This window comes from Enterobacter cloacae complex sp. 2024EL-00214 (genome assembly GCF_043945575.1).
Lineage (GTDB): Bacteria > Pseudomonadota > Gammaproteobacteria > Enterobacterales > Enterobacteriaceae > Enterobacter > Enterobacter cloacae_P.
Genome location: NZ_JBIMRC010000010.1, coordinates 115,343 through 173,013, shown reverse-complemented (window position 1 = coordinate 173,013; position 57,671 = coordinate 115,343). Strand labels below are relative to the sequence as shown.

Genomic DNA, 57,671 nt, shown 5'->3' with positions numbered 1-57,671 from the left:
CCTTTGTCACCGTTAATCACCAGCGCCAGCTTGTCGCCCTTCATCGCTTCGAAATAGCGCACGATGTTGCCATTTTCGGTTTTCATGCCGCTTCGCAGACGGTAGTCGCTGCTCAGGGCATCCTGTATGGCGTCCTGATCCAGCGCCGTCGTGGCGGTAATTTTACCCACACCCTGCTCGGTCACTTCCATTGAAGAGCCAAACCAGTTCCACGGATAAGCCGCCGACCAGTTGATCGACGAAAGCGTTGAACAGCCGGTTAATGCCAGCGGAAGAGCGCATAAAAGTAAACGCAGCGATTTCATTGAAACGTCCTTTCTTGTTAAATCAACGCTTGTTGGAGTACGACATCGACAAAAAGTGCCGCTTAATCTGACTCTGGTGTAAAACAGGCGCGCAGACGCGGGTTAGTGAGTAGCCACATCAGCGCCACAATATCCGCCACCACCAGCGCAATACCCATTCCCGTGAGGGGTTCGCCGGACAGCCAGAGCACGGGCTGCCAGCACAGCAGCGCAATTTGCGCGAGAATAAGCAACCCACGCAGCGCCCCCCACAGACGGGGGATCATATGCCGTCGCCCGCTGCACAAAAATGCCAGTACCGCAGGCACACCCGGCAATAACCCCCACCAGAACGCATTGTGATCGGGATAGAAGAGCGTCAGTAATGTATCACCCTGCCCGCGCGACGCCCCCGCCATCACAAACAACACCCAGGTTCGTGCCTGCAACAGCAGCACGCACCAGAATAAAAAAGGCAGCCTGACACGCCCCTGCGCGTCATAGTCTGCCGGATGGATATCAGTATTCTTCATCTTCGATCAAACGCTTGCCCAGGCTCAGCACGTCAGAATGCTCATAGCCCAGGCGTTCATACATACCCAGCACCACATCGTTATCTTCCCGCACCATGATCTGAATTTTCGGGCAACCACGGGCAATCAGTTTCTTTTCCAGACGATTGAGCAGCGCATTGGCGATACCGCGCCCTCGGTATTCCGGGTGGACGCCCAGATAATAGGCCGAGCCACGATGACCGTCATAACCACCCATCACGGTACCGACCACCTCACCGTTGACTTCCGCAACCAGGAACAGACTGACGTCGTGATTCACCTTACGCTCGATGTCCATTTCCGGGTCGTTCCACGGACGCAGCAGATCGCAGCGCTCCCAAAGGGTGATCACCTCTTCGAAATCTTCCTGGCGAAAAACGCGTATCTCCATGGTATTAACCGCCTTTTCGGGTTTAAAAACAGTGATTATGACGCGAACGCCACGTTTATCCAATAATCGGGGAAAATCTCGCCAAAATTTGGCATAATGTCACTTTGTCACGTATTGAAATGAAAAGTAAAACAATTCCCAGGTAAGGATTGTCGTAACGTTAATCGAGATACGATATAACACCAGGATCCCAATTTTTTCAATTCAGGCCGCATGAGCACATTCAAACCATTAAAAGCACTCACATCGCGTCGTCAGGTTCTCAAAGCGGGGCTGGCGGCCTTAACGTTAACAGGCATCGCAAAGCAGGCTCAGGCAAAAGAAGAGAGCACGCTTAAAACCAGTAATGGACACAGCAAACCGAAGGCGAAAAAACCCGGTGCGAAGCGCGTTGTCATGCTCGATCCGGGCCACGGCGGCATTGATACCGGTGCGATTGGCAAAAACGGCGCTAAAGAAAAACATGTCGTACTGGCAATTGCAAAAAATGTGCGCGCAATTTTACGCAGCAACGGCATTGACGCCCGTCTGACACGCTCTGGCGACACCTTCATTCCGCTGTATGACCGCGTGGAAATAGCCCACCAGCACGGTGCAGACCTGTTTATGTCGATTCACGCAGACGGCTTTACCAACCCATCGGCGGCGGGTGCATCGGTGTTTGCACTCTCCAACCGCGGGGCCAGTAGCGCGATGGCAAAATATCTCTCCGATCGCGAAAACCGGGCAGATGAAGTGGCCGGGAAAAAAGCCACTGATAAAGATCACCTGTTACAACAGGTACTGTTTGACCTCGTTCAGACGGACACCATTAAAAACAGCCTGACGCTCGGTTCGCACATTCTGAAGAAAATTAAGCCAGTGCACCGACTGCACAGTAAAGGCACCGAACAGGCCGCGTTTGTGGTACTGAAATCGCCGTCGATTCCGTCGGTGCTGGTCGAAACTTCTTTTATTACTAACCCGGAAGAAGAGCGTCTGCTCGGTACCACGGCATTTCGCCAGAAGATCGCCAACGCCATCGCCTCCGGGATAATCAGTTATTTCAACTGGTTCGATAACCAGAAAGCGCACTCCAGGAAACGTTGATGAAACCCAATGCACAACTGGTCAAAACATTCCTGCTGCAGTTGCAGGATGAGATTTGCCAGAAACTGGCCGCCGCAGACGGCGCTGAATTCCAGGAAGATAACTGGCAGCGTGAAGCAGGTGGTGGCGGACGTAGCCGCGTGCTGCGTAACGGCGGCATCTTTGAGCAGGCAGGGGTCAATTTCTCCCACGTTCACGGCGATGCCATGCCCGCCTCCGCCACGGCGCACCGTCCTGAGCTGGCAGGCCGCAGTTTCGAAGCGATGGGCGTTTCTCTGGTCGTACATCCGCATAACCCGTTTGTCCCGACCAGCCACGCCAACGTGCGCTTTTTCATTGCGGAAAAACCGGGAGCCGATCCGGTGTGGTGGTTTGGTGGTGGTTTTGACTTAACACCCTACTATGGCTTTGAAGAGGACGCCGTACACTGGCACACCACCGCGCGCGACCTCTGTCTGCCGTTTGGTGAAGACGTTTACCCAAAATATAAAAAGTGGTGCGATGATTATTTCTATTTGAAGCACCGTGACGAGCAACGTGGTATTGGCGGGCTGTTCTTTGACGATCTGAATACGCCGGATTTTGATACCGCATTCCGCTTTATGCAGGCAGTAGGTCAGGGGTATACCGACGCTTATCTGCCTGTCGTCGAGCGCCGTAAAAACACCGACTACGGCGTACGTGAGCGCGAGTTCCAGCTCTACCGTCGCGGACGCTATGTCGAGTTCAATCTGGTGTGGGATCGCGGCACGTTATTCGGCCTGCAAACGGGCGGACGCACGGAATCGATTCTGATGTCGATGCCGCCGCTGGTACGCTGGGAGTATAATTTCGAGCCAAAAGAAGGCAGCCCGGAAGCTGCCTTAAGTGAGTTTATAAAGGTTCGGGACTGGGTTTAAACACACGTTACCCCTCACCCCTTTGGGGAGAGGGGTAACGAAGTTACAGCGGCTGCGTCTGCGCCTCAACCACTGCCAGTGCCACCATGTTCACGATACGGCGCACGGAAGCAATCGGCGTTAACACGTGAACCGGTTTTGCCACACCCATCAGTACCGGCCCAACGGTGACCCCTTCAGAGCTGGAAACGCGCAGCAGATTATAGCTGATACGCGCGGCTTCCACGTTCGGCATAATCAGCACGTTCGCTGAGCCTCGCAGCGGGCTGTCCGGCATACGTTCATTACGAATGCTTTCTACCAGCGCAGCATCGCCGTGCATCTCACCGTCAATCATCAGCTCCGGCGCACGCTCACGCACCAGCTCCAGCGTCTGACGCATTTTGCAGGCCGCCGGTGATTTAGATGAACCAAAGTTCGAGTGCGACAGCAACGCCACTTTCGGCTCGATACCAAAGCGACGCACAGTTTCCGCCGCCATCACGGTGATCTCCGCCAGCTCTTCCGGTGAGGGATCGTCGTTAACGTAGGTATCAGCAATAAAGGTGTTACCGCTTGGCAGCAGCAGCGCGTTCATCGCCCCGGCGGTATGCACACCTTCGCGATAGCCGAAGATCTCCTGCACCACGCTGAAATGTTCGTGATAGTCACCAACGGTACCGCAGATCAGGGCATCCGCTTCACCGCGGTGAACCATGATCGCGCCGATCACCGTAGTGTTGCTGATCACAGCCCGCTGAGCCTGCTCCTGGGTGATCCCGCGGCGTTTCATGATGGTGTAGTACTCACTCCAGTACTCTTTGAAGCGTGGATCGGATTCGTTGTTCACGATCTCAAAATCAACGCCCGGCTTGATTTGCAGCCCCAGCTTCTGGATACGCATCTCGATGACGCTCGGACGACCAATCAGGATCGGCTTCGCCAGCCCCAGAGTAATCAGCTCCTGAGTGGCATGCAGCACACGCGCCTCTTCCCCTTCTGCCAGTACCACACGCTTCGCGTCGGTACGTGCCTGAGAGAAGATCGGCTTCATAAACAGGTTGGTTTTGTAGACAAACTCGGTGAGCTTATCGACGTAGGCGTCGAAATCCTGAATTGGACGTGTTGCCACGCCGGAATCCATCGCCGCTTTAGCGACCGCTGGCGCAATTTTTACGATCAGACGCGGGTCGAACGGTTTTGGAATGATGTAATCCGGGCCGAAGCTCAGATCCTGATCGCCATACGCCGAGGCGACCACTTCGCTCTGCTCGGCGTGGGCCAGTTCAGCAATAGCACGAACGGCTGCCAGCTTCATCTCTTCGTTGATAGCCGTCGCACCAACGTCCAGCGCACCGCGGAAGATGAACGGGAAGCAGAGCACGTTGTTCACCTGGTTCGGGTAGTCCGAACGACCAGTACAGATAATGGCATCTTCACGCACCGCTTTAGCCAGCGGCGGCAGAATTTCCGGTTCAGGGTTAGCCAGTGCCAGAATCATTGGCGCACGCGCCATTTTCTGCACCATTGACTGAGTCAACACTTTCGGGCCAGAACAGCCGAGGAAGATGTCCGCGCCGTCAATCACGTCGTCCAGCGTACGCTTGCCGTCGTCTTCCACCGCGTAGGCCGCTTTGGTTTCCGCCATGTTCGGCTCGCGGCCTTTATAAATAACGCCTTTGGAGTCACAGACCACAATATTGTGTTTCTGCATCCCAAGCGCCACCAGCAGGTTCATACAGGCGATAGCCGCCGCACCCGCACCGGACACCACCATGCGCACGTCAGAGAGATTTTTCTCCACCACCCGCAGGCCGTTCAGAATGGCCGCCGTGCTGATAATCGCCGTACCGTGCTGGTCATCATGGAACACGGGAATGTTCATACGTTCACGCAGTTTCTGCTCAATGTAAAAACATTCCGGCGCTTTGATGTCTTCGAGGTTAATACCACCAAACGTTGGCTCCAGAGCGGCCACCACGTCGATGAATTTGTCGGGATTGAGCTCATCCACCTCGATATCAAACACGTCAATACCGGCGAATTTTTTGAACAGAACGCCCTTCCCTTCCATAACCGGCTTACCGGCCAGTGCGCCGATGTTACCTAAGCCCAGCACCGCCGTGCCGTTAGAAATAACCGCCACCAGGTTGCCGCGCGCGGTGTATTTGTAGGCTGCCAGCGGATCTTTTTCGATTTCAAGGCAAGGTGCTGCCACGCCTGGCGAATAGGCCAGCGCCAGATCGCGCTGGGTTGCCAGCGGTTTAGTTGGGGAAACCTGAATTTTGCCCGGGACAGGAAACTCGTGAAAATCGAGGGCACTTTGCTTCAACTGCTCATCCATCTTGTTATTCCTTTCACGTTTCGGTCAAAAAGGGTGATGTTTACGATCCTGATGCCACACCCTGGGGTGCCACATAGTATCGCCGCAGGCAGCCTCACAAACTTTGAAGGCCGCCAAACTCTCACCATTGCAGCACAAAAATTGTTATCAATTTATAACTGGCATGTTACCCGTCTCAGGGCGCAATGCCTCCCCCGTCTGCTATGCTTTTTTTGTTAAGTCCATCATGCATTTTTCAGAAGTGTGAACTAACGCACTCGGGTAAGTCTTTTATTTCCATGGAGTAATTACTTATGAACCAACTAGATGGCATCAAACAATTCACCACCGTGGTCGCCGACAGCGGCGATATTGAGTCGATTCGTCACTATCAGCCTGAAGATGCGACCACGAATCCCTCGCTGCTGCTCAAAGCGGCAGGGCTTGCTCATTTTAGTCATCTGATTGATGACGCCATTGCCTACGGTAAACAGCGCGGGAAAACACAGGAGCAGAAGGTCATCGAGGCCAGCGACAAACTGGCCGTTAATTTCGGTACCGAAATTCTGAAAAGCATTCCGGGACGCGTGTCGACTGAAGTCGATGCTCGCCTCTCCTTTGATAAAGAAAAGAGCATCAGCAAAGCCCGTCATCTTGTCGAACTCTACCAGGAGCAGGGTATTGATAAGTCACGCATTCTGATTAAGCTCGCCTCAACCTGGGAAGGAATTCGCGCCGCAGAAATCCTGGAAAAAGAGGGTATCCACTGCAACCTGACGCTGCTGTTCTCGTTTGCTCAGGCTCGCGCCTGCGCGGAAGCGGGCGTGTTCCTCGTCTCACCTTTTGTCGGACGTATCTACGACTGGTATCAGGCTAAACAGCCGATGGATCCGTATGTGGTGGATGAAGACCCCGGCGTAAAATCGGTTCGCAATATCTACGACTACTTCAAACTGCACCGCTATAACACCATCGTAATGGGAGCCAGCTTCCGTCGTACCGAGCAAATCCTGGCGCTGGCAGGCTGTGACCGCCTGACTATCTCCCCTAACCTGCTCAAAGAGTTGCAGGAAAAAGAAGAGACGGTGGTGCGCAAGCTGGTGCCCTCCTCAACCGTGCTCCCGAAACCCAAAGCCATGACCGAAGCGGAGTTCCGCTGGGAGCACAATCAGGACGCGATGGCCGTGGATAAACTGGCGGAAGGCATCCGCCTGTTCGCCGTCGACCAGCGCAAACTGGAAGATCTTCTCGCCGCCAAACTTTAACCTTGCCACGGAGTGAACTATGTCCCGTAAAGAGCTTGCCAATGCCATTCGCGCCCTCAGCATGGATGCCGTGCAAAAAGCCAATTCCGGCCATCCTGGCGCACCGATGGGCATGGCAGATATTGCCGAAGTGTTGTGGAACGACTTTCTGAAGCACAACCCGAACGATCCCACCTGGTACGACCGTGACCGTTTTATTCTCTCCAATGGTCACGCGTCAATGCTGCTCTACAGCCTGCTACACCTGTCCGGTTATGACCTTCCTCTTGAAGAGCTAAAAAACTTCCGCCAGCTACATTCGAAAACACCAGGCCACCCGGAGATCGGCTATACACCGGGCGTTGAAACGACCACCGGACCGCTCGGCCAGGGGTTAGCGAATGCGGTTGGAATGGCGATTGCCGAACGCACGCTGGGCGCACAGTTCAACCAGCCAGGGCACGACATTGTCGATCACTACACGTACGTGTTTATGGGCGACGGCTGTCTGATGGAGGGGATTTCGCACGAGGTATGTTCTCTTGCGGGCACGCTGGGGCTGGGCAAGCTGATCGGTTTTTACGATCACAATGGCATCTCCATCGACGGGGAAACCGAAGGCTGGTTTACCGACGATACAGCAAAACGGTTTGAGGCGTATCACTGGCACGTGGTGCATGACATTGATGGTCACGATCCTGACGCGGTGAAAAAAGCGATTCTTGAGGCACAAAGCGTGAAGGACAAACCGTCGCTGATTATCTGCCGCACGGTAATTGGTTTCGGCTCACCGAACAAGGCGGGTAAAGAAGAAGCGCACGGCGCAGCGCTGGGTGAAGAGGAAGTGGCGCTGACCCGGCTGAAACTGGGCTGGAAATATCCCGCTTTTGAGATCCCAAAAGAGATCTACAGAGCGTGGGATGCCCGTGAAGAAGGTGAAAAGGTTCAGCACGCCTGGAACGAGAAATTTGCCGCCTACAAAAAAGCACACCCGGATTTGGCCGCCGAATTTTCCCGCCGCATGAGCGGAGGGTTGCCGGAGGACTGGGCAGCGAAAACCCAGGCGCTGATTGAAAATCTGCAGTCCAGCCCGGCAAAAATTGCCACCCGTAAGGCGTCACAAAACACGCTGAACGCCATCGGACCAATTCTGCCCGAACTGCTGGGCGGTTCGGCGGATCTGGCTCCCAGCAACCTGACTATCTGGTCTGGCTCGAAATCCCTGACGGAAAATAGTGCCGGGAATTATATCCATTACGGCGTGCGTGAGTTTGGGATGACCGCCATTGCCAATGGCATCGCCCACCACGGTGGTTTTGTACCTTATACCGCCACCTTCCTGATGTTTGTGGAGTATGCCCGTAACGCAGCGCGTATGGCGGCGTTAATGAAAGCGCGGCAAATTATGGTCTACACCCACGATTCGATTGGTCTGGGCGAAGATGGCCCGACGCACCAGGCGGTCGAGCAGCTGGCAAGCCTGCGTCTGACGCCTAATTTCAGCACCTGGCGTCCGTGCGATCAGGTCGAAGCGGCAGTGGGCTGGAAACTGGCGGTTGAGCGCCACAGCGGGCCAACGGCGCTGATCCTGTCGCGTCAGAACCTGACGCAGATGGAACGCACGCCGGAGCAGGTCAAAAACATCGCCCGTGGCGGGTACATCCTGAAAGACAGCGGCGGCAAACCGGACGTCATTCTGATTGCCACCGGTTCTGAAGTGGAAATCACGGTGAAAGCGGCGGAGAAACTGACCGCCGAAGGTCACACCGTGCGCGTGGTTTCCCTGCCTTCAACCGATATTTTTGACGCCCAGGACGAGGCCTACCGTGAATCGGTTTTACCCGCAAACGTCGCGGCTCGCGTGGCGGTTGAGGCCGGTATTGCCGACTACTGGTATAAATATGTCGGGCTGAAAGGCGCGATTGTCGGGATGCGGGGTTACGGTGAATCGGCTCCTGCCGATAAACTGTTCCCGTATTTTGGCTTTACCGTTGAGAACGTGGTTGAGCAAGCATTGAGCATTATGTAACACCGGAACTGTCGTTTTGCAGGCCGGGTAAGGCGTAGCCCTCACCCGGCTTTTTTTATACCACCCGCACACCAGCCGGCATCACCCGCTCCGGCGTTAACAATACGCTTTCACTGGCATCATCGGTTTCAGCACAGAGCAGCATGCATTCGGAGGTTTCGCCGCGCATTTTGGCCTTGGCCAGATTGCATAACACCACCACGGTTTTCCCCATCAACTCCTCTTCCCGGTAATAGGGTACCAGGCTGGTGACGGTTTGCAGCGTTTTACCACCCACCTCTATCTGCGCGATATAGAGCTTGTCGGCATTAGCGTGGCGTTTGACGTCCACAATCGTCCCTACACGGATCTCCAGCTTTGCAAAGTCATCGTAGGCTATCGTTTCCATTATCACTCCTTAGTAAAATTTTACTAAATACTAGCACACCATTTGCCCAAGGCAACCGCCGGGAAATTTACTAAAAACAGATGCATGTCCGAACGCATCCTTTACAATGGGATAAAACGTGGGGAATAAGGAAAAACATGGCAACGCTCAAAGACATTGCGACGGAGGCTGGCGTCTCACTGGCAACGGTGTCCCGGGTTCTCAATGACGACCCAACACTGAATGTAAAAGAAGAGACCAAACACCGCATTCTGGAGATTGCCGAGAAGCTGGAGTACAAGAGCAGCACATCCCGAAAAATGCAGGCAGGTACCACCGGTCAGCAACATATCCTGGCGCTGTACAGCTACCAGCAAGAGCTGGAAATTAACGACCCGTACTACCTTGCCATCCGCCACGGTATCGAGACGCAGTGTGAAAAACTGGGTGTTGAGCTAAGTAACTGCTATGCCTTTGCCACTCTGCCAGACATTAAAAAGCTCACCGGCGTGTTGATTGTCGGCAAACCGTCCCCGGCCATCCGGAGTGCGGCAACCGCGTTGACTGACAACGTCTGCTTTATCGACTTTCACGAACCGGGCAGCGAGTACGATGCCGTAGATATCGACCTCTCACGCATCAGCAAACAGATCATCGATTTCTTTATTGCTCAGGGTGTTAAGCGCATTGGTTTTATCGGTGGTGAAGATGAACCAGGCAAAGCCGATATCCGTGAAGTTGCCTTTGTGGAATATGGCCGCCTGAAAGGGGTCGTATCGGAACAGGACATCTGGCGCGGTGGTTTTTCCAGCTCCTCCGGCTACGGGCTGGCAACAATGATGCTGTCACAGAAAACCTGGCCCTCCGCGCTGTTTGTGGCCTCCGACTCCATTGCCATCGGCGTATTGCGCGCCATCCATGAGAAAGGGCTGGCGATCCCGGAGGATATCTCGCTGATTAGCGTGAACGATATCCCGACCGCTCGCTTCACCTTCCCGCCACTCTCCACCGTGCGTATTCACTCTGAAATGATGGGCAGCCAGGGCGTTAACCTGTTGCTGGAAAAATCCCGCGATGGCCGGGCGCTGCCGCTGCAGGTTTTCGTACCGAGCGTACTGAAACTGCGCGGCACTACACGCTAATTCTCTCCCTTCAAACAGTTTGCCGGGCACGCCCGGCATTTTTTTATTTCGTGATCGGGTTAAAGCAAATCGGCTTTACTGATTTTATTTAGTAAAATTTTTACTAAAATACTCAGCAATGATGTTTTACCCCACAGGGAGATCACATGAATCGCTGGGAAAATATTCAACTCACGCACGAGAACCGGCTCCCGCCGCGTGCGTACTTCTTCGCTTACGATACCGTTGCCCAGGCTCGCACATTTGCCCGCGAAGCCAGTAGCCACTTTCTGTCATTAAGCGGCCAGTGGAATTTTCGCTTTTTCACTCATCCACTGCTGGTGCCCGAAAACTTCACCTCACACTACATGGCGGACTGGGGTGATATTACCGTGCCCGGTATGTGGCAAATGGAAGGCCACGGCCAGCTGCAGTATACCGATGAAGGCTTCCCCTTCCCGGTAGATGTACCGTGGGTACCAACGGATAACCCAACCGGGGCATATCAGCGCTGGTTCACCCTGTCAGACAACTGGCAAGGCAAGCAGACCATTATCAAATTTGACGGTGTCGAAACCTACTTCGAAGTCTACGTGAATGGCCGCTACATTGGCTTTAGCAAGGGTAGCCGACTGACCGCTGAGTTTGATATCAGTGACGCGGTTCATGGCGGGCAAAACCTGCTGTGCGTGCGGGTCATGCAGTGGGCAGATTCCACCTATATTGAAGACCAGGACATGTGGTGGACAGCGGGCATTTTCCGCGACGTCTATCTGGTAGGTAAAAAACCGACCCACGTGCGTGATGTGACGGTCAAAACTACCTTCGACGAGGCGTACCAGAACGCCACTCTCTTCTGCCAGCTTGAGCTGGAAAATCTTGCTCCGCAACCTGCCAGCGTATCGCTGGACTATACCCTCTATGACGGTGAGACGGTGCTCCATCAGGGCGTGACCGGCAGCCTGACCATCGGCCGCAGCGGTGAGACATCCTTTAGCATGGAGGTCAGGCAGCCGCAGCAGTGGTCTGCAGAATCACCGTATCTCTACCACCTGGTCATAACATTAAAAGATGAGCACGGACAGACGCTGGAAGTGATCCCACAGCGTATCGGTTTTCGTGACATCAAGGTGCGTGACGGCCTGTTTTACATCAATAACCACTACCTGAAGCTGCACGGCGTTAACCGTCACGATAACGATCATCAGAAAGGCCGGGCCGTGGGAATGGATCGCGTTGAGCGCGATCTGATCCTGATGAAGCAACACAACATTAATTCGGTTCGTACCGCCCACTACCCGAACGACCCACGCTTTTATGAACTGTGCGACATCTACGGCCTGTTCGTGATGGCGGAAACAGATGTGGAGTCTCACGGTTTTGCCAACGTCGGTGACCTGAGCCGCATCACCGACGATCCGGTGTGGGAACATGTCTACGTTGAGCGTATCGAACGCCACATTCATGCGCAGAAAAACCACCCGTCAATCATCATCTGGTCGCTCGGAAATGAGTCTGGCTACGGCTGCAATATCCGCGCGATGGCCCGGGCGGCAAAAGCGCTGGATGACACGCGCCTGCTGCACTACGAAGAAGATCGCGACGCTGAGGTGGTGGATATCATCTCCACCATGTATACCCGCGTGCCGCTGATGAATTTATTCGGTGAATATCCGCATGCCAAACCGCGCATTATCTGCGAATACGCCCATGCAATGGGTAACGGCCCCGGCGGGTTAACCGAGTATCAGAACGTATTCGACCGCCACGACTGCATTCAGGGTCACTATGTCTGGGAGTGGTGTGACCACGGCATTCAGACGGCTGATGCCAGCGGTAACACGTATTACGCCTACGGCGGCGACTTTGGCGATTACCCGAATAACTACAACTTCTGTCTCGACGGACTCATTTACTCCGATCAAACGCCAGGCCCGGGACTGCGCGAATACAAACAGGTTATCGCTCCGGTCAAACTGCGCTGGCAGAACGGTGAGCTGAACATTGAAAACCGCTTCTGGTTCACCACGCTGGATGATTACACCCTGCTTGCCGAAGTGCGTGCTGAAGGTGAAACGCTGCACAGCCAGCCGCTGGTTGTGACCGGGCTGGCACCAGACAGTTCGCGCAGCGTGAGCCTGGACTTGCCTGAACTCGATGAGCGCGAAGCGTTCCTGACCGTGCGCGTCAGCAAAAATAGCCGTACCCGCTATAGCGAAGCGGGACACAACATTGCGGTGTACCAGTTCCCGTTAAAAGCGCGCACTGCGCATGCGACGCCGCTGATCAACACCAACGCCACGCCGCTGAAACGGGAAGAAGACCGCCTGAGTTACACCGTGACCGGGCATAACTTCCGCGCGATCTTCTCTAAAGTAACGGGAAAACTCAGTGTCTGGCAGGTTAACGGCGAGGAAAAGATTACCCGCGAACCGAAGATTAACTTCTTCAAGCCGATGATTGATAACCACAAGCAGGAGTATGAAGGGCTGTGGCAACCCAACCATCTGCAGATCATGCAGGAGCATCTGCGTAGTTTCGACGTTGAGCAGCATGACGACGCGGTTGTCATTACCACCCGCACGCTGATTGCCCCGCCGGTGTTTGATTTTGGAATGCGCTGCACCTATCGCTGGCGCATCACCGCCGACGGGCAAATCAACGTTGCGCTGAGCGGTGAACGCTACGGCGATTACCCGCACATCATTCCGTGCATCGGCTTTACGCTCGGCATCAACGGCGAATTTGACCAGGTGAGCTACTACGGACGCGGGCCAGGGGAAAACTACCCCGACAGCCAGCAGGCCAGCACCATCGATCTGTGGCACACCACGGTGGATAAGATGTTCGAAAATTACCCCTTCCCGCAGAACAACGGCAACCGCCAGCAGGTGCGCTGGGCAACGCTTGCCAACCGTCACGGCAGCGGACTTCTGGTGGTGCCTGAGCAACCAATCCACTTTAGCGCATGGCACTACACGGCAGAGAACATCCACGCGGCACAGCACTGCAATGAACTGCATCGTTGCGATGACATTACCCTCAACCTTGACCATCAGGTACTGGGTTTAGGCTCCAACTCCTGGGGAAGCGAAGTGCTCGACTCCTGGCGCGTCTGGTTCAGACCGTTCCGCTACGGGTTCACCCTGCTCCCACTGGACGGTGGACAAGCCGCCTCGCAGGCGCTGGCGCACCATCAGTTTGGCACCGGTTTCTTCTCCATGAATTCGCACAGCGAGGCAGACAAATGATCGTTCTCGACAGCCTGGAACAGTTCCAGCAGCTTTATCGCACGGGCCGCAAGTGGCAGCGCTGCGTAGAGGCCATAAACAACATCGACAATATCCAGCCCGGCGTTGCCCACTCGATTGGCGACTCGCTGGCCTACCGTGTGACCGGTGATGCCAGTACCGACGCATTGTTCGTCGGCCATCGCCGCTACTTCGAGGTGCATTACTACCTGCAGGGAATGCAAAAAATTGAATTCGCCGCAAAAGAAACCCTTCAGCTTGTGGCGTGTTATCGCGATGAAACCGACCGCGAATACCTGAAAGGTGTGGGTCACACCGAACAGGTGCGCGAGGGGCAAATCGTCATTTGTGAGAACCACGAGGCGTATCGCTTCATCAGTGATACGCCTGCAAAAAAAGTCGTCCTCAATGTGACCATCGAAGACGGTTATTTTCATAACAAATAAAAAAGCCAGCGGTGCCAATGAAGCACCGCTATCCTCCTCGTACCCGGAGATATGTTATGTCTGAAGTCACTAAGCGTAATACCATCGGCAAATTCGGCCTGCTGTCGCTGACGTTTGCCGCCGTGTTTAGTTTTAATAACGTCATCAACAACAATATCGAGCTGGGCCTCGCCTCAGCGCCGATGTTCTTTTTAGCCACCCTGTTCTATTTCATTCCGTTCTGCTTAATCATTGCAGAGTTTGTTTCACTGAATAAAAACTCCGAAGCCGGGGTTTACGCCTGGGTGAAAAGTTCGCTGGGTGGACGCTGGGCGTTTATTACCGCCTATACCTACTGGTTTGTTAACCTGTTCTTCTTTACCTCGTTATTACCGCGCGTCATCGCCTACGCCTCTTACGCCTTTTTGGGTTATGAGTACATTCTTACGCCGTTTGCCACCACAGTACTGAGTATGGTGCTGTTCGCCTTCTCCACCTGGGTGTCTACCAACGGGGCGAAAATGCTGGGGCCGATTACCTCCGTCACCTCCACGCTGATGCTATTGCTGACCCTCTCTTATATTCTGCTGGCGGGCGCGGCTCTGATGGGTGGCGTTCAGCCTGCCGACCCTATCACCGTGGATGCGATGATCCCGAACTTCAACTGGGCATTCCTCGGTATTACCACCTGGATATTTATGGCTGCCGGTGGTGCGGAATCCGTTGCGGTATACGTCAATGACGTTAAGGGCGGCTCCAAATCCTTCGTTAAAGTGATCATTCTGGCGGGGATATTCATCGGCGTACTGTACTCCATCTCCTCGGTGCTGATTAACGTCTTTATCAGCAGCAAAGAGCTGAAATTTACCGGCGGCTCGGTGCAGGTGTTCCACGGTCTGGCGGTATGGTTTGGCCTGCCGGAAGTGCTGATGAACCGCTTTGTCGGGCTGGTTTCCTTTACCGCGATGTTCGGCTCCCTGCTGATGTGGACGGCAACCCCGGTCAAAATTTTCTTCTCTGAAATCCCGACCGGCATTTTTGGCCCCAAAACCGTGGCGCTGAACGAAAACGGCGTACCGGCACGCGCGGCGTGGATCCAGTATCTGATTGTGATCCCGTTAATGATTATCCCGACAATGGGGTCGAATACCGCGCAGGAACTGATGAACACCGTCATCAACATGACCGCCGCCGCATCAATGCTGCCGCCGCTGTTCATCATGCTGGCGTACCTGAACCTGCGCCGTAAGCTCGATCATCTGCCACGCGATTTCAAAATGGGCTCACGCACCACGGGCATGGTAGTGGTATCGATGCTGATTGTGATTTTTACCATCGGTTTTGTGGCCTCAACCTTCCCGACCGGTGGCAATATTCTGACGATTATTTTCTATAACGTCGGCGGCATTGTTTTATTCCTCGGATTTGCCTGGTGGAAATACAGCAAATACGTAAAAGGATTATCAAAAGAACAACAAGAAATTGAAGCATCACCGGCCTCGAATATTAACTAACACTGAAGGCATGGATTTTTTCTCATTGGGATGAGTGCATGAAAATTAAAGTAAAAACATTTGGGGCACTCGCTGCCCTCTCTTTTTGCTGCCCGTCATTTGCCGCAGAGGAGGCACGACCTGCCGAACACGACGATACCAAAACGCCGGAAATCACCTCTTCGTCATTCCGTTTTTATGGCGAACTGGGTGTCGGCGGATATATGGATTTAGAAGGTAAAGATAAACATAAATACAGCGACGGCACCTATATTGAGGGCGGTCTGGAGATGAAACAGGGGAGCTGGTTCGGCCTGATTTACGGTGAAGGCTGGACCGTTCAGGCTGACCATCAGGGTAACGCCTGGGTGCCTGACCACAGCTGGGGCGGTTTTGAAGGCGGGCTCAACCGCTTTTACGGCGGTTATAAAACCGATAACAGTACCGAGATCATGCTCAGTCTGCGGCAGGATTCCTCCCTGGATGACCTGCAATGGTGGGGGGATTTCACCCCCGACCTGGGTTATGTGATCCCCAATACCCGCGACATTATGTACGCGCTCAAGGTGCAAAATCTCTCCGGCGACCTGCGCTATAGCATCACCGCCACGCCTGCCGGGCACCATGACGAGAGCAAGGCATGGCTGCACTTTGGCAAATACGATCGCTATGACGATAAGTACACTTATCCGGCAATGGCGAATGGCTATATCCAGTATGACATTGTGAAAGGTGTCACCTGGATGAACGGCCTTGAAGTCACCGATGGTACCGGCCAGCTCTTTTTAACCGGTGTTTTGTCACCAAACCTGGCCGCACGCGCCTGGCATCATACCGGACGCGCCAGAGGCCAGCATGTCTCCGGCACCGAAACCGGCTATATGCTCAGCGCCATGATTGAGGCGTTAAAAGGCGTGTATCTCTCCACCGCCTACAGCTATGCAAAGCATCGTCCGGACAATGCCACCGATGAAACCACGTCGTTTATGCAGTTTGGTATCTGGTACGAGTACGGCGGTGGACGCTTTGCCACTGCTGCCGACAGCCGCTTCTACATGAAAAATGCCTCCGGCGACCCCAGTGACCAGGTCTTCCTGATGCAATACTTCTACTGGTAAAAAAGGGATCTTCCACCATGAAATTTACATCCACACTTACGCCACTGGCCTGTGCTCTGGCGCTGAGTTTTTCGGCCCATGCGGCAACCGCAAACGACTTTAAAAACGTCGTCAACCGCACCGGTGCGCCGGAGTATATGCACGATTTCGACTATGACGACCACCAGCGCTTTAATCCCTTTTTCGATTTGGGTGCCTGGCATGGTCATCTGCTGCCAGACGGGCCACACACTCAGGGAGGGTTTCCCGGCGTAGCGCTACTTACCGAAGAGTACATCAACTTTATGGCGACCAATTTTGACCGCCTGAGCGTGTACCAGAACGGCAAAAAAGTGGATTTCACCCTTGAGGCCTGGAGTGTTCCCGGTGCGCTGGTGCAGAAACTGAGCGCGAAAGATGTACAAATAGAGATGACGTTACGCTTTGCCTCCTCCCGCACGTCACTGCTGGAAACCCGTATCACCAGCAAGACTCCGCTCGATCTGGTGTGGGACGGCGAACTGCTGGAAAAGCTGGAGGCCAAAGAAGGTAAACCGCTTTCGGATAAAACCATCGACGGAGCATTTCCCGATTATCAGCGCAAAATTGTCACCACCCGCGATGGCCTGAAGGTCACCTTTGGCAAAGTGCGTTCGACGTGGGATCTGCTGACCTCCGGCAGTTCTGAATATCAGGTGCATAAATCATTACCCGTCGAAACCACGGTCGACGGGCATCGTTTTACCAGCCGGGCGCACATTACAGGCAGCACCACGCTGTATACCACCTATTCACATTTGCTGAATGCAGATGAGGTCAAACGCGAACAGCCGCAAATCCGCGATATCCTGGCGCGTCCCGCCTCCTACATTGCCGCCTCACAACAACGCTGGGAGGGCTATCTGCAGAAAGGGCTAACCAACCCGAATGCAACACCGGAACAAACCCGCGTGGCGGTGAAAGCGATTGAAACGCTGAACGGTAACTGGCGCTCGCCTGGCGGCGCGGTACGTTACAACACGGTAACACCATCCGTAACCGGACGCTGGTTCTCCGGTAACCAGACCTGGCCGTGGGATACCTGGAAACAGGCGTTTGCAATGTCGCATTTCAACCCGGATATCGCCAAAGAGAACATCCGCGCGGTCTTCTCGTGGCAAATCAAAGCCGACGATCCTCTGCGCCCGCAGGATGCCGGTTTTGTACCAGATCTTATCGCCTGGAACCTGAGCCCGGAACGCGGTGGTGACGGAGGCAACTGGAACGAGCGCAATACCAAACCGAGCCTGGCGGCCTGGTCAGTGATGGAGGTCTACAACACCACGCACGATAAGGCCTGGCTGGCAGAGATGTATCCAAAACTGGTTGCCTATCATGACTGGTGGCTACGTAACCGGGACCATAACGGCAACGGCGTGCCGGAGTACGGTGCGACACGTGACAAAGCCCATAACACCCCTGACGGTGAAATGCTGTTTACCGTTAAGAAAGGCGATAACACGGAATCACTCTCTGGTCTGAACAACTACGCCAGGGTGATCGACAAAGGGCATTATGACAGTCTGGAGATCCCGGCGCAGGTTGCCGCCTCGTGGGAATCCGGACGTGACGATGCCGCCGTGTTCGGGTTTATTGATAAAGCACAGCTGGATAAATACGTCGAAAACGGCGGGAAACGCAGCGACTGGACGGTAAAATTCGCGGAAAACCGCAGCAAAGAGGGCAACTTGCTGGGCTATTCGTTACTGCAGGAGTCCGTCGACCAGGCGAGCTATATGTACAGCGACAATCACTATCTGGCGCAAATGGCGAGCCTGCTTGGGAAAGAGCAGGAAGCCAGCCACTATCGCCAGCTGGCGGATAAGCTCGCGACCTATATCAATACCTGTATGTTCGATGCGAAAAGCGGTTTTTACTACGACATTCGCATTGAGGATAAGCCGCTGGAGAACGGCTGCGCGGGCAAACCTATCGTCGAACGCGGTAAGGGGCCGGAAGGCTGGTCGCCGTTGTTTAATGGTGCAGCAACGCAGGAACATGCTGACGCCGTGGTGAAGGTGATGCTGGATCCGCAAGAGTTCAACACATACGTGCCGCTCGGCACGGCCGCGTTGACCAACCCGGCGTTTGGCCCGGATATCTACTGGCGTGGCCGCGTCTGGGTCGACCAGTTCTGGTTCGGATTAAAAGGGATGGAACGCTATGGCTACCGTGAACAGGCACAAACTCTGGCGGAAACCTTCTTTAAGCATGCGAAGGGGTTAACGTCCGATGGCCCAATTCAGGAAAACTACAACCCGCTGACCGGCGCGCAGCAAGGCGCACCTAACTTCTCCTGGAGCGCGGCACATCTGTACATGCTGTATAACGACTTTTTCCGCAAAAACTAACGGGTCGGGCTTTCGCCCGTGCAAGCGTAGTTGCCACCCGGCAAAACGCTACCTCGTGATCCACAACGTGGGCCAGGCATCTGGCCCATTCCAGTTATCACAGCTGGGTTCTTCGGCATAACGCACCAGACGGAAGTGCTGACCGTCAAAACGCCAGCGAGTCTGGATCCCGCAATCCGCAATACCACGCCCTAACGCGAGCGTGGTCAGTTCACGCGTTTTTTCATCAAAGCGGGCATTCATCAGCTCCATTTCACTGCTGTCGCTTACAGGGGTAAACGGCAGACGCAGCCTCACGCTGCGGGCGGAAAACGGTTTTTTGCGCGACACCAGCCACGCCAAATCGACGGTATTGTATGCCCCTGCTTCACAGCTGATGATCAGCAGCGCTTTGTCGTCGGTTAGCGCAGTCACGCGCACTTCCCGGCGGTTTGGATCAAGCGAGCACTGGCTGTTATTCATCCGCCAGGTACCGTAATCCAGCAGGTCGTTCAGTTCACCGTGAGACAGCGGCGTGGGTGTCGGGTTCACCACCGCCACCTCTTTTAAGGCCGGTGCAGGCGGTACGCTCAACGACGGCTCGCCCCCTTTTTTAATCCAGGCCGTTTCGCTGCCAACGCGTTTTTGCTGGGCGTCAATAAACAGCAAGGCAGCTTTCAGACCGACCAGCGAGATAACCTGGTTGCCGCCACGCAGGGTCAGCGCCTTCCCTTCCTGAATGCTTTTCAAAAATGCCGTGATGGTAGCGGCGACATCCGTTTTCAGATGCCAGGGGGTTAACTGCCAGTGCAGCGGTTCAAATTTAAGCGGGGCATTATCCAGCAGCAGGCGTGGCGCAATGTCGGGTTCTTTTACGGAGGGGGCAGAAAGGCCGCCAAGATCGATACGCAGCGTGGCATCGGTTTTCGCCCCGGCGCTGCGGCTGAGCGTCATCACCAGACCGCGATGTTCACCGGTATTGCGCGCAACGCAAAAATTCTGGTTATTGCAGGTGACCTGCCAGTCAGAGAACGATTGCTGAGAAGGCGCAGCCCACACCCACGGCGTGGGGAGTACGCAAAATAAACAGAGAACAAAAACGCAGTGGCGCATGAATGGCACAATCCCGGAAACAAAAACGCATATCTGGATAATATCTTCGTGTTCAAGCCTGGCGTGCTCAATCGGATTTATCAGATAGAGTTGTCCGAAACATCGCCCATTAAGCCGGATGTTTGTAAATACTGCAGCAATATCACAGCCTTACCGTCTTTAACCTCCCCTGAATGGACCATCGCCAGCGCCCGGGAAAAGGGAAGTTCCAGCACTTCAATATCTTCATCGTCTACGCCGCCGCCCCGGTGCGTTCGCTGGGCATCGCTGTATTCCGCAATGAAGAAATGGATGAGTTCCGTCACGCCGCCTGGCGACATAAACAGCTCGAAGACTTTTTTAACGTTCCCCACTTCAAAGCCCGTCTCTTCGATGGCCTCTTTGCGGATACACACTTCTGGCTCATCGTCGTCAAGAAGACCCGCGCAGGTTTCAATCAACCGTCCATCCGGGTTGCCATTGACCCATGTCGCCACCCGAAACTGGCGAATCAACACCACACTTTGCTTTTCACGGTTGTAGAGCAGAATGGTTGCCCCGTTGCCACGGTCGTAGACCTCGCGTTTATGGCGGATAACTTCACCGTTATTACGCGTTAAATCATAGGTGATGTTACGCAGGACAAAGTAATTTTCAGATAGGATTTTGTCTTTGATAACGTCGATTTTCAGGGTCATACGGGCTCCACGGCATAATAAGTGCATTTATACTACGCCGTGAACCCCGCTTTGTCGCTCGCCGGATTTAGTGCATTTTTGGCGCGTTTACTTCAAGCCAGTCGAGAATGCCCTGCGCGGCATGACGTCCTTCTGCCATCGCAGTCACCACCAGATCCGCACCACGTACCGCATCACCCCCGGCAAAAATTTGCGGGTTGGTGGTCTGGTAGCGATAGCGCCCCTCTACGGAGGCAATGATACGCCCCCAGTCATCCGTCTCGACACCCTGCGCCTGCAGCCACGGCATCGCGTGCGGATTAAAACCAAACGCCATGATCACCGCATCAGCAGGCATAACAAACTCACTGCCCGCCACCGGAACAGGCCGACGGCGTCCCTGGGCATCCGCGTCACCCAGTTCGGTGCGCAGCATCCGAATGCCGTTAACCTGCCCGTCAGCGGCAAGCACCAGCTCAACGGGCTGGACGTTAAATTCAAATTCAGCGCCCTCTTCTTTTGCGTTCTTCACCTCTTTTTTCGAGCCAGGCATGTTGGTTTCATCCCGGCGGTAGGCGCAGGTGACCTTCGTCGCACCGTGACGTAACGCGGTACGCACGCAGTCCATCGCGGTATCTCCCCCACCGAGCACCACCACGTTCAGACCCCGGGTGTCGATAAACGGCTCTTTGACCGTCGATTCCAGCCCCATCACATGGCGCGTGTTCGCCACCAGGAAAGGCAGCGCGTCATACACGCCCGGTGCGTCCTCGTGCGGTATACCGGCCTTCATGGAACGGTAGGTGCCGACACCAATAAACAGGGCATCGTAATCGCTTCGTAGCTGAGACATCGACACGTCCTGGCCCACTTCACAGTTCAGCTCAAAATGGATCCCCATCGCAGTAAATATCTCTCTGCGCCGCGCGAGCAACGATTTATCCAGCTTGAAGGCCGGAATGCCAAACGTCAGCAGACCGCCAATTTCCGGGTGACGATCATAGACGGTGACGCTCACACCGCTGCGCACCAGCACATCCGCGCAGGCGAGTCCGGCAGGCCCTGCTCCGATAACGGCCACCCGTTTCCCCACCGGGGAAACATTACTCATATCCGGTTTCCAGCCCATCGCCAGCGCCTGGTCAGAGATATAGCGCTCGATGTTACCAATGGTCACTGAACCTGATTCATCACGCACTGTGCAGGCCCCTTCACATAATCTGTCCTGCGGACAGACGCGGCCGGTAATTTCAGGTAAACAGTTGGTCTGGTGAGAGAGCGCCACGGCACCGGCGATATCTCCTGCGTTGACACGTTCAATCCACTGCGGGATGTGGTTGTGCAGTGGGCACGTCCATTCGCAAATACTGTGTTCCCCGCATTTCAGGCAGCGCGAGGCTTCACGTTGAGCCTGTTCTGCCCGAAACGGCAGGGTGATTTCATTAAAATGGCCGGCGCGTTCCTGCGGGCTGAGCTTATCCGGCTCACCGCGTTGCGGCGTGTTTTGCATCTGCTGCAGTTTAGTTTGCACCACGTCATGACCAACCGCTTCGCCATGCCAGGGTTGCGCTTCCAGACGAGCAGTGCGCTGACGACGCGATTTTGCCAGATTGTCGAGGACGGCGGGTGTCGCCAGCGTCAGGACATCCGCCGGGCAATTTTCGATACAGGCCGGGCCTTGCGGGCGCGTCAGGCAGAGGTCACATTTGTGTGCTTCGGCCTTCACGCTGCCGTTGTCGAGCGGCGTGACGATAATCTCCATCGTGCCAAATGGGCAGGCGACCACACAGGCTTTGCAACCAATGCATTTTTGTTGATTCACCTGTACGCTGTGGTCGTGTTTGCTGATGGCCCCGTTCGGACAGCTTTGTGCACAGGGCGCATTTTCGCAGTGGTGGCAGGTGACGGGGGTTTTCTTTTCGCCTGACCTGAGCACCGTAATGCGGGGATGAAAATGGCGCTCGCTCAGGACGTGCTCTTCACCGTTGTGCGCCATCACGCAGGCAACTTCGCAGGCACGACATCCAATACAGTGCTGGCTGTTGGCCATAATAAAACGATTCATAACAACACCTGTTTTTGGTTCAATAACCTTATTCTTTATATAAGTACTGTATTTACCCACGGTGGCGCGATCAGGCAATATTCACATGCCCGGAAGCCAAACTATTTCCAGTGAACCTGTGGCAGATCAATTTTATTCAGGAAGCTGTTCTGTGACCGTTAAACGACCCGTTTCCGGAAGCCTGGCCCGGGCTTTCTTTTCGATTATTGTGCTGTCGGTTCTGACCAGCACCATCGCCCTGCTGACGCTCGCCAGTAGCCAGCGTGACGCCGAAGCCATCAATATTGCCGGTTCACTGCGCATGCAGAGTTACCGACTGGGCTACGAGATGCAGCGACACAGCCCCTCGCTGGTGGCGCATCGCGAGATCTGGCAACAAACCCTGAGCGCGCCTGCCCTGCAGAAATTGAACCGCTGGTACGTACCGGACGATGTCAAACAGCGCTATCAGCAACTGCATCTTGCCTGGCAGGAGATGGATAAGCGTATCGCCAGCGGAGATACCGCGTGGTATCAGGATCACATTGAAGATTTTGTCGGCCACATCGATACCTTTGTGCTCACGCTCCAGCATTACACCGAACATAAAATACAGCTGGTCATCCTGATATCGCTGGCTGGCGGTCTTGGCATCCTGCTGCTGACGGCGTTAACCCTGCGGCGGATCCGTCGCCAGGTGGTTTTGCCGCTGAACAATCTGGTGGCAGCAAGTGAACGCATTGAGCAGGGACAATTTGATACCCCCGCACCAGATACCGCTTTGCCGAATGAACTGGGTCAACTTTCCCACGCGTTCAACCATATGTCGGCCGAGCTACACACGCTTTATCGCTCGCTTGAGCACTCCGTTGCGGAAAAGACGCAGCATCTGAATGAAGCCCATCAACAGCTCGAAATGTTGTTCAAATGTTCTCAGGCACTGAATACCGGCCAGATAGACAGCCACAGTTTCAGACATATTTTGCAGATTGTGCACGAATACACGCAGATGAATTACCTGGAGCTACGAACCAGCGACGACTGGCGGCTATGCGAAGGGAATGCGTCGAAGAGTGCCCCACTGCAAAGCCTGCCAGTGCTGATGCAGGATACCCTGTATGGTGAGTTGCGCTGGCAAAGCGAAACGGGCACGGTGCCCCAAACGCTGATGCAAAGCGTGGCGACAATGCTGGGGCGCGGGCTTTATTTCAACCAGGCACAAAAGCATTACCAGCAATTGCTGTTGATGGAAGAGCGCGCGACGATTGCCCGCGAGCTGCATGATTCGCTGGCGCAGGTGCTGTCGTATTTACGCATCCAGCTTACGCTCCTCCGTCATGCCATACCGGAGGAGAACACCCCGGCGCAAACCATCATCACGGACTTCTCCCGCGAATTAAACAACGCCTGGCATCAGCTACGTGAACTGCTCACGACGTTCCGTCTGACGCTTAACCACGCCAATCTTCCCGCCGCACTCCAGGAGTCGCTGGACGGGTTGCAGAGTCAAACACAGGCAAAGCTGTATCTTGACTGTCGTCTCTCTTCCCTGGCACTGGACGCACAAAAGCAGGTGCATTTATTACAGATCGTGCGTGAAGCCGTGCTGAATGCCATTAAGCACGCCCAGGCCAGCGAGATCACCGTGAGCTGCGTGACCTCTGCGGATGGCACTCACATCGTGAACATTCGCGATAACGGTATCGGCATTGGCGAGGCCAGCGAACCGCCGGGACATTACGGGCTAAACATTATGCGCGAACGCGCGGGGCGGCTCGGAGGAGCGCTGCACTTTTCACAGCCGCAAAACGGTGGAACGCAGGTGAGTGTAACATTCCGTTCTCCCTCCCCGCTTGCGGATAAATAACGGCAAAGTAAGGCGCTATATCAACAGCCCGTCTTACGGATACGTGATATTTTCACCCGAGCCTGCGTGGGGGAGAAGGTAAAAAGGGAATGATAATTTACACTATCTCCTTTATTTCTCCACGTTTGGCCTTTGTCTTGCCGTTACAGTGTTGCAGGCAATATACAATAATGACGTGCAGCAAAACGAGGTCACACTTTCATGGCGAATTTTTTCATCGATCGCCCCATTTTTGCCTGGGTACTTGCCATTCTGTTGTGTCTGACAGGTGTCCTGGCCATTACTTCACTTCCTGTTGAGCAATACCCCGATCTGGCTCCGCCAAACGTGCGCATCACGGCTAACTACCCTGGTGCTTCGGCGCAGACGCTGGAAAATACCGTGACGCAGGTTATCGAGCAGAACATGACAGGTCTGGATAACCTGATGTACATGTCCTCACAAAGCAGCGCCACGGGCCAGGCCACGGTCACCCTGAGCTTCACGGCGGGTAGCAACCCGGACGAAGCGGTGCAACAGGTGCAAAACCAGTTACAGTCGGCCATGCGCAAGCTGCCTCAGGCGGTTCAGAACCAGGGCGTTACCGTGCGTAAAACCGGTGACACTAACATTTTGACCATCGCTTTTGTCTCTACCGACGGCTCAATGGATAAGCAGGATATTGCGGACTACGTTGCCAGTAATATTCAGGATCCGATCAGCCGTATTAACGGCGTCGGCGATATCGACGCCTACGGCTCACAGTACTCCATGCGTATCTGGCTTGATCCCAACAAGCTGAACAGCTTCCAGATGACGGCAACCGACGTCACGAATGCCATTAAATCCCAGAATGCTCAGATAGCCGTAGGGCAACTGGGGGGAACGCCTTCCGTCGATAAACAAGCGCTGAATGCCACCATTAACTCGCAGTCGCTGCTCCAGACACCCGATCAGTTCCGCGATATTACCCTGCGCGTGAATCAGGACGGTTCTGAAGTCCGCCTGGGCGATGTCGCCACGGTGGAAATGGGGGCGGAGAAGTATGACTACCTGAGCCGCTTTAACGGTAATCAGGCCTCCGGTCTGGGCATTAAGCTGGCCTCCGGTGCAAATGAAATGGCTACGGCGAAGCTGGTGTTAGACCGACTGGATGAGCTGTCGCAGTATTTCCCGCACGGTCTGGAGTACAAAGTCGCCTATGAAACCACCTCCTTCGTTAAAGCCTCGATTGAGGATGTGGTGAAGACCCTGCTGGAAGCCATCGCGCTGGTGTTCCTGGTGATGTACCTGTTCCTGCAAAACTTCCGCGCCACGCTGATCCCAACCATTGCCGTGCCAGTAGTGCTGCTTGGCACCTTTGCGGTGCTTTACGCGTTTGGTTACAGCATCAACACCCTGACCATGTTCGCAATGGTACTGGCTATCGGCCTTCTGGTGGATGACGCCATCGTGGTGGTTGAAAACGTCGAGCGTATCATGAGCGAAGAGGGGCTTTCGCCGCGCGAGGCGACGCGTAAATCAATGGGGCAAATTCAGGGAGCATTAGTCGGCATCGCGATGGTGCTCTCGGCGGTCTTTATTCCGATGGCCTTCTTTGGCGGCACAACCGGTGCCATTTACCGTCAGTTCTCGATAACCATCGTCTCCGCAATGGTGCTTTCCGTGCTGGTGGCGTTGATCCTCACCCCTGCCCTCTGTTCCACCCTCCTTAAGCCGCTGAATAAAGGTGAACACCACGGCCAGAAAGGCTTTTTCGGCTGGTTTAACCGTATGTTCAACCGCAATGCCGCACGTTATGAAATGGGCGTCGGTAAGGTGCTGCACCGCAGCCTGCGCTGGATGATGATTTACGTTGTGCTGTTGGGCGGAATGGTCTGGCTGTTCCTGCACCTCCCCACCTCATTCCTGCCGATGGAAGACCGCGGCATGTTCACCACCTCGGTGCAACTACCGAGCGGCGCAACGCAACAGCAGACTCTGAAAGTGGTCGAAAAGGTGGAACAGTACTTCTTCACCAAAGAGAAAGATAACATCATTTCGGTATTTTCGACCGTCGGCTCAGGCCCGGGTGGTAACGGGCAGAACGTCGCCCGTATGTTTGTACGCCTGAAGGACTGGAACGAGCGCGACACAAAAACGGGCACGTCGTTTGCCATTATCGAGCGCGCGACAAAAGCCTTTGCACACATCAAGGAAGCGCGCGTCTTTGCCAGCAGCCCTCCGGCCATCAGCGGCCTCGGCAGCTCCGCCGGGTTTGATATGGAACTGCAGGATCACGCGGGCGCTGGCCACACGGCACTGATGGCGGCGCGCGATAAACTGTTAGAGCTGGCGGGAAAAAATCCTGACCTGACCCGCGTCCGACATAACGGTCTGGATGACAGCCCGCAGCTGCAGGTTGATATCGATCAGCGCAAAGCGCAGGCACTGGGGGTGTCCATCGCCGATATTAACGACACCCTGCAGACGGCGTGGGGCTCCAGCTATGTGAATGATTTTATGGATCGTGGCCGCGTGAAAAAGGTGTATGTTCAGTCTGCCGCACCGTTCCGTATGTTACCGGACGATATCAACCGCTGGTTTGTGCGTAATAATTCAGGCGGCATGGTGCCGTTCTCAGCCTTTGCCTCTTCGCACTGGGAGAGCGGTTCACCACGTCTGGAACGCTATAACGGCTATTCTGCTGTTGAAATCATCGGTGAGGCCTCCCCGGGCGTCAGTACCGGTACCGCAATGGACACGATGGAAAAACTGGTGCAACAGTTACCCACCGGGTTTGGTCTGGAGTGGACGGCAATGTCTTACCAGGAGCGTCTCTCCGGGGCTCAGGCTCCTGCACTGTATGCGCTGTCGCTGCTGGTGGTATTCCTTTGCCTTGCCGCGCTCTATGAGAGCTGGTCAGTGCCGTTCTCGGTCATGCTGGTGGTACCGCTTGGTGTGATCGGCGCACTGCTGGCAACCTGGATGCGCGGTCTGGAAAACGACGTTTACTTCCAGGTAGGGCTGCTCACCGTTATCGGTTTGTCGGCAAAAAACGCCATTCTGATCGTCGAATTTGCCAACGAGATGAATGCCAAAGGGCATGAGCTAATGGCTGCCACGCTACACGCCTGCCGTCAGCGCTTACGCCCGATCCTGATGACCTCTCTGGCGTTTGTCTTTGGCGTATTACCTATGGCAACCAGTTCAGGCGCAGGCTCCAGTAGCCAGCACGCGGTGGGTACGGGCGTCATGGGTGGCATGATTTCAGCCACAATCCTGGCCATTTATTTTGTTCCTCTGTTCTTTGTGCTGGTGCGTCGCCGCTTCCCTCTCAGGGAACGTTCTGAATAACCCAATGAATTATTTAGGGTATAAAAAAAGGCGGCTCTTATAGCCGCCTTTTTACTGTGTGATTAACTCACACTATGGTTATTTTACTTATTTTAGTGCTCTTGCAATTCTTCCTGAATGTCATTTACGAAGCATGCCTTCGATAAAATCTTTCCAGTTCCCCAGTTCACGTTCAATCATAACAACCTCTCTTATTATTATGCGTATTCTACGAAAACGTACCATCATTGTGAAGACAATCTAACCAGATGCACCGATTGTACCCCGCTACCGTCCTGGATTTATGATAAATATGAACGCAGGGTCGTAAATTTTGTGTGACGTATAGCAATATTTTGAAATAACCTTACAGGCAGGTAAATTCTAAATTACTGACTGAGTTTATTAGAAATTTAACCCTTATGAACATCTATGCTTAAATGATGAAAGAATATTCAGCTTACAGGTGTGAGTTGAATTAAGAAGAATTGTAAATTAATAGAATTCCCGAATGTGTTATATTCCACTTAAGGATAAAAATTCGAAATTACTGAACATTTAATCATCATAAGAACAAAAGGATTCACCATGATTGTGATGTACGGCATTAAAAATTGTGACACCATCAAAAAGGCTCGCCGCTGGCTGGAAGCACACAATGTGCAGTATCGCTTCCACGACTACCGCGCCGATGGGCTTGATGCAGAATTTCTGCATACTGCCATCAGCGAACTGGGCTGGGAAGCGCTGCTCAATACCCGTGGAACCACCTGGCGTAAACTGGACGAATCACTGCGTGCCAGCATCAACAACGCCGACAGCGCAGCCAGTCTGATGCTCGAAATGCCAGCAATTATCAAACGCCCATTGCTCTGCGCGCCCGGGCAGCCTATGCTGCTGGGTTTCAGTGAAACCCTTTATTCTGACTTTTTTCGTTGAGGTGTAGTTTATGTCATGCCCGGTCATTGAGCTGACTCAGCAGCTTATTCGCCGTCCTTCCCTTAGCCCGGACGACGCAGGTTGTCAGGCATTAATGATTGAGCGCCTGCGTGCCATCGGGTTTACCGTTGAACGTATGGATTTTGGCGACACGCAGAACTTCTGGGCATGGCGCGGCCAGGGTGAAACGCTGGCCTTTGCTGGTCATACCGATGTGGTTCCCGCAGGTGATGCGGACCGCTGGATCAACCCGCCGTTTGAACCCACCATCCGCGATGGCATGCTATTCGGCCGCGGTGCGGCAGATATGAAAGGCTCGCTGGCGGCGATGGTCGTGGCGGCGGAACGCTTTGTTGCCCAGCACCCGAACCATAAAAACCGCCTCGCGTTTCTGATCACCTCCGACGAAGAAGCCAGCGCTCATCACGGCACCGTGAAGGTGGTAGAGGCGCTGATGGCGCGCAACGAACGTCTGGACTACTGCCTGGTCGGCGAACCGTCCAGTACCGAAGTGGTGGGCGATGTGGTGAAAAACGGTCGTCGCGGATCGCTGACCTGTAACCTGACCATTCATGGGGTCCAGGGGCACGTAGCTTATCCTCACCTGGCCGATAACCCCGTGCATCGCGCAGCACCGATGCTGAACGAGCTGGTAGGCATTGAGTGGGACAAAGGCAATGAGTTCTTCCCGCCTACCAGCATGCAAATTGCCAATGTGAAGGCCGGTACCGGCAGCAACAACGTGATCCCGGGTGATTTCTTCGTCCAGTTTAACTTCCGCTTCAGTACGGAACTGACCGACGAGATGATCAAAGCGCGCGTGATCGCGCTGCTGGAAAAATATCAACTGCGCTATACCGTGGAGTGGTGGCTTTCCGGCCAGCCGTTCCTGACGCAGCGCGGGAAACTGGTGGATGCGGTAGTGAGTGCCATCGCACACTATAATGAAATTAAGCCACAACTGCTGACGACGGGCGGTACTTCAGACGGACGCTTTATCGCCCGGATGGGCGCTCAGGTTGTCGAACTGGGGCCGGTGAACGCAACCATTCACAAAATAAATGAATGTGTAAATGCGGCAGATTTACAACTACTGGCCCGTATGTATCAACGCATCATGGAGCAGCTCGTCGCCTGACGACTGTTCTGAGAAGGAATAGCAAATGGATTGGCTTTCAAAGTACTGGTGGATTCTGGTGTTGGTGTTTCTGGTTGGCGTGGTGCTTAACGTAATTAAAGATCTTAAGCGCGTTGACCACAAAAAATTCCTCGCCAACAAGCCTGACCTTCCGCCACATCGTGATTTTAACGACAAGTGGGACGATGACGACAACTGGCCGAAGAAAGACCAGAAGAAGTAATTCGTTCATCCCCCTCGCACTAACCCTCTCCCCACAAGGGGAGAGGGTCTTTTCTCACATAAACTCTACAATATCATCGTTATCCGGCTTACCGCCGCTGAGCGCTTCATCAAAGTAGTGCTTCGGTACGGTATAACGCAGATGGTCGAGTGCAAACTGCATGCTGCGATCGTCAATCGCGTGACCCAAATCGTCAACGATATCCAGCGTGACATCCCCGCCTTCGCGGATCAGGGCTTCCTGCGCGGCAACCGCATGCGAAAGCTCAATCACCCGGTCGTCACCACCGTGGATCAAATGGATTGTGGTCTGCGTTGTTGCGCTTTGCGGTAGCGTCGCAAAACGGCCGTTAAAGGCAATAACACGTGAGACCAGACCCGGCTGCGCTTTTACACTCTCCAGCGACATGATGGCCCCTTGCGAGAAGCCAATCAGCGCCGTGGCATCCGCGCCTACGCCGCTTTGCTGCTGCCAGTAGCGTACCGTTTCGATAAAGGTCGGCATGATGGCATCAATCCGCGCCTGACGATTTTCTTCCGTCACGCCCTGCACGGAGAACCACTGTCGCCCGTTCGGGCCACACGGCTCCACACCACCAATGCTGACAATCAGCGCCTGGGGAAAAACAGGTGCAAACCAGCTGCCAATCTGCCCCATATTGACGGCGTTATCGCCAACACCATGAAACAGAAGCAGTAACTGTTTAGCCGGTTTGTCGGGACTTTGAACAACAAAATGGTCGTGTTTCATGGCGGTCTCCTTAATTGATGACCTGGATCCTACACCTCCCGGAGTGAATGACCATGCCACTTTACTGAAGAAGTCATTGAAAAAATTGCCATTGCAAAACCGTGTTCTTCAGCGTCTGACAGCGCGGATTATCAAGACATTCAAGCGCCTGTATCGCTTCGCTGCGAAGCCTTGCCAGCAGCGCTTTTCGCCCGGAGAGCGCCAGTTCAGCACTGAGTTGTGCGTCGTCTTTTTTCCCCTCAATTTTACCGCGCAGGGCCGGGAGCGGCATCTCCACGGCGAGCAGCAAGCGTGTTAACGCGGCAACAGAGGTAGAAAACGCCCGGTGGGCAAAGGCAAACCCCGCCAGTTCCAGCCAGTCGTCATTATTAAGGGTAGCTTCCCAGCCATCCTCCACCGGGATCTTTTCGTCATTCCAGAACGACAGGATCCGCGCATCGCGACGCAGGCGTTGTTGCGCCTGTTCACACAGCCGATGCCCCGCTTCGCTCTGTGGCAGTAACGCCATTGCGGTGTAGCAGCCACTGCTGGCTTCGCGATGGCTGCCCATTCGCACCAGCACAAAACCACATCGTTGCCAGAAACGCCACAGCTCGTCGGTATAACCAAAACTGACCGACAGATAATCCTGACCCCTTGCATTGTGGATCAGCGCCTGTCCGATACCTTCCCGTTGACGCCAGGGATGAACGGCAATGCGGGTTATCCGCCGCCCCTTAAGCGTCGCCGCCAGAGGAGAGCAGCCATGTGCCGCCAGCGACTGCGCCACAAGGTTCCCACGAGGCCGACGAAAACCCGCCCACACCGCGCGGCTCAGTTCAGGGCTTAAACCGCCCTCATCCACCAGCCAGAGCGCGCCAGCAATGGCAGAGCCGGTTTGTGCGACAGCAAAGTGTTGGCCGGGCGCATCCATCATGCGGCGTAAATCCAGCGGTGATGTGCGGTAATGCGCGGCACACAGCAGTTCATAAACGCTCGCCACAAGCGCCGGGTTGCTTTCCCACGCCTGTGGCTCCAGTGAGGTTAAACATACTTCACCTTCCGGTTTTTGGTCGATGAGCGCATCGTCAAACAACAGCGCGCGGGCGACCACCCGTTCAAGTGGACACCCGGCAGCCCAGCGAACCGGTGTTGATAAGCTATAGCGTTGCAAGTCGCTGAAGCGGGTGCAGAATTTCAGCAAAAATCCTCGCCCCGTACCTTCATAGCCCTGAACCGTCGTCGTCAGCAGTACGCGAGGAAAACGCGCGGCCAGTTTCTCCAGAAGCGGGCCAGGAATAGCCGCCGCCTCATCAACAACAAGCCAGTCAGCCTCCAGCGTGGACGCCAGCAGCGCATCCGGAGCCATAAAGTAAAAATGTTCCCCGGCAAAACGGGCTATCACATCCGTGGCCCCTTTTGTCGGAGCGGTGACAACGGCCCGGCCCGGTATGCGATTTAATAGCATCCCCGCCAGCGCCGACTTTCCGCGCCCGCGCGCAGCCGTGACGGCCACCACGCCGTTTTTCATTGCCAGGAGTACCGCCAGAATATCGGCCTGCTCGCGCTGCGGCGCACCGCTGGCAGGCAGCCAGTCAGGTTCATCAGAAAATGGAGGAAGTGATAAAGGCTGCTCTTGTTGCCACACGATCGCATCAGGATCGGCGATAATCGTCCGGCAAAAATGGTACACAAAATGCGGAGTGGCAATCGGTTCGGCGGTGTCGCTCCAGCGAAGGGAATCGCTGTCCGGCGTCCTCGCCCAGCCAGAGAGAGGAGGAACCAGCAACACCAGCAGGCTCCCGGCACGCAGCGTCCCGCTCAGTGCTGCAAAGGCTGAAACATCAAACCCGGTACGGGCATCAAAAACCGCGTGCAGAAACTCGCGTCCCAACAGCCCACTGATGGCCTGTGAGTGGTTTTCATCCAGCCACAGCCAGTCGCCAGGCAGGGTATCTCGCAGAGCAACGGCCTGTGCCTGTGCCCACGGCGCATCGCCGCTGAGCACCACCAGCCGACGATGCCCTTTACGCTGGAGCTGGTTAATCAGACGTTCAAACGGCAACATCACATGGCTTTGCCAAAGGTATTGCACTGCGCCGGGTTGCCGCTGTCGAAACCGCGCTTGAACCAGCTGTAACGTTGTTCAGACGTACCGTGTGTGAAACTGTCCGGTACCACCCTCCCCTGGCTCTGCTGCTGAAGGCGATCGTCCCCAATGGCCTGCGCGGCATTTAACGCCTCTTCCAGGTCACCTGATTCAAGAACGCCCTGCTTCTGCATGGTATGGCCCCAGACCCCCGCAAAGCAGTCTGCCTGTAGCTCCATACGCACAGAAAGACGATTCACCTCTGCCTGAGAGGCATTTTGCTGCAGCTGACGTACTTTAGGCTCAATACCCAGCAATTTTTGCACGTGATGTCCGACTTCATGCGCAATCACATACCCCTGGGCAAAATCGCCGTCGGCACCCAGTTTGCGTTTCATATCATCGTAAAAAGAGAGATCGATATAGACAGTGCTGTCAGCCGGGCAGTAGAACGGCCCCATCACCGACTGCCCGGTTCCGCATCCGGTACGGGTCGCGCCACGGTACATCACCAGCTTCGGCTGCTGGTAGGTTCGCCCCATTTTATCGAACAGCTGACCCCACGTGTCTTCTGTGGTGGCGAGGATAACGGAGGTAAATTTAGCCGCTTCATCTTCATTCGGGCTGATGGAGCGCTGAGAGTGTTGCTGCTGTTGGAGAGGTTGTCCGGTCATTAAACCGGTAAGATCGACACCGTAGTAACCCGCAACCAGAACCACAATAAGCAGAATGATACCGCCCTTTCCGCTGGGTAGCCGGAAGCCAGGGCCGCCCATTGAAGGGCCACCGCCATCATTGCTGCGTCTGTCTTCTACATTGTCACTTTCACGACGCCCTTGCCAGCGCATAACTACCTCGAACTATTCCATTTATAATAGTTATGATCGTAGGCGGTTAGCGGCAAGATTACCATAGGAAACAACGGTAAGAAGCCAAAGGATGCGAACATCCTTTGGCGACAGAGGGGTTAGTCGAGCTTAACACCTAAGCGGTGGGCAACCGCTTCATAGGCTTCAATCAGGCCACCCAGGCTCTGACGGAAACGGTCTTTGTCCATTTTATCCAGAGTTTCTTTGTCCCACAGACGGCTGCCATCCGGTGAGAATTCATCACCCAGCACCACTTCGCCTTTGAACAGACCAAACTCCAGCTTGAAGTCGACCAGGATCAGACCCGCATCATCAAACAGTTTTTTCAGCACGTCGTTGGCTTTGTAGGTCAGCTCTTTCATGCGCGCCAGGTTCTCTTTGTTCACCCAGCCAAAGGTTTCGCAGTAAGAGTCGTTGACCATTGGATCGTGCATGGCGTCGTTTTTCAGGAACAGGTCGAACAGCGGTGGGTTCAGTTCAATACCTTCTTCAATGCCAAGACGCTTCACCAGGGAGCCCGCGGCACGGTTACGAACGACACACTCAACCGGAACCATATCCAGTTTTTTCACCAGACATTCCGTATCGGACAGCAACGCTTCCATCTGGGTCGGGATACCCGCTTCGGCCAGTTTGGTCATAATGAAGTGGTTGAACTTGTTGTTCACCATGCCCTTACGATCGAACTGCTCAATGCGCGCGCCATCCCCTGCTGACGTATCATTGCGGAACTCGAGCACCAACAGATCCGGGTTTTCCGTGCTGTATACGGTCTTCGCTTTGCCACGATACAACTCAGCTTGCTTCTGCATCTTCATTACTCCTGGTGTGATGATTTGTGTTCAAAACTGGGGATATTATGCCACGCACACGTTTGCGTAGCACTAAAATAAAAAGGGCTGGATTAACCAGCCCTCATATTTATTTGCTGAATGCAGCCTGGAAGACCGCGACCAGCGCATCGTTCTGCGACTGGGTCAGCGTATGACCTTTCGGATCGATAAACTGCAGGCTACTGCGGTTATCGAGGTCGCCTACCTGAATCTTGTAGTCGCCGGAGGCCAGTTGCGGATCATGCGCACCCAGTTCCTGCCATGCGCTGTCAGACAGCGGTTTATATGTTGCCGTGACGCTACCCGTTGAACGCGTGCTGTCGGTCACTTTCATGCCCACTTTTTCCAGCGTCGCTGGCAGGCGCTGCCAGGTCTGGTTAAACGGCGCACGTACCACCAGCATTGGCAGACCGGTTTCGTCTGCAGCGCTCTGGACATCGAAGGTCACACCGTTGCGGCCCTGTGCAGAGTTCGCCGCGTCGGTCGCGTTCTTATCAAGACCTGCGGCAATCACGTTCAGCATTTCGGTGCTGTAACGCTGCATGGAGGCTGGGTCAGCAACCGGTTTACCCGCCTGCTCCAGGTTTAACAGCTTAACGGTAACCGCCTGCTGATAACCCTGTGGTTTAACGGAGACTTGATAACGACCACGGTACTGCTGATCTTCATCCAGACGGTTCCACTCAACCCAGTCGGTGGTTAAGCTCTGGCTGGCGTCATCGCGTTTTGCAATCGTGTAATTCTTCGACTGAATAACGCTAACAACCTGCGGCCACAGCGTACTGTTACGACTGTTTTCAACCATCAGAGACGCCGTATCACCGGTAAACTGGGTACGCGCCCCGTTCACCAGAGCCAGAGGCTGAGCTGGCGGACGGATATCAAGTGCTTTACCAACCAGACCGCTGCCGTTAGCCACGGGGATATTATAATCGCCGTTCTGAATCGGCAGGATCATGCCAGCCGGTGCGTGAAGTTCAGCAAGCGGTGTCGCATCCAGATAGGATTCATCACCGCTCACCTGGCGCTTGTAGCGCGAGTCTGAACTACAGGCAGCGAGCAGCATAGCAAGCGAAACACTCGCAACCTTCGCCAGGCGCGACTTCTGTACTGAATAAGCCATCAAATCTCCCTAAACTTTACAGCAAACCGGCATGCTTCAGCGCAGCAGTGACGATTTCACGACCGTGGTCGGTAATCGGTGTCATTGGCAGACGCAGCGTATCGGTTGCTACAAGTCCCAACTCCTTACAGGCCCATTTCACTGGGATCGGATTGGGTTCGACAAATAATTTATTGTGCAATGGCATCAGACGATGATTGATCACGCGAGCTTCATTAAAGTGACCCGCTGCCGCCAGCTTGCACATTTCAGCCATATCACGCGCCGCAACGTTCGCCGTTACGGAAATCACGCCGTGACCACCGAGCTGCATAAAGTCCAGCGCGGTCGCATCATCACCGCTCAACAGGATAAAGTCATCTGAAACCAGCTCTTTGATCTGATGAACGCGGCTTAAGTTCCCTGTTGCCTCTTTAATCCCGATAATATTTTTTACTTCCGCGAGACGACCAACGGTTTCCGGCAGCATATCGCAGCCAGTACGGGACGGCACATTATACAGAATTTGTGGCAAGTCAGTATGTTCAGCGATGGCGCTGAAATGCTGGAACAAACCTTCCTGAGTAGGACGGTTGTAGTATGGTGTCACCGTCAGACAACCCACGATGCCACTGTCGTTAAAACGTTTGGTCAGGCTAATTGCCTCTGCGGTTGCATTGGCTCCCGTACCTGCGATGACCGGAATACGCCCATCAGCCAGTTCAAGGGTCAGCATAACCACATCGCCGTGCTCTTCGTGGCTCAGCGTTGCAGATTCACCGGTAGTCCCTACCGAAACGATCGCCGAGGTTCCATTGGCGACATGGTAATCAATGAGCTTCTTCATGCTTGACCGGCAGACATTACCTTTTTCATCCATCGGTGTAACAAGCGCGACAATACTTCCCGTGAACATGGGCCATCCTCTGTGCGAACAAGAGTCTCAATGGTACGTTTGGAACTGTAATAAAAGCAAGCGACCTGAGGCCTTCAGGCGGTTGTATGCATGTTTTTTTTATGCTTTCCTTAGGAAGACTTAACCAAGCAAAGGAAGAACGGGTTTGACAACCTCATCACAACATTACCTGGTTATCACTGCGCTGGGTGCTGACAGGCCGGGGATAGTGAATACCATCACCCGCCACGTAAGCAGCTGCGGCTGTAATATCGAAGACAGTCGTCTGGCGATGCTGGGCGAAGAGTTCACATTTATTATGCTGCTTTCCGGGACATGGAATGCCATTACGCTTATCGAATCGACCCTGCCGCTCAAAGGCGCAGAGCTGGATTTGCTGATCGTGATGAAACGCACCACCGCACGTCCACGTCCGGCAATGCCTGCAACCGTCTGGGTGCAGGTTGAAGTCCCTGATTCACCGCATCTGATTGAACGTTTTACAGCGCTTTTTGACAGCCATCAGATGAACATTGCTGAACTGGTCTCCCGCACACAGCCTGGGGATGACAGTGCCGTTCCCACGCTCTTTATTCAAATTACCGCGCATAGCCCTGCCTCGCAGGATGCGTCAAATATCGAGCAAGCGTTCAAAGCCCTCTGTACAGAGTTAAACGCGCAAGGCAGTATAAGCGTCGTCAATTATTCGCAGCATGAACAGGATGGAGTTGAGTAATGAATCCACTGAAAGCCGGTGACATCGCACCGAAATTTAGCTTACCGGATCAAGACGGTGAGCAAGTAAATTTGACCGACTTCCAGGGACAGCGTGTTCTGGTCTATTTTTACCCGAAAGCCATGACGCCTGGCTGTACCGTGCAGGCTTGTGGGTTACGCGACAACATGGATGAGTTGAAAAAAGTCGGCGTGGAAGTGCTGGGCATCAGCACCGATAAACCAGAGAAGCTGTCACGTTTTGCGGAAAAAGAGCTGCTGAACTTCACGCTGCTTTCCGACGAAGACCACCAGACATGCGAGCAGTTTGGCGTCTGGGGTGAGAAGTCCTTTATGGGCAAAACTTACGACGGTATTCACCGCATCAGCTTCCTGATTGATGCCGACGGTAAAGTTGAACACGTGTTCGATGACTTCAAAACCAGCAATCACCACGACGTGGTGTTGAACTGGCTGAAAGCGAGCGCCTGATAAACAGTAAAACGGTAACCCCGGTTGCCGTTTTTAGTGTTTACGCCCTCTCCCGTCGGAGAGGGTTGGGGCGAGGGCATCAGGCCCCACTATCTCTACGTTTTGTCAACCGCAGGCGCATCCGGCCACGCATGGACTACGGCTTTAATCAGCGTTGCCAGCGGAATAGCAAAGAACACGCCCCAGAATCCCCACAGACCACCGAAAATCACCACGGATAAAATAATCACCAGCGGATGCAGGTTCACCGCTTCCGAGAACAGCACCGGCACCAGCAGGTTTCCATCCAGCCCCTGAATGATCAGGTACACCGCGAAGCAACTCCAGAACTCGGTACCCAGGCCAAACTGGAACAGCGCGACACCCACCACCGGGATAGTCACCACAAACGCACCGATGTACGGAATCAGTACTGAAAACCCCACCAGCACGGCTAACAGCAAGGAGTAGTTCAGACCAAAGATCAGGAATCCAATCCAGGTCGCGACGCCCACGACAATCATCTCCAGTACCTTGCCGCGAATGTAGTTGGTGATTTGTTGGTTCATCTCCTCCCAGACCTGCCCGGCCAGACCACGGTTGCGCGGCAGAATACGGCGAACGGCATTCAGCATCTGGTCCTTATCTTTGACCAGGAAGAAAACCATTAACGGGACGAGCACAAGGTATACAGCCAGAGTGAGCAGCCCCACCAGCGACGCCAGAGAGTACTTCACCACCGAATCCCCCATCGTCATGATGCGGGCACGCATGTTTTCCGCCATCGCATCAATAATCCCGGCATCCATCAGCGCAGGATAACGACGCGGCAGCGTGGCGGCGAAATCAGAAAGCTTATTCAACATACCGGGCATATCGCGGATAAGGTTGATCCCCTGCTGCCAGGCAACAGGCATTACCACAAATGACATCAGCAGCAATATACCGACAAACAGTACCAGCACGATACTGGTCGCCCAGCGGCGCGAACAGCCGATATTTTCCAGGCGCGCCGTTGGCCACTCCAGCAGGTACGCCAGTACAATCGCCACCAGCAGCGGAGCCAGAAGACCACTAAAGAAGAACAGAATACCGAACCCGGCAACCAGGATAACCAGCAAAGCAATGGCTTCCGGGTCACTAAACCGACGCCGATACCACTGCATTAACATTTCGAGCATACAACCCTTCCCTGAATCGGATGGCGGGAGTGAGAATGTGAATTGTATCTAACTGCCACAAAAAAGACTTTCCTTTTTGACGCACTGTCACGAATTGCAAAACCCTGATGAATGGGATTTTCTTCATGCTTCAACACGGCTACACTCGCAGGGCAGTGGAGATGAACGATATGCCGGTTCATCGGTCAAATTAGCACATCCAAAATACAGGACAGTGGTTATGTTCAGGCAGTTGAGAAAAACACTGGTTGCGACACTGATTGCCGCACTGACGGTCGGTCAGGTGTTGCCAGCTTTCGCTGACTCGGCCGATTCATTGCCGGATATGGGCACCTCAGCAGCAAGCACGCTCTCCATTGGGCAGGAGATGCAAATGGGTGATTACTATGTCCGCCAGCTTCGCGGCAGCGCCCCACTGATTAATGACCCTTTACTGGTACAGTACATCAACGGTCTGGGGATGCGCCTGGTTGCACATGCCAATTCAGTCAAAACCCCCTTCCACTTCTATTTAATTAATAACGACGAAATCAACGCCTTCGCCTTCTTTGGCGGTAACGTGGTGCTGCATTCGGCGTTATTCCGTTACTCTGATAACGAAAGCCAGCTGGCTTCGGTCATGGCGCACGAAATTTCACACGTCACCCAGCGCCATCTGGCGCGTGCAATGGAAGACCAGAAACGTAACGCCCCGCTGACCTGGGTCGGCGCGCTGGGTTCTATTCTGCTGGCCATGGCCAGCCCGCAGGCCGGGATGGCAGCGTTAACCGGTACGCTGGCGGGAACGCGTCAGGGGATGATCAGCTTCACCCAGCAAAACGAACAGGAAGCAGACCGTATCGGGATTCAGGTATTGCAGCGTGCGGGTTTTGATCCCCAGGCCATGCCAACCTTCCTGGAAAAACTGCTCGATCAGGCGCGCTATTCCACGCGTCCTCCTGAAATTCTGCTGACTCACCCGCTGCCAGAAAGCCGCCTGTCGGACGCGCGTAACCGCGCCAACCAGATGCGTCCGGTGGTCGTACAGTCTTCACAAGACTTCTACATGGCGAAAGTCAGAACGCTGGGTATGTACAACTCCGGGCGAAACCAGCTCACCAGCGACCTGCTGGATGCCCTGGCAAAAGGCAACGTGCGCGAGAAAAATGCCGCGCAGTATGGTCAGGCACTACAGGCGATGGGAGCCAGCAAATACGATGAAGCACGTAAAATGCTGCAACCACTGCTGGCCGCCGAACCGGGCAACCCATGGTATCTCGATCTCGCGACCGATATCGATCTGGGACAGAAAAAAACCACCGATGCGATTAACCGCCTGAAGGGAGCAAAAGATGTACGTACCAACCCGGTACTGCAGCTTAACCTGGCGAATGCTTACTTACAGGGCGGTCAGCCGGGTGAAGCGGCAACCATTCTGAACCGCTACACCTTTAACAATAAAGACGATCAAAACGGCTGGGACTTGCTCGCCCAGGCCGAAGCGCAGCTCGGTAACCGCGATCAGGAGCTGGCTGCGCGTGCTGAAGGCTTTGCGCTGGTAGGCCGTCTTGATCAGGCCATTTCCATGCTCAGTAACGCCAGCTCGCAGGTCAAGCTCGGCAGCCTGCAACAGGCCCGTTACGATGCGCGCATCGATCAGCTGCGCGATCTGCAACAGCGCTTCAAGCCGTACGCGAAGATGTAATACAGGAGAATTCAGGACATGACAGACGCGGTAAAAATTTATCACAACCCTCGCTGCTCCAAGAGCCGTGACACCCTCAGCCTGTTGAAGGCTAACGGTGTTGACCCGGAAGTGGTGTTGTACCTGGAGACTCCGCCAGACGCACAAACCCTTCGCCAGCTGCTGCACATGCTGGGCATGGGCACTGCAAGAGCCTTGATGCGCCAGAAAGAAGACCTTTATAAGTCGCTCAGCCTGGATGACACTCGTCTCACTGAGGCTGAGCTGATCCAGGCGATGATCGAAAATCCGAAGCTGATTGAACGTCCAATCGTGGTGGCAAATGGCCAGGCCCGCATCGGGCGGCCACCGGAAGACGTACTCGAGATCCTCTAATCCTGACGCCGTAGCGCTTCAAGAAAGGCCTGCGGCGTACTCTCTCCCAGTTTTTTCTGCGCTTTTCCCCGGTTGTAAAATTCACACATTTCGATCAGCACCCTTCCAACAGGTTCACGCTGCACGCGCGGAATGATCTCCCCTAACGGAAGGGTCACCTGAACGGCTTTGTGTTTTTGCGGATGCGCTTTTACAGCGATATTCCGCTCCGGCAATACCACCTCAAAACCAAAAGTCTCAAGAGATTGTATACAGGCCGGACAGACATCAAGCAGCTCACGCGTCCAGTTAACCAGCAACTGAGGCGATAACCCCGCATAGAGTCGGGCGTAGCACCAGCCGCTCACCGGTTCACGCGCCCACAGCAGATGTTGCTCTCCACCATCCTCCATATGCAACGACAGCGGCAGATGGTGCATCACCAGTTGATGCGGCACGACGCCTGCCTTCAGCGCCTTTTTCCCCTGCAATGGCACCGCCTTTTGTTTCGCAGGCGCGGGTCTGAGATAGCGGTTCAGGGTCGCCCGGGAAACGGCGATCCCCAGCCCTTCATTAACCAGAAGCAACAGCTCATCCAGCGGCGCACCGATGGCCTCACGCAGGACATTCACCAGAACCACCTGCTCTTGTCTCATTGCTTTGTGTATCACTTTTGGCGTGGTCTGGTTATCCGAAACCTGGTCACGGTTGCGCCAGCGCCGGACGGTAGTAACGGAGATCCCAAGTTCGATAGCCAGCTCTCTGTCGCTTTTATCAGACTGCTGGAGGTAGCGCCGGATCCGTGGCGTGGTGGTGGCATTGGCATGCAGTTTGATTTCCATCGCAATGATCCAATTAACTAATCTTGTGAGATTTATATTAAACGAGCGAATGCTTTGTGACCGATTTCACCTTTCGCTCGCCACGCTTCACTGATAATCCACAGACATAACATAAACAACACCACTCAATCTTGTACGGAGTTCACAATGAACAATGTTCTGGGATTTCTTGAAGCAAAACTGATGCCGCTGGCGGCCAAAACGGCGCAGCAGCGCCATCTGTGTGCCATTCGCGGAGCCTACGTCTCATTCATGCCGTTTATCATCGTCGGCTCCATTCTGCTGGTGATCTCCTCCTTCCCGAACCAAACCTATCAGCACTTTATGTCTCAGGCCTTTGGTGAAAGCTGGAGCGCCATTATAGAAATTCCGTTCAATGCGGTGTTCTCGACCATGTCTCTGTTCATTAGTTTCCTGGTGGCGTTCCGCCTGGCGGAACACTATGGGGAAGACCGCATCTCCTGCGGCATTCTGGCGCTGGTCGCGTTTCTGATCCTGACCCCGTTTATCAAAGTGGCCGAAAACGGCGGCATTACCGTGATACCCGTAGAGTGGATTGGCAGTAAAGGACTGTTCGTCGCCATGATCGGTTCGCTACTGTGGACGGAGCTGTTCTGCTGGCTGAAGCGCAAGAATCTGGTCATCAAAATGCCTGACGGTGTACCGCCTGCAGTGCAGGAGTCTTTCGCCGCACTGATCCCTGCCCTGCTGGTGATGATTCTGGTGCTGGGTATTCGTATCGGCTTTGAAAACACCCACTACAACACCATTCATCAATTTATTTACGAAGTGGTCGCCACGCCGGTACGCCACTACGGCACCTCTTACTTTGGCGCGCTGATGACCGTGTTCAGCATCACCATTCTGTGGTCAGTGGGTATTAACTCCGGTTCGATGATCAACGGCATTATCCGTCCGCTGTGGATGGAGAACCAGACCGACAATATTGCCGCCATTCAGGCCGGTATCACGCCGCCACATATTATTACCGAACAGTTTTTTGACATGATCTGGATGGGCGGCGCGGGCGCAACGCTGTCGCTGGTGATTGCGATGCTGATTTTTGCCCGCAGTAAAAACATGCGTGAAGTGGCGCGGCTGGGTGCGGGTGCTTCGGTGTTCAACATCAACGAACCGATTCTGTTTGGCCTGCCAGTGATCATGAACCCGATCATGCTCATCCCGTTCAACCTGGTACCGCTGGTGCTGGTCACCGTGCAATATGCCGCCATGAAAATTGGTGCGGTCGCCGTCACAACCGGGGTCTTTATCCCCTGGACGCTGCCGCCTGTCATCAGCGGCTTTATCGTCACGGGACATCTTAGCGGCAGCGTCATGCAGCTTATCAATCTGCTGATTGGTGCCATGCTGTACCTGCCTTTCATGCGTATTGTGGATAAACAATACCGCGCAGCGGAAATTGCCACCGTTACGCAAACCGACACGACACTTGCAAAACAGGAGTAAAGCATGTGGGGAATTATCGCAACCTGGCGAATGGCGCTGGAGGGAGTCACAGAGTCTGCGTCTGCGCTGGCTGCGGGGAAACCGGTCGCCGCCGCAGTGGTCGATGCCGTTGCTACCGTAGAGGACTTCCCGTTTTATAAATCCGTCGGCTACGGCGGGCTGCCTACCGAGAATGGCGAAGTCGAACTGGACGCAGCTTACATGGATGGCGACACGCTGGCTTTTGGTGCCGTGGGCAACCTGGTGGATATTGCCAACCCGGTACGTGTGGCCCACGCGCTGAGTCGCCAGCGCTATAACAGCCTGCTGGTTGGCCAGGGCGCACGCGAATGGGCGCTGAGCCAGGGCTTTACCGACAAAACCATGCTGACCGACCGCGCAATGCAACATTACCGCAAGCGCTGCCGTGAAACGCTGGATAAAGGTTTAAGCCCGTACGATGGCCACGACACGGTCGGGATTATTGGCCTCGACAAGCAGGGGTCGATGAGCGTGGCGACCTCCACCAGCGGCCTGTTTATGAAAAAACGTGGTCGTATTGGCGACTCACCGATTATTGGCTCCGGGTTTTACTGCGACAGCGAAACCGGTGCCGCCACCGCCACTGGCGTTGGCGAAGACCTGATGAAAGGCTGCACCAGCTACGAAATCGTCCGCCGCATGGCTCAGGGCATGTCACCGCAGCAGGCAGCAGACTCGGTAGTGTTTGAACTGGAAGACAAGCTGATGTCACGTTTTGGCCGCGCGGGCGATCTCTCGGTGGTATGCATGAACAACAAAGGCGAATTCGGGGCGGCGACTAACATCAAAACCTTTTCGTTTGTGGTAGCCACGGCCCGTCAGCCACTCACCGTATTTCGCACCGAGCGCCAGCGCGAGAAGACCCATTATCAGGCCGTCGATGATGAATGGATGCAGGCCTATGCCGAGCGTATCCGCGCGCCGATTGAGGAACAATCATGATTACCTGGCAACTCATCACGACACTTTCAGATGCTCAACCGCAAAGTCATTTAATTGCCCGCACCACCAGCACGTTGCTGCCGGAGACGGCACTCATTGCTGAAATGCGGGAGCAGAAAACCGTCGCCGATACCCGGTTCGGCTGCGCCCCCTTTGCCCGAGTCACGCTGCTGCCGGATACGCTCTGGCAGGACAGCCTGACCGAAGGTTTACTGACCGCGCTGCGTCCGCTGCTTGCCTCACCCGTGAGTGCGAACGTCGTGCTGGATGCCACAGAAATCGACGACGTTGTTCTGACACAGGTGCTGCGTTTTCTCTTTAATCAGGCGCACAGGCTCAGCGATCTGCAGCTAAAGAAAAGCGATGAAACGGCAGTGCGCCTGCGCCACATTACCGCCCTTTGCCGCCCGGAACAGCAACAAAAGCTGGAAACAATCTTCCACCAGCAGCAGGTTATTGCCCGTGGCATGGTCGCCGCACGGCGTCTGGCAGATACACCTTCCGATCGGTGTACTCCACAGTTTGTGGTGGAAGAGGCGAAAAAATTGTGCGGAGCCTTCCCTGCTCTGCAATGTGAAATCCTCGATGAGAAGCAGATCGTCGCGCAGGGGTTAGGGTTACTGCATGCCGTTGGCAAAGGGGCCTCCAGCCCGCCGCGGCTGCTGGCCATTCACTACAACGGCGTGGATGACGGCCCGGTGCGCTGCTATGTAGGCAAAGGCATTACCTTTGATACCGGCGGTCTGTGGCTGAAAGAGGGTGCGGGCATGTACACCATGAAATATGACATGTGTGGTGCGGCAAACGTGCTGGGGCTGATGCTTACCGTCGCAGAGCTGGGCCTGCCCGTTCGCATAATGGGCGTGCTGGCGCTGGCGGAAAATGCCATCGGGCCGGATGCCATGCAGCCGGGAACGGTTGCTCGCGCCTGTAACGGCCTGACGGTAGAAATCAACAATACTGATGCCGAAGGGCGACTGGTGCTGGCGGACGCCATTGCCTGGGCCAGTCAGCGTCACCCGGATGCACATTTTATTATTGATATGGCGACCCTGACAGGTGCGGTAGTGAAAGCGCTGGGGTATGAACTGAGCGGATTGATGACGCAGGATGAACCGTTACGTCAGGCGCTAACATCGGCAGGTCAACAGAGCGGTGATGAAGTGTGGTCCCTGCCACTGGATGCACGGCTGAAAAAGCAGACCGACAGCGCCATCGCCGATTTGTGCAACACGCCGACCAATAATGCGGCAATCAGCGCGTCGGCGGCCTGGCTGCTCCACCATTTCTGCCCACCAGACATTCCGTGGGCGCATCTGGATATTAGCGGGACGGCATTGTGGCGCGAGAGTGGCAGAAGCGTGGCATCAGGCAGGCCGATTCCACTGCTGATTGAGCACTTACTGGGGGATATTGCCTGAGTTTTTTGCCGGGTGGCGCTGCGCTTACCCGGCCTACGGTTATGCGCACGCGGGTACCCTCACCCCGGCCCTCCCCCAAAAAGCTGAGGGAGAAAGGCACATCAAAGCTTCAGAATGTCTTTCACAAACGGAATGGTCAGCTTACGCTGGGCGGTAATAGAGGCGCGATCGAGTTGGTCAAGCGTATCAAACAGCGTGCGCATTTCCCGGTCAAGACGCTTCAGCAGGAAACGCCCCACGTCTTCCGGCAGTTCAAACCCGCGCAGTCTTGCCCGCAGCTGTAGCGCCTGAAGTTTGTCTTCATCAGACAGCGGTTGCAGCTTATAAATTTGCCCCCAGTCCAGACGAGAAGCCAGATCCGGCAACCCCAGATTGAGCTGGCGCGGCGGACGATCGCCGGTGATCAGCAACCGGGTTTTCCCCGATTCCAGAATACGGTTATAGAGGTTGAAGATCGCCATTTCCCACGGTTCATCCCCCGCCATACATTCGATATTATCGATGCAGACCAGTGAGAGATGTTCCATTCCCTCCAGCACTTCAGGCACAAACCAGGTACGTTTATCCAGCGGCACATAGCCTACTGCATCACCCCGCGCAGAAAGTTCTGCACAGGCGGCATGCAACAGGTGGCTGCGCCCCGCGCCTTCGCGTGACCAGATATAGATGTATCCGCTGTGTTCCTGGCGCAGCACGTTTTGCAGTGCAGCCAGTAAAGAGGGGTTATCACCCGGCCAGAAACTCGCGAAAGTTTCATCGTCAGGTAAATAGAGTGGCAGAGAAAGCTGTGCCGGTCCGTTCAGAAGTACCTCAACCAGATCTTACATAAAATCGGCAACGAGTTTAGCACGGAACCTGCAAGGTGAGAACCGGGCGGATCGTCCGCCCGGTTTTACACGTCATCCTTCAGGTTACCGAGGCAAAGGTAGCGTCTGCTCACCCCAGTCACTTACTTGAGTAAGCGCCTGGGGATCCTCAGGCTTGCCGCCTTGATGCAACTTGAAAGATTTTGTGCATATACGATCAATGTGATGCTTTTTCGCTGTCGTCAGCATCCAGCACCACTTCTTCCGGGCGCAGAACGGAGATCAGCTTGAAGATCAGGCTCAGGGCCACACCCACGATGGTTGCCAGCGCCATCCCTTTCAGCTCTGCCGCACCGATGTGTACCTTCGCACCGCTCACGCCGATGATCAGGATAACGGAGGTCAGGATCAGGTTTTGCGCTTTGCTGTAATCCACTTTGGACTCGATCAGCACGCGGATACCGGAAGCACCGATTACCCCGTACAGCAGCAGAGAGACACCGCCCATCACCGGCACCGGGATAATCTGGATAGCCGCTGCCAGCTTGCCAACGCAAGAGAGCAGGATAGCAATAATAGCTGCGCCACCAATAACCCAGGTACTGTAGACGCGGGTAATCGCCATTACGCCGATATTCTCACCATAGGTGGTGTTTGGCGTAGAGCCAAAGAAGCCGGAGATAATAGTAGACAGGCCATTAGCAAACATGGAACGGTGCAGACCCGGGTCGCGGATCAGGTCGCGTTTCACAATGTTCGCCGTGACCACCAGGTGGCCCACGTGTTCAGCAATGACCACCAGCGCAGCGGGCAGAATGGTGAAGATAGCAAACCATTCGAAGCGAGGAGTGTAGAAGGTTGGCAGCGCGAACCAGTGTGCCTGAGCAATTGGGGTGGTATCGACGACACCCATTACAAAGGAGAGCGCATAGCCCGCCAGCACGCCGATCAGGATCGGGATAATCGCCATAAAACCACGGAACAGCACGGAACCAAATACCGTCACACCCAGCGTGACCAGCGAGATGATAATGGTTTTGGAGTCCGGTGACTGACCGTCAGCAGGCAACAGACCGGCCATGTTCGCCGCCACACCCGCCAGTTCGAGACCAATGACGGCAACGATTGCGCCCATTGCCGCAGGCGGGAACATCACGTCCAGCCAGCCCGTACCGGCTTTCTTCACAATGAAAGAAACCAGACAGAACAGCACACCACACATGATAAAGCCGCCCAGTGCGACTTCATAACCCAACGGCAGCAACAGTAAAACCGGAGAGATAAAAGCAAAGCTCGACCCCAGATATGCCGGGATTTTACCTTTACAGATGAAGAGGTAAAGCAGCGTACCGACGCCATTAAACAGCAGAACAGTAGCCGGGTTAATGTGAAACAGGATTGGCACCAGCACGGTTGCGCCAAACATGGCGAACAGGTGCTGCAAACTAAGCGGGATTGTCTGTAAAAGCGGCGGTCTTTCACTCACCCCGATAGCACGGCGCGTCATAGTGTTTTCCTCACGTGTTGTTTGTTGTTAGCGGTTGGGTCGTTTTATTCAAAAAAAAGCCGACTATCAAAGTCGGCTTTTCATTTGTTATTCGATTATTTAGTACCAAAAATCTTATCGCCGGCATCACCAAGCCCCGGGATAATGTACCCGTGCTCGTTCAGCCCCTGGTCGATAGACGCGGTATACAGCTCAACGTCCGGGTGTGCTTTTTCCAGCGCCGCGAGCCCTTCCGGTGCGGCGACCAGAACCAGCACCTTAATGCTGCTGCAGCCCGCTTTTTTCAGCAGGTCGATGGTGGCAATCATGGAACCACCGGTTGCCAGCATCGGGTCAACCACCAGCGCCATGCGCTCGTCAATGTTAGACACCAGCTTCTGGAAGTAAGGAACCGGCTCCAGTGTTTCTTCGTTACGGTAGATACCGACCACGCTGATACGCGCGCTAGGCACGTGCTCCAGCACCCCTTCCATCATGCCGAGGCCAGCACGCAGGATTGGCACAACGGTAATTTTCTTACCCTTGATCTGCTCAACCTGTACCGGGCCGTTCCAGCCTTCGATGGTCACTTTTTCCGTTTCCAGATCAGAGGTCGCTTCATAAGTCAGTAAGCTGCCAACTTCAGAGGCCAGTTCGCGAAAACGTTTCGTGCTGATGTCATGCTCACGCATCAGGCCCAGCTTGTGTTTTACCAGCGGGTGTTTCACTTCAACAATCTTCATACTTTTTCTCCTTCGGGGGTGGCAGCCACAAAAAAAATCGCCGGATTATACCGCTTTTTTCGGATTACGCCATACCCAACTTGCTTGACGTACATCAAGCAAAGTGGTTAAGAGACAAAAAAAGCCGGAGGGAAGCTCCGGCTGCGATACAAGATTTTGCCCAGTGGCGCTGATTAAAGATTATCACCGTTCGTCGAAATCACCTTCTGATACCAGTCAAACGACTTCTTCTTACTGCGGTTCAGCGTGCCATTTCCTTCGTTATCTTTATCAACAAAGATAAAGCCGTAGCGTTTTTTCATTTCGCCGGTTCCGGCAGAAACGAGGTCAATACAACCCCACGGGGTATACCCCATCAGGTCAACGCCATCTTCTACGACGGCTTTTTTCATCTCGCTGATGTGCGCAGCGAGGTAGTCGATACGGTACTGATCGTTCACCGTACCGTCGCGCTCCTGCACGTCGATAGCGCCAAAACCGTTCTCCACAATAAACAGCGGCAGCTGGTAATGATCCCAGAACCAGTTCAGGGAGTAGCGCAGACCCACCGGATCAATCTGCCAGCCCCAGTCAGATTTCTGCACATACGGGTTGGAAACCAGGCTCTTGCTTTCGTCGTAGTCCAGCGTTGGGTTATCCGCCGTCGCTTTGGTAGCGAACGACATGTAATAACTGAAACCGATGTAATCCACACAGCCCTGCTTCAGCGCGGCGTTGTCCTCTTCGGTAATATCCAGAGCAAACCCACGACGGGCAAAGTAGTTAAGCAGATGCTGCGGGTACTTGCCGCGCACGTGAACGTCGGTAAACCAGTAGCGACGATGCATCGCGTTCATCGCCATCATCATATCGTCCGGCGCGCAGGTCAGCGGATAGATTGGGCACATGGCAATCATGCAGCCAATCTGCAGCGACGGGTTAATCTCACGCCCCGCCTTCACCGCCAGGGCACTCGCCACCAGCTCATAATGTGCCGCCTGGAACATCACCGGTTCGCGGTCTTCACCCGGCTCGTATTTCAGCCCGGAGTTAGTAAATGGCGCAAAGTCTTCGTGGAAGTTCGCCTGGTTATTGATCTCGTTAAAGGTCATCCAGTACTTCACTTTGTGCTGATAGCGCTGGAAAACGACTTTCGAGAAGCGGACAAAGAAGTCGATCAGCTTACGGTTACGCCAGCCACCGTATTCGGTCACCAGGTGGAAAGGCATCTCGAAGTGCGACAGGGTGATAACCGGCTCAATGCCGTACTTCAGGCATTCATCAAACAGGTCGTCGTAGAACTTCAGGCCAGCTTCGTTTGGCTCCAGCTCGTCCCCTTTCGGGAAAATGCGCGTCCAGGCGATAGAGGTACGGAAGCATTTGAACCCCATTTCGGCAAAGAGTCTGATGTCTTCTTTATAGCGATGGTAGAAGTCGATGGCCTCATGGTTAGGATAATTTTTCCCCTGCAGTACGCCGTTGGTAATTTCACGGGGCACGCCGTGGGCTCCGGCAGTCATGACGTCGGCGACGCTAACCCCCTTGCCCCCCTCTTTCCAGCCACCTTCAAGCTGGTGCGCCGCAACCGCACCACCCCACAGAAAACCTTCTTTAAATCCTGGCATTCTCTTTCCCTCATTCTGCGTTATTTTCTGCAAAAACAGTTACAGAAACCGGTTTCAGTTCGATGATGTGCAAAGCGGATCCGGGTTGCAAGCAGATTACCGAAACCGGTTTCATTTTCGTGAACAGAGTCAAGTTTGGCTGCATTCACAGGCCGCACAGAAAAAAAAATCCTCTCACCGAGAATAGGCTCGCAAACGTTTGCCTGGACTGTTAGAATTGCGCCGATTTTTCTTACTAGCTATGCAATCGCGTGGGGATTTAAGCCGTGACCAACAAAACTTCTCTCAGCTACAAAGATGCCGGTGTTGATATTGACGCAGGTAATGCGCTGGTTGACCGAATCAAAGGTGTGGTGAAAAAAACCCGCCGCCCGGAAGTGATGGGTGGTCTGGGTGGATTCGGCGCACTGTGCGCACTGCCGCAAAAATATCGTGAACCTGTTCTGGTCTCGGGTACTGACGGTGTAGGTACAAAACTGCGCCTGGCGATGGATCTTAAGCGTCACGACACGATCGGTATCGATCTGGTGGCGATGTGTGTGAATGACCTGGTGGTTCAGGGCGCAGAGCCGTTGTTCTTCCTTGATTACTACGCCACTGGCAAACTGGACGTGGATACCGCAGCCAGCGTGATTAACGGTATCGCCGAAGGCTGTCTGCAGTCCGGCTGTGCGCTGGTCGGCGGTGAAACCGCTGAAATGCCAGGCATGTACCACGGTGAAGATTATGACGTCGCAGGTTTCTGCGTCGGTGTGGTAGAAAAATCAGAAATTATCGACGGCAGCAAAGTGGCTGACGGCGATGTGCTGGTTGCGCTGGCCTCCAGCGGCCCGCACTCTAACGGCTACTCTCTGGTACGTAAAATCCTCGAAGTCAGCGGCTGTGATCCACAGACCACCGAACTTGATGGCAAACCACTGGCAGACCACCTGCTGGCCCCAACCCGCATCTACGTGAAAAACGTACTGGAACTGATCGAGAACGTCGACGTTCACGCTATTGCCCACCTGACCGGCGGCGGTTTCTGGGAAAACATTCCGCGCGTACTGCCGGATAACACCCAGGCCGTGATCGACGAATCCTCCTGGCAGTGGCCGTCCGTCTTTAAATGGCTGCAAACCGCAGGCAACGTGAGCGCCCACGAAATGTACCGTACCTTTAACTGCGGCGTGGGCATGGTTATCGCCCTGCCTGCAAGCGAAGCGGACAAAGCAGTTAAGCTGCTGAATGAGAAAGGTGAAAACGCGTGGAAAATCGGTATTATCAAAGCATCCGATTCCGAACAGCGTGTGGTCATTGAATGAAAAACATTGTGGTGCTCATTTCCGGCAACGGAAGCAATTTGCAGGCCGTCATAGACGCCTGCAAACAGAAGAAGATCAATGGCACCATTCGGGCAGTTTTCAGTAACAAGGCTGATGCGTTCGGCCTTGAGCGTGCCCGGGAGGAAAACATCCCCGCGCACGCGCTGGAAGCCAGTCAGTTTGCCGGTCGCGAAGCCTTTGACCGCGAACTGGTACAAGAGATTGACGCCTACGCACCCGATGTCGTGGTGCTGGCGGGGTATATGCGTATCCTGAGCCCGGCATTCGTGTCCCACTATGCCGGTCGCCTGCTCAATATCCACCCTTCTCTGCTGCCGAAATACCCGGGCCTGCACACCCATCGCCAGGTTCTGGAAAACGGCGATGAAGAGCACGGTACCTCTGTGCATTTCGTGACCGACGAGCTGGACGGTGGGCCGGTGATCCTGCAGGCAAAAGTGCCGGTCTTTGACGGTGACAACGAAGACGATGTGACCGAACGCGTGCAAACCCAGGAACACGCCATTTACCCACTGGTGGTAAGCTGGTTTGTCGACGGGCGTCTGGAAATGCGCGACGGCGCAGCCTGGCTGGATGGCGTTCAGCTTCCTGCGCAGGGATATGCGGCCGAAGAGTAGTTTGTTATGTCGGGTAGCGATGCGCTTACCCGACCAACACATCGCCCCCCCGACACGCCCTTCCCCCAACCCTCTAAAATCCCCCAGAAAAAAAATAACTGTCATACTTTTCTGGCACTGTTGGACATATCGTGGAAATGCTCGCCATAATAAGGACGAGACGGATTTACCACGTCCTGTGATTGAACTGGAGTGTGAGCTGTAATGGGTCAGGAAAAGTTATATATCGAGAAAGAGCTAAGCTGGTTAGCATTCAACGAGCGTGTACTCCAGGAAGCGGCAGACAAAAGTAACCCGCTGATTGAGCGTATGCGTTTTTTGGGCATTTATTCCAATAACCTGGATGAGTTCTACAAGGTTCGCTTTGCCGAGCTGAAACGGCGAATCATCATCAGCGAAGAGCAGGGCTTAAACTCTCACTCGCGCCATCTGCTGGGAAAAATCCAGGCCCGCGTGTTGAAAGCCGATCAGGAATTTGACGGCCTGTATAACGAACTGCTGCTGGAAATGGCACGCAACCAAATCTTCCTGATTAACGAACGCCAGCTCTCTGTTAACCAACAAAACTGGCTGCGACATTACTTCAAACAGTATCTGCGCCAGCACATTACCCCGATTCTGATTAACCGCGAAACCGACCTGGTGCAGTTCCTGAAAGATGATTACACCTATCTGGCGGTGGAAATCATTCGCGGCGACACCATCCGCTACGCACTGCTGGAGATCCCGTCCGATAAGGTTCCACGCTTTGTGAACCTGCCGCCGGAAACCCCACGCAGACGTAAGCCAATGATCCTGCTGGACAACATTCTGCGCTACTGTCTGGACGACATCTTCAAAGGTTTCTTCGATTACGACGCGTTAAACGCCTACTCAATGAAGATGACCCGTGACGCCGAATATGACCTGGTACACGAGATGGAAGCCAGTCTGATGGAGCTGATGTCCTCCAGCCTCAAGCAACGCCTGACGGCAGAGCCAGTGCGTTTTGTCTATCAGCGCGATATGCCAGACGCGATGGTGGAAATGCTGCGCGAGAAGTTGACCATTTCGCGCTATGACTCCATTGTGCCGGGTGGCCGTTACCACAACTTTAAAGACTTTATTGGCTTCCCGAACGTCGGCAAAACCAATCTGGTGAACAAACCGCTGCCGCGCCTGCGTCATCTCTGGTTTGATAAATTCCGCAACGGATTCGACGCCATTCGCGAACGCGATGTCCTGCTTTACTATCCGTATCACACCTTTGAGCACGTGCTGGAACTGCTGCGTCAGGCCTCCTTCGACCCCAGCGTGCTGGCGATTAAAATCAACATCTACCGTGTGGCAAAAGATTCGCGCATCATCGACGCGATGATCCACGCGGCGCACAACGGTAAGAAAGTCACCGTGGTGGTTGAGCTACAGGCGCGTTTCGACGAAGAGGCAAACATTCACTGGGCGCGCCGTCTGACGGAAGCGGGCGTACACGTTATCTTCTCCGCACCGGGGCTGAAAATTCACGCCAAGCTGTTCCTCGTATCCCGTAAAGAGGGAGACGACGTGGTGCGTTATGCCCATATCGGTACCGGTAACTTTAACGAGAAAACCGCGCGTATTTATACTGACTACTCGCTGCTGACCGCCGATGCGCGCATCACCAACGAAGTGCGTCGGGTGTTTAACTTCATCGAGAACCCGTACCGTCCGGTGAGCTTCGACTATCTGCTGGTGTCACCGCAGAACTCGCGCCGCCTGCTGTACGAGATGATCGACAAAGAGATCGCCAACGCGCAGAAAGGATTGTCGTCCGGCATCACGCTGAAGCTCAATAACCTGGTGGATAAAGGGCTGGTAGACAGGCTGTATGCGGCATCCAGTTCAGGTGTACCGGTCAATTTGTTGATCCGTGGTATGTGTTCGTTGATCCCGGAGCTGGAAGGTATCAGCGAAAATATTCGCGTTATTAGCATCGTTGACCGCTATCTGGAACACGACAGGATCTATATTTTCGATAATGCGGGTGATAAACAGGTTTATCTTTCCTCTGCGGACTGGATGACGCGCAATATTGATTACCGCATTGAAGTTGCGGCTCCGCTGCTTGATCCACGTCTGAAGCAGCAGATCCTCGACATTATCGAGATTTTGTTTAGCGATACGGTGAAAGCACGCCATATCGACAAAGAACTCAGTAACCGCTATGTACCGCGCGGCAACCGCCGCAAAGTGCGGTCGCAACTGGCGATTTACGACTATATCAAATCACTCGAGCAACCCGATTAACCTATGCCGATAAATGATAAGACCCCACGACCGCAGGAATTCGCCGCAGTCGATCTTGGTTCTAACAGTTTCCACATGGTCATCGCCCGTGAGGTGGATGGCGCGATGCAGATCATCGGCCGTCTGAAGCAGAGGGTACACCTGGCGGATGGTCTTGACGAGCGCAGCATGCTCAGCGAAGAGGCAATGGAGCGCGGCCTGAACTGCCTGTCGCTGTTTGCTGAACGCCTGCAGGGATTCTCACCGTCCAGCGTTTGTATCGTAGGTACGCATACGTTACGCCAGGCGCTGAACGCACCTGAATTTCTCAAGCGTGCGGAAAAAGTCATCCCCTACCCGATTGAGATAATCTCCGGCAATGAAGAAGCGCGTCTGATTTTCATGGGCGTGGAGCATACGCAGCCAGAAAAAGGCCGCAAGCTGGTCATTGATATCGGCGGTGGCTCAACGGAATTGGTGATTGGCGAAGACTTTGAGCCTCGTCTGGTGGAGAGCCGCCGTATGGGCTGCGTCAGCTTCGCGCAGATGTATTTCCCGGGTGGAACCATCACTCGCGAGAATTTCCAGCGGGCGCGCATGGCGGCGATCCAGAAACTGGAAAACCTGGCCTGGCAGTACCGCATTCAGGGCTGGAACGTGGCGCTGGGCGCATCGGGTACCATCAAGGCGGCGCATGAAGTGCTGCTGGCAATGGGTGAAAAAGACGGTTTTATCACTCCTGAACGCCTGACGCTGCTGGCCGACGAGGTGATTAAGCATAAAAGTTTTGACGCCTTAAGCCTGCCGGGTCTGTCCGAAGAACGTAAAGCGGTATTTGTACCGGGTCTTGCGATCCTGTGCGGTGTGTTTGATTCGCTGGCCATTAAGGAACTGCGTCTCTCCGACGGTGCGCTGCGTGAAGGCGTGCTGTATGAAATGGAAGGCCGCTTCCGCCACCAGGATATTCGCAGCCGCACCGCGCAAAGTCTGGCAAATCAGTACAACATCGACCGCGAGCAGGCGAAGCGCGTCCTGGAAACGACCATTCAGATATACGATCAATGGCAGGAACAGAATCCTAAGCTGGCGCACCCGCAGCTTGCTGCCCTGCTGAAATGGGCGGCGATGCTACACGAAGTGGGGCTGAATATTAACCACAGCGGAATGCATCGCCATTCGGCCTATATTCTGCAAAACAGCGACCTGCCTGGCTTCAACCAGGAGCAGCAAACCATGATGGCCACGCTGGTTCGTTACCATCGTAAAGTCATCAAGCTCGATGATTTGCCGCGCTTCACGCTGTTTAAGAAAAAGCAGTTCCTGCCGCTGATTCAACTGCTGCGTCTGGGGGTGTTGCTCAATAACCAGCGCCAGGCCACCACCACGCCGCCGACGCTGAAACTCAAAACGGATGATCACCACTGGACGCTGAGCTTCCCGCACGACTGGTTTAGTCAGAATGCGCTGGTATTGCTGGATCTGGAAAAAGAGCAACAGTACTGGGAAGCGGTCACCGGCTGGCTGCTTAAAATCGAAGAAGAAAGCGCCGACGTCGCAGCGTAATGGCTCAGGCGTCCACCTGCGACGCCCCGGCTTGCGACAGCGACTCAAGGGCAACCGGTTTGCCTATCAAATATCCTTGTACATAATCGATACCTAGCGCGTGAACCGCGCTATGTATCTCTTCAGTTTCCACATACTCTGCCACCACCAGCATTTTCTTCATTCGCGCCAGATGGCAAATGGACGCGACTATCTGATAATCCAGGCTGTTACTGACGATATTGCGAATAAAGCTGCCGTCTATCTTGAGAATATCGGCATCCACGCTTTTCAGCCGGGCATAGCTCGCATAGCCGGTACCAAAATCATCGATCGCAATGCGTACGCCCATTTTTTGCAGTTGCCTGAGTGTCTGTATTGCCTGCTCCGCACTCCCGAACGAGCTGCACTCGGTCACTTCGAATATCAGTTGCCAGGCCTCCACGCCATATTTTGCCAACAGACGGCTCACCTCAAGCGGGAACTGCGCCCGACACACGGTTGGTGGTGCCAGATTAATGGCAAAACGCTGACCAGGCAGCCTGTCACGGTGTTCAGCCAGGAAGCGTAAGGTGCGATCCAGTACCCACAGGTCAACGCGCGACGACAAACCAAACTCCTGGGCTACGGGCAGGAACCGATCGGGAGAGAGCAAAGTGCCGTCCGTATCCGGCATCCGCAGCAATACTTCGTGATAACAATCGCCACGCAGCCCCCGGACAGGCTGAACCATCAGGGTAAAGGCATTTCGGTCGAGCGCGCTTTGCAGACGCCCCATCATCGCCACTTTATCCTTCAGGGTGCGCTGTAAATGGGTGACACCACGCTGCTGCAGGTTCTCCGGGTGGTTGGTCGAGAGCGACAGATCGGCAATCACGCTCAGCTCACCCAGCATCAGGTGGAGATGGTTTACCGGCGAGCGTACATAGCAATAGCTCACCCCCACCTGAGGCTGCAGTGGTATCCCATCCCAGATAAAGCGGAATTCCTTGATATGCGCATCCAGGGCATCAATGCGCTGCTGGTGCGATTCCACATTGAGCCGCACAGCAAGATCATAACCGGTCAGGTGATAAACCCGTTCATTGGGCTGGAGCGTACCGTTAATCCATTGCGCCAGCTGCTGTTTATACTGAATACGCAACATCACGCCGTAGTTCCGCCCCAGAACTTCCAGCTCAGGAATACGTAATAAGCAGAGCGCTGACCACGGTGATTTAGCCAGATCGCGCGAAAGCGCCCGCAGGTTCGGCATGTGTACCACCGGGTCGAGAAGCGCCAGCCTGCGGGAACGCATATTAATGGCGCGCTGCCGTGTTGCCAGCATCGACATGTAAATCACCACAAACGAAAACACCAGATAGCTGGATGAGGTGATCGCCAGCTGAATGTCATACCCCTGCTGCAGCGGAATGTAACGGTAGAAATAGTGAATCGACACCAGCAGAACCGGCGTCCAGATTATTGACATCAGCTTATAACCACAGCGCATCGCGCCCCA

The 57,671-nt window shown here is 54.5% G+C and carries 48 protein-coding genes (2 of these 48 running past the window's edge); 26 read left to right on the top strand and 22 right to left on the bottom strand.

What is annotated here, in order from left to right; all coding sequences use genetic code 11:
• From ACHHZ6_RS13405 to ACHHZ6_RS13395, 3 genes are all read right to left on the bottom strand, one after another.
• Positions 1–305, bottom strand: partial view of an RpoE-regulated lipoprotein gene (locus tag ACHHZ6_RS13405; protein ID WP_182272213.1) — the 5' portion only. The gene continues 271 nt to the left of window position 1, outside the view; 305 of the gene's 576 nt are visible here — the first part of the coding sequence; the start codon lies at positions 303–305; the stop codon falls past the left edge of the window.
• 62 nt (positions 306–367) lie between these two features.
• The gene (locus tag ACHHZ6_RS13400; RefSeq protein ID WP_182272214.1) at positions 368–817 is read right to left on the bottom strand and encodes a DUF2919 domain-containing protein; all 450 of its coding nucleotides are present in this window, start codon (positions 815–817) and stop codon (positions 368–370) included.
• Complete coding sequence (locus ACHHZ6_RS13395) at positions 804–1,229, bottom strand: GNAT family acetyltransferase (protein WP_023308738.1); 426 nt, start codon at positions 1,227–1,229, stop codon at positions 804–806. The genes ACHHZ6_RS13400 and ACHHZ6_RS13395 overlap by 14 nt, the downstream gene beginning before the upstream one ends.
• A gap of 213 nt (positions 1,230–1,442) precedes the next feature.
• Between ACHHZ6_RS13395 and amiA the strand changes: the two genes are divergently transcribed.
• Both amiA and hemF read left to right on the top strand, forming a co-directional pair.
• Positions 1,443–2,318: an N-acetylmuramoyl-L-alanine amidase AmiA gene (amiA, locus tag ACHHZ6_RS13390; protein WP_182918742.1), complete on the top strand. Its 876-nt coding sequence runs from the start codon at positions 1,443–1,445 to the stop codon at positions 2,316–2,318.
• Positions 2,318–3,217 carry an oxygen-dependent coproporphyrinogen oxidase gene (gene hemF, locus ACHHZ6_RS13385; protein ID WP_196390321.1) on the top strand — a complete coding sequence of 300 codons (900 nt, stop codon included), beginning with the start codon at positions 2,318–2,320 and terminating at the stop codon, positions 3,215–3,217. The genes amiA and hemF overlap by 1 nt, the downstream gene beginning before the upstream one ends.
• A gap of 43 nt (positions 3,218–3,260) precedes the next feature.
• Here the strand turns inward: hemF and maeB are convergent, their stop codons facing one another.
• Positions 3,261–5,540, bottom strand: a complete 2,280-nt coding sequence (gene maeB / locus ACHHZ6_RS13380; RefSeq protein WP_182918744.1) for an NADP-dependent oxaloacetate-decarboxylating malate dehydrogenase — start codon at positions 5,538–5,540, stop codon at positions 3,261–3,263.
• Positions 5,541–5,833: 293 nt separating this feature from the next.
• Here maeB and tal point away from each other — a divergent pair, with 293 nt between their 5' ends.
• Together tal and tkt are read left to right on the top strand one after the other, a co-directional pair.
• Positions 5,834–6,784: a transaldolase gene (tal, locus tag ACHHZ6_RS13375; protein ID WP_182918745.1), complete on the top strand. Its 951-nt coding sequence runs from the start codon at positions 5,834–5,836 to the stop codon at positions 6,782–6,784.
• A gap of 19 nt (positions 6,785–6,803) precedes the next feature.
• Positions 6,804–8,792, top strand: coding sequence for a transketolase (tkt, locus tag ACHHZ6_RS13370; RefSeq protein WP_182918746.1), 1,989 nt, complete (start codon positions 6,804–6,806; stop codon positions 8,790–8,792).
• Positions 8,793–8,847: 55 nt separating this feature from the next.
• Here tkt and ACHHZ6_RS13365 read toward each other — a convergent pair whose 3' ends face one another.
• Positions 8,848–9,180: a tRNA-binding protein gene (locus tag ACHHZ6_RS13365; protein WP_182272220.1), complete on the bottom strand. Its 333-nt coding sequence runs from the start codon at positions 9,178–9,180 to the stop codon at positions 8,848–8,850.
• A 137-nt stretch (positions 9,181–9,317) separates the two neighbouring features.
• Between ACHHZ6_RS13365 and ebgR the strand changes: the two genes are divergently transcribed.
• From ebgR to ygjK, 6 genes are all read left to right on the top strand, one after another.
• A complete protein-coding gene (ebgR, locus tag ACHHZ6_RS13360) occupies positions 9,318–10,301 on the top strand; it encodes a transcriptional regulator EbgR (RefSeq protein WP_182272221.1) in 984 nt (327 codons plus the stop codon).
• Between the two features lie 146 nt (positions 10,302–10,447).
• Positions 10,448–13,531: a beta-galactosidase subunit alpha gene (ebgA, locus tag ACHHZ6_RS13355; protein ID WP_395122354.1), complete on the top strand. Its 3,084-nt coding sequence runs from the start codon at positions 10,448–10,450 to the stop codon at positions 13,529–13,531.
• Positions 13,528–13,977: a beta-galactosidase subunit beta gene (locus ACHHZ6_RS13350; RefSeq protein ID WP_182918749.1), complete on the top strand. Its 450-nt coding sequence runs from the start codon at positions 13,528–13,530 to the stop codon at positions 13,975–13,977. The genes ebgA and ACHHZ6_RS13350 overlap by 4 nt, the downstream gene beginning before the upstream one ends.
• A 56-nt stretch (positions 13,978–14,033) precedes the next feature.
• Complete coding sequence (locus ACHHZ6_RS13345) at positions 14,034–15,470, top strand: amino acid permease (RefSeq protein WP_182272224.1); 1,437 nt, start codon at positions 14,034–14,036, stop codon at positions 15,468–15,470.
• A 38-nt stretch (positions 15,471–15,508) separates the two neighbouring features.
• Positions 15,509–16,567 carry a protein YgjJ gene (gene ygjJ / locus ACHHZ6_RS13340; protein ID WP_395122352.1) on the top strand — a complete coding sequence of 353 codons (1,059 nt, stop codon included), beginning with the start codon at positions 15,509–15,511 and terminating at the stop codon, positions 16,565–16,567.
• Positions 16,568–16,584: 17 nt separating this feature from the next.
• A complete protein-coding gene (gene ygjK / locus ACHHZ6_RS13335; RefSeq protein ID WP_395122350.1) occupies positions 16,585–18,936 on the top strand; it encodes an alpha-glucosidase in 2,352 nt (783 codons plus the stop codon).
• A 48-nt stretch (positions 18,937–18,984) separates the two neighbouring features.
• Here ygjK and ACHHZ6_RS13330 read toward each other — a convergent pair whose 3' ends face one another.
• The 3 genes from ACHHZ6_RS13330 to aegA form a co-directional block, all read right to left on the bottom strand.
• Positions 18,985–20,028 (bottom strand): DUF1176 domain-containing protein, encoded by a 1,044-nt coding sequence (locus ACHHZ6_RS13330; protein WP_182918751.1) that lies wholly within the window; start codon positions 20,026–20,028, stop codon positions 18,985–18,987.
• Between the two features lie 80 nt (positions 20,029–20,108).
• Entirely contained in the window at positions 20,109–20,705 is a 597-nt protein-coding gene (nudK, locus tag ACHHZ6_RS13325) for a GDP-mannose pyrophosphatase NudK (protein WP_182272228.1), read from the bottom strand.
• 67 nt (positions 20,706–20,772) lie between these two features.
• On the bottom strand, positions 20,773–22,749 hold the full coding sequence (gene aegA / locus ACHHZ6_RS13320; RefSeq protein WP_395122348.1) for a formate-dependent uric acid utilization protein AegA: 1,977 nt from the start codon (positions 22,747–22,749) through the stop codon (positions 20,773–20,775).
• A gap of 151 nt (positions 22,750–22,900) precedes the next feature.
• On the opposite strand from aegA, the gene narQ reads away from it, so the two are divergent.
• Positions 22,901–24,595, top strand: a complete 1,695-nt coding sequence (gene narQ, locus ACHHZ6_RS13315) for a nitrate/nitrite two-component system sensor histidine kinase NarQ (protein ID WP_196390326.1) — start codon at positions 22,901–22,903, stop codon at positions 24,593–24,595.
• Positions 24,596–24,796: 201 nt separating this feature from the next.
• Positions 24,797–27,910: a multidrug efflux RND transporter permease AcrD gene (gene acrD, locus ACHHZ6_RS13310; RefSeq protein ID WP_182918754.1), complete on the top strand. Its 3,114-nt coding sequence runs from the start codon at positions 24,797–24,799 to the stop codon at positions 27,908–27,910.
• 120 nt (positions 27,911–28,030) lie between these two features.
• On the opposite strand, the gene ypfM is transcribed toward acrD, so the two are convergent.
• Positions 28,031–28,090: a protein YpfM gene (ypfM, locus tag ACHHZ6_RS13305; RefSeq protein WP_015572204.1), complete on the bottom strand. Its 60-nt coding sequence runs from the start codon at positions 28,088–28,090 to the stop codon at positions 28,031–28,033.
• Positions 28,091–28,477: 387 nt separating this feature from the next.
• Between ypfM and ACHHZ6_RS13300 the strand changes: the two genes are divergently transcribed.
• Genes ACHHZ6_RS13300 through ACHHZ6_RS13290 form a run of 3 tightly spaced genes read left to right on the top strand, consistent with a single transcriptional unit; the run spans position 28,478 to position 30,189 of the window.
• Positions 28,478–28,828 carry an ArsC family reductase gene (locus tag ACHHZ6_RS13300; RefSeq protein ID WP_182918755.1) on the top strand — a complete coding sequence of 117 codons (351 nt, stop codon included), beginning with the start codon at positions 28,478–28,480 and terminating at the stop codon, positions 28,826–28,828.
• Positions 28,829–28,838: 10 nt separating this feature from the next.
• The gene (dapE, locus tag ACHHZ6_RS13295; protein ID WP_182272233.1) at positions 28,839–29,966 is read left to right on the top strand and encodes a succinyl-diaminopimelate desuccinylase; all 1,128 of its coding nucleotides are present in this window, start codon (positions 28,839–28,841) and stop codon (positions 29,964–29,966) included.
• Between the two features lie 25 nt (positions 29,967–29,991).
• Positions 29,992–30,189: a YpfN family protein gene (locus ACHHZ6_RS13290; RefSeq protein ID WP_182272234.1), complete on the top strand. Its 198-nt coding sequence runs from the start codon at positions 29,992–29,994 to the stop codon at positions 30,187–30,189.
• A gap of 54 nt (positions 30,190–30,243) precedes the next feature.
• Here ACHHZ6_RS13290 and ypfH read toward each other — a convergent pair whose 3' ends face one another.
• From ypfH to dapA, 6 genes are all read right to left on the bottom strand, one after another.
• Positions 30,244–30,939: an esterase gene (ypfH, locus tag ACHHZ6_RS13285; protein WP_182272235.1), complete on the bottom strand. Its 696-nt coding sequence runs from the start codon at positions 30,937–30,939 to the stop codon at positions 30,244–30,246.
• A 73-nt stretch (positions 30,940–31,012) separates the two neighbouring features.
• Positions 31,013–32,986 carry a tRNA(Met) cytidine acetyltransferase TmcA gene (locus ACHHZ6_RS13280; RefSeq protein WP_182920056.1) on the bottom strand — a complete coding sequence of 658 codons (1,974 nt, stop codon included), beginning with the start codon at positions 32,984–32,986 and terminating at the stop codon, positions 31,013–31,015.
• Entirely contained in the window at positions 32,986–33,855 is an 870-nt protein-coding gene (locus ACHHZ6_RS13275) for a neutral zinc metallopeptidase (RefSeq protein WP_182272236.1), read from the bottom strand. The genes ACHHZ6_RS13280 and ACHHZ6_RS13275 overlap by 1 nt, the downstream gene beginning before the upstream one ends.
• 119 nt (positions 33,856–33,974) lie before the next feature.
• Positions 33,975–34,688 (bottom strand): phosphoribosylaminoimidazolesuccinocarboxamide synthase, encoded by a 714-nt coding sequence (gene purC / locus ACHHZ6_RS13270; RefSeq protein ID WP_014071282.1) that lies wholly within the window; start codon positions 34,686–34,688, stop codon positions 33,975–33,977.
• 109 nt (positions 34,689–34,797) lie between these two features.
• Positions 34,798–35,832 (bottom strand): outer membrane protein assembly factor BamC, encoded by a 1,035-nt coding sequence (bamC, locus tag ACHHZ6_RS13265; protein WP_395122346.1) that lies wholly within the window; start codon positions 35,830–35,832, stop codon positions 34,798–34,800.
• A gap of 16 nt (positions 35,833–35,848) precedes the next feature.
• The gene (gene dapA, locus ACHHZ6_RS13260) at positions 35,849–36,727 is read right to left on the bottom strand and encodes a 4-hydroxy-tetrahydrodipicolinate synthase (RefSeq protein WP_182272238.1); all 879 of its coding nucleotides are present in this window, start codon (positions 36,725–36,727) and stop codon (positions 35,849–35,851) included.
• A gap of 145 nt (positions 36,728–36,872) precedes the next feature.
• Between dapA and ACHHZ6_RS13255 the strand changes: the two genes are divergently transcribed.
• Together ACHHZ6_RS13255 and bcp are read left to right on the top strand one after the other, a co-directional pair.
• Entirely contained in the window at positions 36,873–37,442 is a 570-nt protein-coding gene (locus tag ACHHZ6_RS13255) for a glycine cleavage system transcriptional repressor (RefSeq protein ID WP_182272239.1), read from the top strand.
• The gene (bcp, locus tag ACHHZ6_RS13250; protein WP_182272240.1) at positions 37,442–37,912 is read left to right on the top strand and encodes a thioredoxin-dependent thiol peroxidase; all 471 of its coding nucleotides are present in this window, start codon (positions 37,442–37,444) and stop codon (positions 37,910–37,912) included. Before ACHHZ6_RS13255 ends, bcp begins: the two co-directional genes overlap by 1 nt.
• Positions 37,913–38,007: 95 nt before the next feature.
• Here the strand turns inward: bcp and ACHHZ6_RS13245 are convergent, their stop codons facing one another.
• Positions 38,008–39,072, bottom strand: coding sequence for an AI-2E family transporter (locus ACHHZ6_RS13245; RefSeq protein WP_182272241.1), 1,065 nt, complete (start codon positions 39,070–39,072; stop codon positions 38,008–38,010).
• Positions 39,073–39,292: 220 nt separating this feature from the next.
• On the opposite strand from ACHHZ6_RS13245, the gene bepA reads away from it, so the two are divergent.
• Positions 39,293–40,756 (top strand): beta-barrel assembly-enhancing protease, encoded by a 1,464-nt coding sequence (gene bepA / locus ACHHZ6_RS13240; protein ID WP_395122344.1) that lies wholly within the window; start codon positions 39,293–39,295, stop codon positions 40,754–40,756.
• Between the two features lie 18 nt (positions 40,757–40,774).
• A complete protein-coding gene (gene arsC / locus ACHHZ6_RS13235) occupies positions 40,775–41,131 on the top strand; it encodes an arsenate reductase (glutaredoxin) (RefSeq protein WP_395122343.1) in 357 nt (118 codons plus the stop codon).
• On the opposite strand, the gene ACHHZ6_RS13230 is transcribed toward arsC, so the two are convergent.
• On the bottom strand, positions 41,128–41,952 hold the full coding sequence (locus ACHHZ6_RS13230; RefSeq protein ID WP_182918758.1) for an XRE family transcriptional regulator: 825 nt from the start codon (positions 41,950–41,952) through the stop codon (positions 41,128–41,130). The two genes, arsC and ACHHZ6_RS13230, sit on opposite strands and share 4 nt — an antisense overlap.
• 147 nt (positions 41,953–42,099) lie before the next feature.
• Here ACHHZ6_RS13230 and celB point away from each other — a divergent pair, with 147 nt between their 5' ends.
• The 3 genes from celB to ACHHZ6_RS13215 are packed head-to-tail and all read left to right on the top strand — an operon-like array spanning position 42,100 to position 45,803.
• Positions 42,100–43,419, top strand: a complete 1,320-nt coding sequence (gene celB / locus ACHHZ6_RS13225; protein WP_395122341.1) for a PTS cellobiose transporter subunit IIC — start codon at positions 42,100–42,102, stop codon at positions 43,417–43,419.
• A 3-nt stretch (positions 43,420–43,422) separates the two neighbouring features.
• Complete coding sequence (locus ACHHZ6_RS13220) at positions 43,423–44,382, top strand: N(4)-(beta-N-acetylglucosaminyl)-L-asparaginase (protein ID WP_182918760.1); 960 nt, start codon at positions 43,423–43,425, stop codon at positions 44,380–44,382.
• Entirely contained in the window at positions 44,379–45,803 is a 1,425-nt protein-coding gene (locus ACHHZ6_RS13215) for a M17 family metallopeptidase (RefSeq protein WP_182918761.1), read from the top strand. Before ACHHZ6_RS13220 ends, ACHHZ6_RS13215 begins: the two co-directional genes overlap by 4 nt.
• 101 nt (positions 45,804–45,904) lie before the next feature.
• Here the strand turns inward: ACHHZ6_RS13215 and ACHHZ6_RS13210 are convergent, their stop codons facing one another.
• From ACHHZ6_RS13210 to ACHHZ6_RS13195, 4 genes are all read right to left on the bottom strand, one after another.
• Positions 45,905–46,606, bottom strand: coding sequence for a DnaA inactivator Hda (locus tag ACHHZ6_RS13210; RefSeq protein WP_220471161.1), 702 nt, complete (start codon positions 46,604–46,606; stop codon positions 45,905–45,907).
• Between the two features lie 220 nt (positions 46,607–46,826).
• Entirely contained in the window at positions 46,827–48,116 is a 1,290-nt protein-coding gene (gene uraA / locus ACHHZ6_RS13205; RefSeq protein WP_182918762.1) for a uracil permease, read from the bottom strand.
• Between the two features lie 95 nt (positions 48,117–48,211).
• Positions 48,212–48,838 carry a uracil phosphoribosyltransferase gene (upp, locus tag ACHHZ6_RS13200; RefSeq protein ID WP_182272249.1) on the bottom strand — a complete coding sequence of 209 codons (627 nt, stop codon included), beginning with the start codon at positions 48,836–48,838 and terminating at the stop codon, positions 48,212–48,214.
• A gap of 173 nt (positions 48,839–49,011) precedes the next feature.
• Positions 49,012–50,442: a 6-phospho-beta-glucosidase gene (locus tag ACHHZ6_RS13195; protein WP_182272250.1), complete on the bottom strand. Its 1,431-nt coding sequence runs from the start codon at positions 50,440–50,442 to the stop codon at positions 49,012–49,014.
• A gap of 266 nt (positions 50,443–50,708) precedes the next feature.
• On the opposite strand from ACHHZ6_RS13195, the gene purM reads away from it, so the two are divergent.
• The 4 genes from purM to ppx all read left to right on the top strand — a co-directional run bounded on the left by purM (position 50,709) and on the right by ppx (position 56,191).
• Positions 50,709–51,746: a phosphoribosylformylglycinamidine cyclo-ligase gene (purM, locus tag ACHHZ6_RS13190; protein ID WP_182272251.1), complete on the top strand. Its 1,038-nt coding sequence runs from the start codon at positions 50,709–50,711 to the stop codon at positions 51,744–51,746.
• Positions 51,743–52,384 carry a phosphoribosylglycinamide formyltransferase gene (gene purN, locus ACHHZ6_RS13185; protein WP_182272252.1) on the top strand — a complete coding sequence of 214 codons (642 nt, stop codon included), beginning with the start codon at positions 51,743–51,745 and terminating at the stop codon, positions 52,382–52,384. The genes purM and purN overlap by 4 nt, the downstream gene beginning before the upstream one ends.
• A 204-nt stretch (positions 52,385–52,588) precedes the next feature.
• The gene (gene ppk1 / locus ACHHZ6_RS13180) at positions 52,589–54,649 is read left to right on the top strand and encodes a polyphosphate kinase 1 (RefSeq protein ID WP_182272253.1); all 2,061 of its coding nucleotides are present in this window, start codon (positions 52,589–52,591) and stop codon (positions 54,647–54,649) included.
• A 3-nt stretch (positions 54,650–54,652) separates the two neighbouring features.
• Positions 54,653–56,191 (top strand): exopolyphosphatase, encoded by a 1,539-nt coding sequence (ppx, locus tag ACHHZ6_RS13175; RefSeq protein WP_182272254.1) that lies wholly within the window; start codon positions 54,653–54,655, stop codon positions 56,189–56,191.
• 4 nt (positions 56,192–56,195) lie between these two features.
• On the opposite strand, the gene ACHHZ6_RS13170 is transcribed toward ppx, so the two are convergent.
• Positions 56,196–57,671, bottom strand: partial view of an EAL domain-containing protein gene (locus ACHHZ6_RS13170; RefSeq protein ID WP_395122340.1) — the 3' portion only. 765 nt of this gene lie beyond the right edge of the window; 1,476 of the gene's 2,241 nt are visible here — the last part of the coding sequence; its start codon lies beyond the right edge, outside the window — the gene reads right to left on this strand; the stop codon is at positions 56,196–56,198.

Coding starts and splice junctions, on each gene's coding strand:
- purC (WP_014071282.1), bottom strand. CDS start 34,688: ATGCAGAAGCAAGCTGAGTTGTATCGTGGCAAAGCGAAGACCGTATAC.
- aegA (WP_395122348.1), bottom strand. CDS start 22,749: ATGAATCGTTTTATTATGGCCAACAGCCAGCACTGTATTGGATGTCGT.
- ACHHZ6_RS13395 (WP_023308738.1), bottom strand. CDS start 1,229: ATGGAGATACGCGTTTTTCGCCAGGAAGATTTCGAAGAGGTGATCACC.
- ACHHZ6_RS13220 (WP_182918760.1), top strand. CDS start 43,423: ATGTGGGGAATTATCGCAACCTGGCGAATGGCGCTGGAGGGAGTCACA.
- acrD (WP_182918754.1), top strand. CDS start 24,797: ATGGCGAATTTTTTCATCGATCGCCCCATTTTTGCCTGGGTACTTGCC.
- upp (WP_182272249.1), bottom strand. CDS start 48,838: ATGAAGATTGTTGAAGTGAAACACCCGCTGGTAAAACACAAGCTGGGC.
- ebgA (WP_395122354.1), top strand. CDS start 10,448: ATGAATCGCTGGGAAAATATTCAACTCACGCACGAGAACCGGCTCCCG.
- bepA (WP_395122344.1), top strand. CDS start 39,293: ATGTTCAGGCAGTTGAGAAAAACACTGGTTGCGACACTGATTGCCGCA.
- dapA (WP_182272238.1), bottom strand. CDS start 36,727: ATGTTCACGGGAAGTATTGTCGCGCTTGTTACACCGATGGATGAAAAA.
- maeB (WP_182918744.1), bottom strand. CDS start 5,540: ATGGATGAGCAGTTGAAGCAAAGTGCCCTCGATTTTCACGAGTTTCCT.
- ACHHZ6_RS13300 (WP_182918755.1), top strand. CDS start 28,478: ATGATTGTGATGTACGGCATTAAAAATTGTGACACCATCAAAAAGGCT.
- bcp (WP_182272240.1), top strand. CDS start 37,442: ATGAATCCACTGAAAGCCGGTGACATCGCACCGAAATTTAGCTTACCG.
- ACHHZ6_RS13400 (WP_182272214.1), bottom strand. CDS start 817: ATGAAGAATACTGATATCCATCCGGCAGACTATGACGCGCAGGGGCGT.
- ppx (WP_182272254.1), top strand. CDS start 54,653: ATGCCGATAAATGATAAGACCCCACGACCGCAGGAATTCGCCGCAGTC.
- ypfH (WP_182272235.1), bottom strand. CDS start 30,939: ATGAAACACGACCATTTTGTTGTTCAAAGTCCCGACAAACCGGCTAAA.
- uraA (WP_182918762.1), bottom strand. CDS start 48,116: ATGACGCGCCGTGCTATCGGGGTGAGTGAAAGACCGCCGCTTTTACAG.
- ACHHZ6_RS13280 (WP_182920056.1), bottom strand. CDS start 32,986: ATGTTGCCGTTTGAACGTCTGATTAACCAGCTCCAGCGTAAAGGGCAT.
- hemF (WP_196390321.1), top strand. CDS start 2,318: ATGAAACCCAATGCACAACTGGTCAAAACATTCCTGCTGCAGTTGCAG.
- ACHHZ6_RS13350 (WP_182918749.1), top strand. CDS start 13,528: ATGATCGTTCTCGACAGCCTGGAACAGTTCCAGCAGCTTTATCGCACG.
- ACHHZ6_RS13290 (WP_182272234.1), top strand. CDS start 29,992: ATGGATTGGCTTTCAAAGTACTGGTGGATTCTGGTGTTGGTGTTTCTG.
- ACHHZ6_RS13195 (WP_182272250.1), bottom strand. CDS start 50,442: ATGCCAGGATTTAAAGAAGGTTTTCTGTGGGGTGGTGCGGTTGCGGCG.
- celB (WP_395122341.1), top strand. CDS start 42,100: ATGAACAATGTTCTGGGATTTCTTGAAGCAAAACTGATGCCGCTGGCG.
- arsC (WP_395122343.1), top strand. CDS start 40,775: ATGACAGACGCGGTAAAAATTTATCACAACCCTCGCTGCTCCAAGAGC.
- nudK (WP_182272228.1), bottom strand. CDS start 20,705: ATGACCCTGAAAATCGACGTTATCAAAGACAAAATCCTATCTGAAAAT.
- ACHHZ6_RS13245 (WP_182272241.1), bottom strand. CDS start 39,072: ATGCTCGAAATGTTAATGCAGTGGTATCGGCGTCGGTTTAGTGACCCG.
- ygjK (WP_395122350.1), top strand. CDS start 16,585: ATGAAATTTACATCCACACTTACGCCACTGGCCTGTGCTCTGGCGCTG.
- tal (WP_182918745.1), top strand. CDS start 5,834: ATGAACCAACTAGATGGCATCAAACAATTCACCACCGTGGTCGCCGAC.
- ACHHZ6_RS13365 (WP_182272220.1), bottom strand. CDS start 9,180: ATGGAAACGATAGCCTACGATGACTTTGCAAAGCTGGAGATCCGTGTA.
- ACHHZ6_RS13275 (WP_182272236.1), bottom strand. CDS start 33,855: ATGCGCTGGCAAGGGCGTCGTGAAAGTGACAATGTAGAAGACAGACGC.
- ACHHZ6_RS13330 (WP_182918751.1), bottom strand. CDS start 20,028: ATGCGCCACTGCGTTTTTGTTCTCTGTTTATTTTGCGTACTCCCCACG.
- ppk1 (WP_182272253.1), top strand. CDS start 52,589: ATGGGTCAGGAAAAGTTATATATCGAGAAAGAGCTAAGCTGGTTAGCA.
- dapE (WP_182272233.1), top strand. CDS start 28,839: ATGTCATGCCCGGTCATTGAGCTGACTCAGCAGCTTATTCGCCGTCCT.
- ygjJ (WP_395122352.1), top strand. CDS start 15,509: ATGAAAATTAAAGTAAAAACATTTGGGGCACTCGCTGCCCTCTCTTTT.
- tkt (WP_182918746.1), top strand. CDS start 6,804: ATGTCCCGTAAAGAGCTTGCCAATGCCATTCGCGCCCTCAGCATGGAT.
- bamC (WP_395122346.1), bottom strand. CDS start 35,832: ATGGCTTATTCAGTACAGAAGTCGCGCCTGGCGAAGGTTGCGAGTGTT.
- ACHHZ6_RS13345 (WP_182272224.1), top strand. CDS start 14,034: ATGTCTGAAGTCACTAAGCGTAATACCATCGGCAAATTCGGCCTGCTG.
- ACHHZ6_RS13215 (WP_182918761.1), top strand. CDS start 44,379: ATGATTACCTGGCAACTCATCACGACACTTTCAGATGCTCAACCGCAA.
- amiA (WP_182918742.1), top strand. CDS start 1,443: ATGAGCACATTCAAACCATTAAAAGCACTCACATCGCGTCGTCAGGTT.
- purN (WP_182272252.1), top strand. CDS start 51,743: ATGAAAAACATTGTGGTGCTCATTTCCGGCAACGGAAGCAATTTGCAG.
- ACHHZ6_RS13230 (WP_182918758.1), bottom strand. CDS start 41,952: ATGGAAATCAAACTGCATGCCAATGCCACCACCACGCCACGGATCCGG.
- ebgR (WP_182272221.1), top strand. CDS start 9,318: ATGGCAACGCTCAAAGACATTGCGACGGAGGCTGGCGTCTCACTGGCA.